The 50,925-nt window shown below is 55.6% G+C and carries 47 protein-coding genes; 31 read left to right on the top strand and 16 right to left on the bottom strand.

The window, feature by feature from the left end; translation table 11 throughout:
* Positions 1-114: 114 nt before the first annotated feature.
* From M8006_RS13715 to M8006_RS13690, 6 genes are all read left to right on the top strand, one after another.
* Positions 115-1,452 (top strand): TonB-dependent siderophore receptor, encoded by a 1,338-nt coding sequence (locus M8006_RS13715; RefSeq protein ID WP_250083153.1) that lies wholly within the window; start codon positions 115-117, stop codon positions 1,450-1,452.
* An 85-nt stretch (positions 1,453-1,537) separates the two neighbouring features.
* Positions 1,538-2,497: an ABC transporter substrate-binding protein gene (locus M8006_RS13710; RefSeq protein WP_250083151.1), complete on the top strand. Its 960-nt coding sequence runs from the start codon at positions 1,538-1,540 to the stop codon at positions 2,495-2,497.
* A 271-nt stretch (positions 2,498-2,768) separates the two neighbouring features.
* Positions 2,769-3,299 (top strand): sigma-70 family RNA polymerase sigma factor, encoded by a 531-nt coding sequence (locus M8006_RS13705; RefSeq protein WP_250083149.1) that lies wholly within the window; start codon positions 2,769-2,771, stop codon positions 3,297-3,299.
* Between the two features lie 3 nt (positions 3,300-3,302).
* The gene (locus tag M8006_RS13700) at positions 3,303-4,286 is read left to right on the top strand and encodes a FecR domain-containing protein (protein ID WP_250083147.1); all 984 of its coding nucleotides are present in this window, start codon (positions 3,303-3,305) and stop codon (positions 4,284-4,286) included.
* Positions 4,287-4,373: 87 nt separating this feature from the next.
* Positions 4,374-6,785: a TonB-dependent siderophore receptor gene (locus tag M8006_RS13695; RefSeq protein ID WP_250083146.1), complete on the top strand. Its 2,412-nt coding sequence runs from the start codon at positions 4,374-4,376 to the stop codon at positions 6,783-6,785.
* Positions 6,786-6,860: 75 nt separating this feature from the next.
* Positions 6,861-7,349, top strand: a complete 489-nt coding sequence (locus tag M8006_RS13690; protein WP_250083144.1) for an ABC transporter substrate-binding protein — start codon at positions 6,861-6,863, stop codon at positions 7,347-7,349.
* Between the two features lie 4 nt (positions 7,350-7,353).
* On the opposite strand, the gene M8006_RS13685 is transcribed toward M8006_RS13690, so the two are convergent.
* Positions 7,354-8,103 carry an IS5 family transposase gene (locus M8006_RS13685; protein WP_250080573.1) on the bottom strand — a complete coding sequence of 250 codons (750 nt, stop codon included), beginning with the start codon at positions 8,101-8,103 and terminating at the stop codon, positions 7,354-7,356.
* 105 nt (positions 8,104-8,208) lie between these two features.
* Here M8006_RS13685 and M8006_RS13680 point away from each other — a divergent pair, with 105 nt between their 5' ends.
* Positions 8,209-8,601: a TroA family protein gene (locus M8006_RS13680; RefSeq protein WP_250083142.1), complete on the top strand. Its 393-nt coding sequence runs from the start codon at positions 8,209-8,211 to the stop codon at positions 8,599-8,601.
* 362 nt (positions 8,602-8,963) lie between these two features.
* Here M8006_RS13680 and M8006_RS13675 read toward each other — a convergent pair whose 3' ends face one another.
* Positions 8,964-9,671 carry an Rpn family recombination-promoting nuclease/putative transposase gene (locus tag M8006_RS13675; RefSeq protein ID WP_284047062.1) on the bottom strand — a complete coding sequence of 236 codons (708 nt, stop codon included), beginning with the start codon at positions 9,669-9,671 and terminating at the stop codon, positions 8,964-8,966.
* Positions 9,672-9,934: 263 nt separating this feature from the next.
* On the opposite strand from M8006_RS13675, the gene M8006_RS13670 reads away from it, so the two are divergent.
* From M8006_RS13670 to M8006_RS13645, 6 genes are all read left to right on the top strand, one after another.
* A complete protein-coding gene (locus tag M8006_RS13670) occupies positions 9,935-10,375 on the top strand; it encodes a sigma-70 family RNA polymerase sigma factor (protein WP_347709769.1) in 441 nt (146 codons plus the stop codon).
* A 9-nt stretch (positions 10,376-10,384) separates the two neighbouring features.
* Entirely contained in the window at positions 10,385-11,383 is a 999-nt protein-coding gene (locus M8006_RS13665; protein WP_250083136.1) for a FecR domain-containing protein, read from the top strand.
* Positions 11,384-11,385: 2 nt separating this feature from the next.
* Positions 11,386-12,243, top strand: a complete 858-nt coding sequence (locus tag M8006_RS13660; protein WP_250083133.1) for an Rpn family recombination-promoting nuclease/putative transposase — start codon at positions 11,386-11,388, stop codon at positions 12,241-12,243.
* Positions 12,244-12,383: 140 nt separating this feature from the next.
* Entirely contained in the window at positions 12,384-14,834 is a 2,451-nt protein-coding gene (locus tag M8006_RS13655; protein WP_250083132.1) for a TonB-dependent siderophore receptor, read from the top strand.
* A 206-nt stretch (positions 14,835-15,040) separates the two neighbouring features.
* Positions 15,041-15,922, top strand: coding sequence for an ABC transporter substrate-binding protein (locus M8006_RS13650; RefSeq protein ID WP_250083131.1), 882 nt, complete (start codon positions 15,041-15,043; stop codon positions 15,920-15,922).
* Between the two features lie 154 nt (positions 15,923-16,076).
* Positions 16,077-16,682 carry a LysE/ArgO family amino acid transporter gene (locus M8006_RS13645; RefSeq protein WP_250083130.1) on the top strand — a complete coding sequence of 202 codons (606 nt, stop codon included), beginning with the start codon at positions 16,077-16,079 and terminating at the stop codon, positions 16,680-16,682.
* A gap of 216 nt (positions 16,683-16,898) precedes the next feature.
* Here M8006_RS13645 and M8006_RS13640 read toward each other — a convergent pair whose 3' ends face one another.
* Positions 16,899-17,036 carry a hypothetical protein gene (locus M8006_RS13640; RefSeq protein ID WP_250083129.1) on the bottom strand — a complete coding sequence of 46 codons (138 nt, stop codon included), beginning with the start codon at positions 17,034-17,036 and terminating at the stop codon, positions 16,899-16,901.
* Positions 17,037-17,257: 221 nt separating this feature from the next.
* On the opposite strand from M8006_RS13640, the gene M8006_RS13635 reads away from it, so the two are divergent.
* A complete protein-coding gene (locus M8006_RS13635) occupies positions 17,258-17,815 on the top strand; it encodes a metallophosphoesterase family protein (protein ID WP_250083128.1) in 558 nt (185 codons plus the stop codon).
* 146 nt (positions 17,816-17,961) lie between these two features.
* Here M8006_RS13635 and M8006_RS13630 read toward each other — a convergent pair whose 3' ends face one another.
* The 4 genes from M8006_RS13630 to M8006_RS13615 form a co-directional block, all read right to left on the bottom strand.
* Entirely contained in the window at positions 17,962-18,894 is a 933-nt protein-coding gene (locus tag M8006_RS13630; RefSeq protein WP_250083127.1) for a cation diffusion facilitator family transporter, read from the bottom strand.
* Positions 18,895-18,964: 70 nt separating this feature from the next.
* Entirely contained in the window at positions 18,965-19,402 is a 438-nt protein-coding gene (nirD, locus tag M8006_RS13625) for a nitrite reductase small subunit NirD (protein ID WP_250083126.1), read from the bottom strand.
* 46 nt (positions 19,403-19,448) lie between these two features.
* Entirely contained in the window at positions 19,449-21,998 is a 2,550-nt protein-coding gene (gene nirB / locus M8006_RS13620) for a nitrite reductase large subunit NirB (RefSeq protein WP_250083125.1), read from the bottom strand.
* 2 nt (positions 21,999-22,000) lie between these two features.
* Positions 22,001-23,302, bottom strand: coding sequence for an NAD(P)/FAD-dependent oxidoreductase (locus M8006_RS13615; RefSeq protein WP_250083124.1), 1,302 nt, complete (start codon positions 23,300-23,302; stop codon positions 22,001-22,003).
* Positions 23,303-24,028: 726 nt separating this feature from the next.
* On the opposite strand from M8006_RS13615, the gene M8006_RS13610 reads away from it, so the two are divergent.
* Together M8006_RS13610 and cobA are read left to right on the top strand one after the other, a co-directional pair.
* A complete protein-coding gene (locus M8006_RS13610) occupies positions 24,029-26,788 on the top strand; it encodes a nitrate reductase (protein ID WP_250083122.1) in 2,760 nt (919 codons plus the stop codon).
* The gene (gene cobA, locus M8006_RS13605) at positions 26,748-27,650 is read left to right on the top strand and encodes a uroporphyrinogen-III C-methyltransferase (RefSeq protein WP_250083118.1); all 903 of its coding nucleotides are present in this window, start codon (positions 26,748-26,750) and stop codon (positions 27,648-27,650) included. The genes M8006_RS13610 and cobA overlap by 41 nt, the downstream gene beginning before the upstream one ends.
* 52 nt (positions 27,651-27,702) lie before the next feature.
* Here the strand turns inward: cobA and M8006_RS13600 are convergent, their stop codons facing one another.
* The 3 genes from M8006_RS13600 to M8006_RS13590 form a co-directional block, all read right to left on the bottom strand.
* Positions 27,703-28,389, bottom strand: a complete 687-nt coding sequence (locus M8006_RS13600) for an SDR family oxidoreductase (RefSeq protein ID WP_250083116.1) — start codon at positions 28,387-28,389, stop codon at positions 27,703-27,705.
* A gap of 100 nt (positions 28,390-28,489) precedes the next feature.
* On the bottom strand, positions 28,490-29,758 hold the full coding sequence (locus M8006_RS13595; RefSeq protein ID WP_250083114.1) for a nitrate regulatory protein: 1,269 nt from the start codon (positions 29,756-29,758) through the stop codon (positions 28,490-28,492).
* Between the two features lie 81 nt (positions 29,759-29,839).
* A complete protein-coding gene (locus M8006_RS13590; protein WP_250083112.1) occupies positions 29,840-31,192 on the bottom strand; it encodes a NarK family nitrate/nitrite MFS transporter in 1,353 nt (450 codons plus the stop codon).
* Between the two features lie 527 nt (positions 31,193-31,719).
* Between M8006_RS13590 and M8006_RS13585 the strand changes: the two genes are divergently transcribed.
* The 10 genes from M8006_RS13585 (at position 31,720) to M8006_RS13540 (ending at position 39,383) form a co-directional block, all read left to right on the top strand.
* Positions 31,720-32,574: a rhomboid family intramembrane serine protease gene (locus tag M8006_RS13585; protein ID WP_250083110.1), complete on the top strand. Its 855-nt coding sequence runs from the start codon at positions 31,720-31,722 to the stop codon at positions 32,572-32,574.
* Between the two features lie 10 nt (positions 32,575-32,584).
* Positions 32,585-32,869: a YeaC family protein gene (locus M8006_RS13580; protein WP_250083108.1), complete on the top strand. Its 285-nt coding sequence runs from the start codon at positions 32,585-32,587 to the stop codon at positions 32,867-32,869.
* A 47-nt stretch (positions 32,870-32,916) separates the two neighbouring features.
* Positions 32,917-33,753 carry a DUF2797 domain-containing protein gene (locus M8006_RS13575; protein ID WP_250083106.1) on the top strand — a complete coding sequence of 279 codons (837 nt, stop codon included), beginning with the start codon at positions 32,917-32,919 and terminating at the stop codon, positions 33,751-33,753.
* 107 nt (positions 33,754-33,860) lie between these two features.
* Positions 33,861-34,922: a nicotinate-nucleotide--dimethylbenzimidazole phosphoribosyltransferase gene (cobT, locus tag M8006_RS13570; protein WP_250083104.1), complete on the top strand. Its 1,062-nt coding sequence runs from the start codon at positions 33,861-33,863 to the stop codon at positions 34,920-34,922.
* Entirely contained in the window at positions 34,919-35,920 is a 1,002-nt protein-coding gene (gene cbiB, locus M8006_RS13565) for an adenosylcobinamide-phosphate synthase CbiB (RefSeq protein ID WP_250083102.1), read from the top strand. Before cobT ends, cbiB begins: the two co-directional genes overlap by 4 nt.
* Positions 35,921-35,942: 22 nt before the next feature.
* Positions 35,943-37,058, top strand: a complete 1,116-nt coding sequence (gene cobD / locus M8006_RS13560; protein ID WP_250083099.1) for a threonine-phosphate decarboxylase CobD — start codon at positions 35,943-35,945, stop codon at positions 37,056-37,058.
* A gap of 9 nt (positions 37,059-37,067) precedes the next feature.
* Positions 37,068-37,604 (top strand): bifunctional adenosylcobinamide kinase/adenosylcobinamide-phosphate guanylyltransferase, encoded by a 537-nt coding sequence (locus M8006_RS13555; RefSeq protein WP_250083097.1) that lies wholly within the window; start codon positions 37,068-37,070, stop codon positions 37,602-37,604.
* A 41-nt stretch (positions 37,605-37,645) separates the two neighbouring features.
* Entirely contained in the window at positions 37,646-38,416 is a 771-nt protein-coding gene (gene cobS, locus M8006_RS13550) for an adenosylcobinamide-GDP ribazoletransferase (RefSeq protein WP_250083154.1), read from the top strand.
* Entirely contained in the window at positions 38,353-39,006 is a 654-nt protein-coding gene (locus M8006_RS13545) for a histidine phosphatase family protein (RefSeq protein ID WP_250083095.1), read from the top strand. The genes cobS and M8006_RS13545 overlap by 64 nt, the downstream gene beginning before the upstream one ends.
* Positions 38,958-39,383, top strand: coding sequence for a bifunctional adenosylcobinamide kinase/adenosylcobinamide-phosphate guanylyltransferase (locus tag M8006_RS13540; RefSeq protein WP_250083092.1), 426 nt, complete (start codon positions 38,958-38,960; stop codon positions 39,381-39,383). The genes M8006_RS13545 and M8006_RS13540 overlap by 49 nt, the downstream gene beginning before the upstream one ends.
* Before the next feature lie 91 nt (positions 39,384-39,474).
* Here the strand turns inward: M8006_RS13540 and M8006_RS13535 are convergent, their stop codons facing one another.
* The 6 genes from M8006_RS13535 to M8006_RS13510 form a co-directional block, all read right to left on the bottom strand.
* On the bottom strand, positions 39,475-40,329 hold the full coding sequence (locus M8006_RS13535; RefSeq protein WP_250083089.1) for a CopD family protein: 855 nt from the start codon (positions 40,327-40,329) through the stop codon (positions 39,475-39,477).
* 45 nt (positions 40,330-40,374) lie between these two features.
* On the bottom strand, positions 40,375-40,746 hold the full coding sequence (locus M8006_RS13530; protein WP_250083088.1) for a copper resistance CopC family protein: 372 nt from the start codon (positions 40,744-40,746) through the stop codon (positions 40,375-40,377).
* A gap of 74 nt (positions 40,747-40,820) precedes the next feature.
* Entirely contained in the window at positions 40,821-41,996 is a 1,176-nt protein-coding gene (locus M8006_RS13525; protein ID WP_250083086.1) for a toxic anion resistance protein, read from the bottom strand.
* Between the two features lie 29 nt (positions 41,997-42,025).
* The gene (locus M8006_RS13520; protein ID WP_250083083.1) at positions 42,026-42,967 is read right to left on the bottom strand and encodes a cobyrinic acid a,c-diamide synthase; all 942 of its coding nucleotides are present in this window, start codon (positions 42,965-42,967) and stop codon (positions 42,026-42,028) included.
* A gap of 149 nt (positions 42,968-43,116) precedes the next feature.
* Positions 43,117-43,266: a succinate dehydrogenase/fumarate reductase transmembrane subunit gene (locus M8006_RS13515; RefSeq protein ID WP_250083080.1), complete on the bottom strand. Its 150-nt coding sequence runs from the start codon at positions 43,264-43,266 to the stop codon at positions 43,117-43,119.
* A 15-nt stretch (positions 43,267-43,281) separates the two neighbouring features.
* Positions 43,282-44,715 carry a sigma-54 interaction domain-containing protein gene (locus M8006_RS13510; RefSeq protein WP_250083078.1) on the bottom strand — a complete coding sequence of 478 codons (1,434 nt, stop codon included), beginning with the start codon at positions 44,713-44,715 and terminating at the stop codon, positions 43,282-43,284.
* A gap of 184 nt (positions 44,716-44,899) precedes the next feature.
* Between M8006_RS13510 and speB the strand changes: the two genes are divergently transcribed.
* The 5 genes from speB to M8006_RS13485 all read left to right on the top strand — a co-directional run.
* Positions 44,900-45,850 carry an agmatinase gene (gene speB, locus M8006_RS13505; protein ID WP_250083077.1) on the top strand — a complete coding sequence of 317 codons (951 nt, stop codon included), beginning with the start codon at positions 44,900-44,902 and terminating at the stop codon, positions 45,848-45,850.
* Between the two features lie 88 nt (positions 45,851-45,938).
* The gene (locus M8006_RS13500) at positions 45,939-47,324 is read left to right on the top strand and encodes a YjiH family protein (RefSeq protein ID WP_250083075.1); all 1,386 of its coding nucleotides are present in this window, start codon (positions 45,939-45,941) and stop codon (positions 47,322-47,324) included.
* On the top strand, positions 47,321-48,979 hold the full coding sequence (locus M8006_RS13495) for a 5-guanidino-2-oxopentanoate decarboxylase (protein ID WP_250083073.1): 1,659 nt from the start codon (positions 47,321-47,323) through the stop codon (positions 48,977-48,979). Before M8006_RS13500 ends, M8006_RS13495 begins: the two co-directional genes overlap by 4 nt.
* A 22-nt stretch (positions 48,980-49,001) precedes the next feature.
* Entirely contained in the window at positions 49,002-50,450 is a 1,449-nt protein-coding gene (locus tag M8006_RS13490) for an aldehyde dehydrogenase family protein (RefSeq protein WP_250083071.1), read from the top strand.
* A gap of 60 nt (positions 50,451-50,510) precedes the next feature.
* Positions 50,511-50,925, top strand: a 415-nt coding sequence (locus tag M8006_RS13485; protein WP_250083069.1) for an aldehyde dehydrogenase family protein, incomplete at its 3' end; no start/stop codon positions are given.

The following is a 50,925-nucleotide window of genomic DNA, read 5'->3' as shown; positions in this document are numbered from 1 at the left end:
CGGTACGTCTTCGAAACATTGCCCACGCTCAACGACGACGAGCTCACCACGCTGCTGCCCTGGCACTGGAAGGACACATTACCCGGCTGAGCGACGCCTGCCCAGATGTGGTTAATGGCTCGCTTACCCACTTACAGTGATGGCACATTCACGAATGTAGACCGCTCTACCTACCTCGGATCCGACTGGGACGAGCAGAGCGGGAATGCTCAGCGCTATTTCTTGGAGCTTGAACATCGCCTCGCCAATGGTGGCGAATTAACGCTGAAGGCCAATCGGTTGGATCGCGATGCCAATCTGAGAAAAAGTAGTGAGGGGATGCTTCCCGCCGATCGGGGTACCGGCGACTTTTGGATCCGCCAGCTCGCTTGGGAGCTTGAGAAACAGGACGATTATTTCGAGGCACAGGTTAACTCACCGTTCCAATTGGCTGGGGCGACCCATCACGCAGTGATTGGAACCAGTTACCAGAATAGTGAGCTAAGAAATGAGTGGACCTACGGTGACCCTCAATATCTTCCTCAGAATCTATTCGATCCAAAGAATGACCGAGTTGAACCAGATTTCGATGGCCCCCCCGGTCAGAATGAGTTTGTTGTTGAGCAGTATGCCACATACGGACAAGTTCGCTTCAACATTATAGATGATTTCACGATTGCTCTTGGTGGTCGTGTCAATTGGTGGGAAACCGATAACTTGCTTGGTGGTGAAAGGTCCCGTGACGATGGTACTGAATTTATTCCTTACGCTGGCTTAATCTATCGACTCAATAATGAACTCAACATATACACCAGTTACACAGGTATATTTCAACCGCAAACGGCTATGAGTCGCGATGGCGACCCTATCAAGCCAAGAGAAGGTGAGCAGTACGAAGTTGGTGTTAAGGGCTCCCATGCTGGGGGTGACTTGAACTGGCATGCTGCAGTCTTCCGTATTGAAGACACCAACCGCGCCTATGCTGACCCTAATAATCCTGGTTTCTCAATTCCAATTGGTGAAGCAAGGAGTGAGGGCTTCGAGCTGGAAGTCAGCGGTCAGCTTTTGCCCCGTTGGGACCTCAGTGCAGGTTACGCCTATACAGAGACTGAGTTCGTGAGAGATGTTAACTCAGAGGGCCTCACTCTTTCACCAGATACGCCGAAGCATAACTTTAATCTGTGGTCACGTTACCGCTTCAGCGAAGATCCTAATCAGGGCTGGCGAGTCGGTGCCGGTATGAATACAGTCAGCAGTCTTTACGCCAAAAGTGACGATAACTTTATTGAGCAAGGGGGCTATACCACAGTATCAGCTATGGTCGGCTATCGTGTCAGTGAAAACTTGGACTTTTCAATAACTGGCAATAATCTGACTGATAAAAAATATTACTCTGCCGTTCGAGGTGTAACCAGGCATAACTATTACGGCGCACCACGCAACTTCATGGCGACGATGAAATACGAGTTTTAATGAATGAGAATGTAACCTTGTAGAAAAGGTGCCTTGCTCAGCCCTGCTTCAGTGGGGCTGAGTGGTATGTAATGGTCATTGAAAAATGAAAACTGGCAAGTTCCTCTCCGGTTTCTTTTTTCTTCTGAAGGAGTTCACAGTGAGGTTTTATAAGCTTTTATTAATATTCTGGTGCCCCTCTTATTTTTTTATTAGCTTTTTTTTGATTTTTAACCCGGCACTGGCAAATAAAGCGCCCTCTTCTACTTCGGTTTTCGACTGGACTGTTGCGGAAGCACTCCTTGCGTTGGATCCTGGCCCTGTTCTTATGGGGAATGTTTCGGGTTTTCACACATGGACCGGTAATAGCTATACTGATGCTGATATCACTAGTGTTGGGAGCCAAATATTTCCTAATATGGAACTGTTAAGTAGTATTGGTTCACACCGTATACTCCTTGCGCCTCGACAGACTCGTATGGGCGTTATGTTGGCAGATATTGCACCTTTTTCTATTATTCACAATTTCCCTTTTGCGAATGATATTGATGACGACTTATGGGCGCGTTTCGATGCATTTGTACTTGAAGTTGGGGCACTGACAGGCAGAAGACATAAAGCAGAGAAGTTGGTTGCTAACACTCAAGTCCATTTGCGTTCTCTGCAGAGTACATTGGAACCACAGCCACCTTTATTGATTATCCAATTAATGAATGAACAGTACATGCGAGTATACGGCGAAAATAGCCTGTTCCAGGGGGTGCTAAAGCGGCTAGGGCTAAGTAATGCATGGACACAACAGACCAATCAGTGGGGATATTCACTGATCAGTATAAGAGAACTCTTCAATGTTGAAGATGCGAGACTGGTTATCATAGAAAGTGGAAATCCCACAGGTATCGAACACAATATCGAAAATAGCGGCATGTGGCGTTACCTTCCTAGTGTCCAGCGAGGAGATTTTGTCGTATTACCATCTTCGTTTTGGATAGGAGGAGTTCACCCTTCCGCCTTCCGCTTCGCCGAGGCCCTGGTAGAGGCACTGGAAACACCCGCAGAGCCCTAGCACTATCTGGTTCTCTTCAGGAATTTGATACTGCTAATACGCCTGTTTTGATGAGTGTTATCACTTGTCGGCGGTACCTGCTTTTGGCTTTTTTGTTGCATTTTTAGCCCAGGCGGAGGTGAGGAAGGGGAATCAGCTGCCTCGCAGGCCGCCTCGCAATCTTTTATATCCGTAACGACAGGAATCAATATCAAGGGCTTGTATCCTCCTGGGTCACCCAATATGATGGCAATAATTATCATTTGCATAGCATTGAGGCCAGAAGGTAGCCATGTCGTCTGGGAATTACCCACTGCGCGAGCAGGTACATACCCTCTATTTCGAGCATCACCGCTGGCTACTTGGCTGGCTGCGCGGGCGTTTGGGCTGTTCGCAGCAGGCGGCGGATTTTGCTCAGGATACCTTTGTGCGCATTCTGGGGCGCAGCGATGCCGAATGCCAGGTCGAGGCTATCCGAGAGCCACGTAGTTTTCTGGTGACCATCGCCAATCGGGTTTTGATCGATCATTTTCGCCGCCACGCGTTGGAAAAAGCCTATCAGGAAAGTTTGGCTCTACAGCCGGAACCGGTTGCCATTTCGCCAGAAGAGCAGGCCATCATGCTGGAAACCCTGCACGAGCTGGATGCCATGCTCAGTGGCCTGGGGAGCAACGTACGGCGTGCCTTCTTGTTATCGCAGTTACAGGGTATGCGTTACACGGATATTGCCCAGGAGCTGGGTGTATCGCTCAGTTCAGTCAAAAAATACATGGCCAAGGCCACCGAGTCTTGCTTGCTCTATGCGCTGGAAGCGGAGCTGTAACCTTTGACTGTCACAGCCCCTCATGAACTGACTCGGTCTCGGCGCGAGGCACTGCAAGCGGCCGCGCAATGGTATGCATGTCTGTGCTCGGAAGAGGCAGGGCCAGCAGACGAGCAGGCCCTACAGCAGTGGCTAGACAGCGATCCCATGCATCAGTGGGCCTGGCAGCGGGTAGACCAACTGCAGGCCCGGCTTGGTCGAGTGCCGGGCCACCTGGCACTGAACACACTGGAGCGTGCCGAGCAGCACGTCAGTATGAGCCGTCGTAGTGTGTTGAAAGGCCTGGCGCTGGTGCTGGGCACTGGGACTCTGGGCGTGACCGCCTACCGCCACGTCCCCGTAGAGCATTGGCTGGCGGATCACCACACCGCCACTGGCGAGGTCAAACAGCTAACGCTGGAGGATGGCACCCGCCTGATACTCAACACCGCTTCGGCGGTGGATATCCACTTTACTGCCAACGAGCGCCTAGTGATATTGCGCGCAGGCGAAGTCATGGTGACCACCGCCAGCGATAGTGCCGAGAACCCGCGCCCCTTCGTTGTGCAAACGCCGCAGGGCAGGGTGCGCGCCCAGGGTACGCGGTTCTCGGTGCGGATGATGGAAGGAGAAACCCAGGTTGCTGTGTTCGAACACAGTGTGGAAGTGACCACCCGCACGGGGTCTCAAAACCTGTGCCCCGCTGGCCAGCAGCTCACCTTTACCGCCGACACGGCTTCACCACCGACAGGCCTGGCACCCACTGATGATGCTTGGACTCGCCAGATGCTGGTGGTACAAAACATGCCTCTGGATGCGTTTCTTGCCGAACTGGGCCGCTACCGCACAGGCGTTTTACGCTGCGCCCCTAGCGTGGCCCATTTCCGTATTACTGGCGCTTTTAGGGTGGACGATACCGACCAGGCACTGCATGCGCTGAGTAAATCCTTCCCGGTATCGGTCAATTTCCGCACGCGCTATTGGGTGGCAGTGGACGAGAAAAAATAATTTTTGCCCATGACGGTACCTTTTGCTTTCCCCGTTCGACTTACTGGTTAAAGAGGCACTTTTTTGTTGCTAACCAGAGGGGAACCCATGCACAACACTAAGTTTAAGAAAACACGGCTCGCCCACGCAATTGGCGGTGCAATGCTGTGTACTGCGCTATCAATGCCCGTCGCGTTGCTGCCACTGACCGCCCATGCCCAGCAGCAATCTCAGCAACCAGCCCAGCAAGGTGCGCAGCATTTTGAAGTGCCCGCCGGTGACCTGGGTAACGCCCTCAGTCGCTTCGCCGCCGATTCCGGCGTGGTCATCTACTTTGATTCCAACCTAACCCAGGGTAAGCAAACCCGCGGGCTATCCGGTGACTACAACGTGGAAAGTGGATTGCGGACACTGCTCAGCGGAAGTGGTTTGTCTTTGGTTAATGAAGCCGATGGGAGTTACCGGTTGGAGGAGCGGCCTGAGGATGTGGCGTTGTCAACGATGCGGGTGGAGGCCGACTGGATGCAGGAGACAGCCTACGGGCCAGTGCAGGGTATCGCCGCCACCCGGAGCGCAACAGGCACCAAGACCGATACGCCGATTATTGAAACGCCGCAATCTATCTCGATTGTAAGTAGCGAGGAATTTCAAAACTATGGGGCTCGGAATTTCACTGAAGCCCTGAGCTATACTCCTGGTGTCTCAAGGTTCAACGGAGCCGAACGAACCTCGGAAGGGCTTAGAGTTCGTGGATTTCGCAATACCACTACTTATCGAGATGGTAGCAAGTACCAAGTAAATGCCTACAATGGCCAGCAGGAGCTCTATGGTTTGGAACGGCTGGAAGTGCTCAAAGGCCCGTCCTCAATCCTGTATGGAGTAGCTGCCCCTGCGGGTATCATCAATGCTGTCAGCAAACGCCCCACCAGCGAGCCCTTGCGAGAAATTAACCTCGAGGTGGGCAGCTATGATCGCCGCCAGATTTCTGCGGACTTCTCCGATGCGCTGGATGAAGATGGCGTATGGTCTTATCGCTTGACCATGCTCCACCGTGACAGCGACACTTTCGTAGATCATGTGCCTTATGACCGAACCTACATCGCGCCAGCCCTTAAGTGGCAGCCTACTGAGCAGACCTCGCTGACCCTGCTGAGTGAATACCAGCGCGACCAGACGGCCCACGTCTATGGTTTGCCAACCAGCGGAACTATTCTACCCAATCCGCATGGTGACATTCCGCGAGAGCGGTTTGTCGGTGAGTCAGGGTTCGACGAATATGACAGTGAGCGCTACTCTATCGGTTACCTGCTAGAACACGACTTCTCCGATGAACTCCACCTCCGACATAATCTGCGTACCTTCCGGCTTGATGCTGATTTTCCTCAGATGAGCATTCGCCAAAGTAACGATCAAAGGATTTATACGAGAAACGCTCAAGATCGCCGTGATGCATCATCAGGCTTGACCTCAGATACCTCCTTGCAATATGACTGGGAGGCTGGAAGTACCACCAACACCAGTTTGATTGGTGTCGACTACACACGACAACGCCATGAAACCGAGCGCTACAATCGCACGGCACCACCGCTTAACCTCTTTGATCCCGTTTACGATAGCGGTGAGTTTGGCGAACCAGAGCCTTTTGCTTGGTCGTTCAGAACCCGCAGTGAGCAGGTTGGCCTTTATGCTCAAAATCAAATGAAAATCGCCGACAAGTGGGTTCTTCTTCTGGGTGGGCGTCAAGATTGGAACGAGGATGAGACCTCCCCCTATTTTGGCCCTACTGAGTGGAGCCGCGAGACAGACGATGCGTTCACTGGACGCGTAGGCGGCGTATATATTGCCGATAACGGTTTGGCGCCCTACATCAGCTATAGCCAGTCGTTTGAACCCGCTAGCGGCACTGACCGTAACGGAAATCGATTTGATCCTACGCGTGGAGAGCAGTACGAAGTGGGAGTCCGCTATCAACCCGATGGATCAGATACCATGCTCACTGCCAGTGCTTATGAGCTAACACAGGAAAACGTCAGTGTCACCGATCCCGTGGACACTAGCTTTCAGACACAGATAGGTGAGGTGCGTTCACGCGGTTTTGAGTTGGAAGTCAAAACTGCAATAGGCTCTAACGCCAACTTGGTTGCAGCCTATGCCTATACGGATGCGCGCACAACGGAAAGCAGCCCTATTACGCCAGGTGAAGAGGGAAAGAGAACGCCTAATACGCCCTATAATCAGTTCTCGCTTTGGGGTGACTATCGCTTCTCTGATTTTGGCCTGCCAGAGCTGAAATTCGGCGCGGGGGTTCGCTATATGGGGGCGACCCGGGGAACATGGGTTGAGGGTGAAGTGCCGTCGTTTACGCTTGTGGATACGCGAGTGAGCTATGAAACGGGGCCTTGGATTTATTCACTGAATGCGACCAACCTCACTGACAAGACCTATATTGAGTCCTGCACCTATAACTGCTTTTATGGTGAGCCAAGAAGTGTCGTGGGCTCAGTAAGTTATCGGTGGTAATGTTGCTATCAGGGGCTATGGTAGGCGGATCCACCACCTACCATTGTTTTATAAAATGCAGAGTAGAAAATATTTATGATCTGCGTGGATGCCTTGTTCTCTTTAGTCCGAAAAACGAATTTTCTCGTCATACTTTTACTGCTTTCTGTTTCACTCGCTAATGCTGAAGAGCCAAAGAAAATTGTCACTTTCGACTATGCTGTTGCAGATACGCTGAGTGATCTTGAGCATCCACCTGTAGCGCTAGCTGGACTTTTGCAATATAGGGAGTTATACCAAGAAAATTTAATGCCTGACACTCTTGAACTTGGTAGTAAGTTTCAGCCAAATTTGGAATACCTAGCATCTTTGGATCCTGATATCATTCTGATATCTCCACCAGCCCACGTGAATTTAGAGAGTATGATTTCACGTGTTTCTGATGTAGTAAAAATCCGACTATTTGGAGGAGACTTGGATGTTTGGAAGAGCCTTGAGCAGTTGACGAGAACGGTTGGGGAACTGAACGATGAGCAACAGCAGGCCGAAGAGTTAATTAAATTTGTAGAAGCTAGGGCCTGTTGACGTTTCACATTGGGAGCCATAAAAAACCGCACGCCAAAGCCACCATGCTTTCGTAGTTTCGCTTCAGTTTATCGTAGCGCGTCGCTATGGCGCGATACGATTTTAAACGGGCAAAGGCATTCTCGACGAGATGCCGATAGCGATATAAACCTCTGTCCAGACTGGCATTTCCCTTTTTCGAGTTGCGCCTACGTGGAATTACGGCCTCCATGCCTTTCGCCTCAACCTGCTCACGGATACGCTCGCTGTCATAGCCCTTGTCAGCCACTAGCGCCTCCCCCGTCGGCAAGTCGTCAATCAATGCCTGGGCTTCTGTGCTGTCGTGTACCTCACCGCCCGTTATCCTGAAGGAATTGGGAAGGCCATAAGCGTCAACGGCCAGATGAATTTTGCTGGTGTTGCCTGCACGACTTTTGCCAATGGCTTCTGACTCTTCTGTGGCAGCCCCTGTACTGTCCTGGTGCGCCTTGACGTAAGAGCCATCAATGAATAGCCACTCGACATCCGGATCCTCGACCAGCATGTTGAAAACCGCCATCAGCTTTCCAGCCGATGACCAGGCGTTGAAGCGCTTGTAGACCGTATTCCAGGACCCAAACGCCTCTGGCAGGTCCCGCCACTGGCAGCCAGTGCGCATCCGGTAAAGGATGCCTTCCACAGTGATGCGCAGGTTGGCCTTGTCATAGATACCTTGTTGAAGCAGGATAGGTTTCAGCTTCGACCAATGTTCATCCGTGAGCATTTGTCGGGGCATCGCAAGCTCGCAGTTTGTTGGCGTGAGAACCTCTATTCTGCGAGCTTGCCCCTATCCTGCCAAATCATCTTCGATCAAACGTCAACACGCCCTAGGCTGTCAGTAATGGCAGCACAAATTGAACATCCTGAAGAGCCTCTATTTATCGCGCAGATTCTAGACGACCGCCATCTGCGGCTCTATGGATCTGGAAGCCTGGAAGATATGGTTCTCACTCGGCTTGGGTTGGAGAATGCTTGGCAAGGGCCTACTAACGACTGGGGCTTCAGTACATTAACCATTTCAGAGGCGTTTCAGTTGGAGGGAAAATTCATCCTGCTTCGTGCGGCTTACGAATTATCTGATTCAACCTTGCCAACGTCAGGGCTATGGCAGTATTGGTTGGATGATACACCGGCCAGTATCAACAGGTATTATTGGCCATGGGGCGGGTTCTTCTCCGCACTTCGCTTCGCCGAGTCCCTAGTTGAAGCACTGGAAGCGCCCCCTAAGCCCTAAGCCTGCCTTATTCATCACAAACTCTAGTGATCAATAAAAAACCATTTTAAAATCAATGCGTTAATATTACTTTGCACAGATGGCAAGGTTTCACCCATTTGGTGAAGCGAGCCATGGCCTTTCAAATATTCATAACCGATTGATTTTATTTAATTATGCTTTTACGCAGCATTCAAGCCATGAATAAGACGGGCTAAGGCCACCCATTTCACTCAAGAGTTTGATACTGCTAATACGTTTGCCTACAACAATCACTCCGGCATTTGGATAGGGCGTTCAGTCATTTCTTCAAAGGCCAGAGCAGGAACCCGGAAGGCGACAACCAGGAATCACCTTCCTTCAGGGAGGTGAGGAGGTCAAAATTAATGCTTTATTTCAGCACGCAAACGAGCAACGTCATCGGCAGTTAATTTAGCGATATCGGCAATCGCCAAATCATCCATCCCCGTTTTGAGAATCATATTGCGCGCAACGTCTTCACGGCCTTGCTCTACTCCCTGCTCAATCCCCTGTTCAATCCCTTGTTCAATCCCTTCGCGCTTAGCTTCATTGATAAACGACACCTCGTCGCGCAGAGCGCGTTCGCGCACGAAGGCAAGGCGGCGGGTTTCTTCGTCGGCGCTGAGCTGCTTGAGGCGTTCCATGGCCTTTCTGACCGGCTCGTAGGTGGTATCGATCATGTTGATGTCCTCCTTCCAGTGCTCTAGAAAATTCACCCAAGCGCGAAGTGGGCCTTGCGGCAGGCCCAGGCGGTCAGCTTTCTTCAATTCGATCAAGTTCATCTGCAGAATGTTCCCCAGTGATACATTCGGCTGGCGTTCATCGCGCATTTCAAAACGCCATGTCGCTTGTTGACGTTCGTCATCATTAGCGGTGAACAAGTCGAAATCTAGCAGGTGTAGCCCTACCGAGGCACGTAATTCTTGGTAATCTTCGCCCGTGCTGAGCTGAGATCCGAGCATGCGGCTGAGGTAAAACAAGCCGCGTTTGTGCCAAGCACCATACCGGCGCACCTGTATTTCTACATTTGTAGATTCTTGCGTTTCCCGCGTCTGAAGCCAACGCCTCAGCGCAAGCCTGTTCCTTGGTTATAGCTTTGTTGCACGACCAAACTCTGCTGCTTTCACTCAAGAATTCGTTACTGCTAATTCGTTTGTAATGATACGTATTATCATTTATTGTTTGCATCTGGTATTGCCCACTTTTGCTTTTTTGGGCAGTTGGCACAGGCAATCAATGGCAACGGGCGATGGTATCGATAAAGCAACGGGGCGGAAGCGAAGTTTCTTTCGACGCCCTCTATCACAATCATCATAGCTGGCTGCGGCGATGGTTGAGCGCCAAACTGGGCTGCTCCCATACCGCTGCCGATCTAGCGCATGATACCTATCTGCGCATATTGGCGCGGGGCACCACACCCGAGCCGGATCAGTCGCGGCGTTTTCTGACTCAAATCGCCAAAGGGCTGATGGTCGATCATTACCGCCGACGGCGGATCGAAACCACCTATCTGGAAACCCTTAGCCACCTCCCGGAGCCCATGGCACCTTCTCCAGAGGAACAAGCACTTACTATTGAAGCGTTAGTCGAGATCGATGCGCTGCTGCATGGATTACCCGATAAGCCACGCCGGGCGTTTCTAATGTGTCGTCTTGATGGCCTGAGCTACCCGGAAATTGCCAATTCATTGGGTGTGTCGGTCTCCTCGGTCGAAAAGTACATCGCCAAGGCGCTGCTGGTATGTCACCAGGCCGTGCATGAACCTCAACCATAAGTGAATGCTATGAGCCGTCCGTCCACCAATGCGTCCCAAGAGACGCCTTCTCGAGACACCATCTCCCCCGCCATTTTGGAGCAGGCCAGCCTGTGGATGGCACGGCTATGGAGCGACGACGCCACCGATGCCCAACGCGATGCTTGCTTGCAATGGCGCCAAGCCGCGCCGGAACACGAGCGTGCCTGGCAGCAGTTACGGGCAATCGACGGTCGCCTGGGAACACTGCCGAGCCATGCGGCGCGCAGTAAGTTATTCGAGGCCTCCCCAACAGTCTCACGGCGTCATTTGCTCCAATGGGGCGGCGTGGCACTGCTCGCGGGCGGCCTGGGTTTTGGTCTGCCGCGCACGCCTCAATGGCAGCGTCAGTTCGCCGACTACGCGACCGGTATTGGCGAGATGCGCGATGTCACGCTGGGTGATGGTACCCAGCTGCGCCTGGATACCGATACCGCCATCAATGTAAGCTTCGACGCCCATCAACGGCGTATCCACCTTGTGCGTGGCGGGGTGCTGATTACCACGTCAAAAATAGCGGATGCTCGGATGTTCAGCGTGATGACGCGGGAAGGACTTTCCCTCCCATTTGGCACCCGCTTCAGCGTGCAACAGCATACTGATAGCACCCACGTGGCGGTTTACGAGGGGCGGGTGGCTCTGGAGCGGCGGGGAAGCGACGAGCGGACAACGTTGGAGGCTGGTCAGCAGGCCGCGATGAGTGCAAGCCGGGTGACGTCACCGACGCCGCTCGACCCCACCGAAATCGCCCGCTTTCAGGGGCGGTTAGTGGCTGAGAGCATGCGGGTTATCGAGGTAGTCGAGATGCTGGCTCGCTATCGCCATGGGGTGGTGCGCTGTGCGCCAGAGGTGGCTAACCGGCGGGTGAGCGGCGTGTTCTCACTTCAAGACACCGACCGCGCCCTGGCTAGCCTGGCCGATGCCTTGTCGCTGGAAGTAGTGTACCGCACGCCGTTGTGGGTGACTTTGAAGCCAAACCTTGCGAAGTGATGATGAGCGAATTACTCGACCCCACCAACGACTATGTGTTCAAGCGACTGTTTGCCGAGGCGCCTGATCTGCTAGTGACGTTGATCAATGACCTGCGCCCTGACTTACCGGATATTGCCTCGGTAGAAATACTCAACCCGACAATTAAGCCTGACGAGCTATACGGTAAATACATCATTCTCGACGTCTTGGCACGCGATAACGAAGGCCACTGCTATAATGTGGAAATACAGGTGCGACGCTACGATGCGTGGCACAAGCGAGGGGTATTTTATCTGGCCCGTATGCTGGGGAATCAGCTTGAAGCGGGCGAGGATTATCAGGCGCTGAACGCCTCGGTGGGGTTACACCTGCTTGATTTTGATTTGTTCACGGCAACGGAATCTGAATGTCACCAAGCGGTATGGCGATTTGAAATGCGCGACGAACAACAACCTAACGTCACGCTTGGGAACATTCTGCAGATGAACCTCATCGAATTGACAAAGGCGGATCGCCTGGGCCTGCCAGAAGGCCCACTGCGCGCTTGGATTACCTTCTTTAAACACTGGCAGGAGGAACTCACCATGGCCAATATTGCCCATGAACCGGTTAAGAAAGCAATGAGCCGCATCCGCGAACTGAGTGCCGACGAAGAAGCCCGCCGCCTCGCCTTTGTACGCGAACGCGCGCTGCGGGACGAGGTGTCGTTTTTGAACCAAGCCAAGCGTGAAGGGCTTCAAGAAGGCCGTGAAGCAGGTAGACAAGACGTTGCGCGAAAGCTGATTGAAATGAACCTGCTAACAGACTCGCAAATTGCTGCCGCCTCTGGATTGACAGAGGATGACATCAAGGCTTTGCGCGAGGAAGTGGGGCATTGATTGTAATGAGCCGTTTTCCGGTTCAATGATACTGAGCCTATTGATCCAGAGAAAAATTCTACAAAAAATTGAGGGATTCTCGTTCTCGTTCGGAAGAGAGGATGTAGACATAAAAAATGCACCACTCAACGGGGATCTTCATGACGACGCAGCAAGCGCACTCACGCTTTATCCGTACGCCCCTGGCGCGAGCCATTCCGCGTGTTATTAAATACAGCCTGCTGGCCAGTTGCCTAGCAGGTGGCTTGCCCGCCACGGCGCTTGCCCAACAAGCCACAGGGCAGAGCGCCTCCACTCAGCAAACCTATTCCATCGAAGCAGGACGACTTGATACGGCTCTCAACCGTTTTGCGGTGAGTGCAGGTATTGAGATTGCTTTCGATGCCACCTTGACTGCTGGCAAACAGTCCAACGGGCTTCAGGGCCAATATGGGGTAACTGACGGTTTGCAGCGCCTGTTGGCTGGCACCGGCTTGCGCGCAGTGCGCCGCGGCGATGGTAGTTATCAGTTGGAAGAGGCTGGTGATGTAGAGTTGTCGGTAGTAGAAGTGTCAGCCGATCATTATAGAGGAGCTTCGACTGAAGGAACCGGCTCATACACTACCGGCTCAATGAATACTGCGACGCGGCTAGGCTTATCCATTCGTGAAACACCGCAATCAGTATCAGTTATCAGCCGACAGTTGATTGATGATATGCAGTTGGAATCACTGACTGATGTGGTCAATACAGTGACTGGCCTCACTTCAACAAATCAGGACAGCCAAAGGCATGTTTTTTTCGCACGTGGATTTGAGATTAATAATTATCAAATTGATGGCATACCAACAGCTTGGGAAAGTGGTTTTTCCGCTGGTGAATCACAAATGGACACCATACTTTATGATCGTATAGAAGTAGTTCGCGGTGCGAGCGGCTTGACTTCCGGCGCGGGGGATCCTTCGGCTGCGATTAACCTTGTGCGTAAGAAAGCGGATAGTGAAGAATTTACTGGACATGCCACTATCAGTGCTGGCTGCTGGGATCGCTATCAGGGTACCGTGGATATTTCGACGCCATTAAATGAAGCTGGGACCGTGCGTGGCCGCATCGTTGGCAGCCATCTCGAAGAAGGCTCTTTTGTTGATTCGTTGGAAAATGAAAAATCTGTTTTTTATGGCGCTTTAGCAGCCGACCTCACTGATAATACTTTGATGAATATTGGCATCAGCCAACAACAAAACAAGCCCACCGGCTCAACCTGGGGTGGTTTGCCTGTTTGGTTTAGTAATGGAGAAAGAACAGATTGGTCTCGTTCTAAAACGGTCGGCGCAGACTGGACAAGATGGGATTCTGAAGTCACTAATTACTTTTTCAACCTTGAGCATAACTTTGATTCAGGTGCGTCACTTTACGCAGCTTATAGCAAAAACATTAATCATGCTGATTTACCATTAGTCTATTTGTTCGATTCTCCAGATAGGGAAACCGGCCTTGGAATGGGGGCGTTTCCAGCGTGGTACGAATTTGAACGAGAGCAGGACAATATCGATATCTATGGTAACCTGCCATTTGCATTTTCTGGTCGTGAGCATGAGATGACTGTAGGTCTGATGCACAACAATCAGGACTTTACTTCCGAACTTCGTAATGCACTGAATGTTCCCTCAGTTGGAAATTTCTATGAGTGGGATGGCTCATATCCAGAGCCGGTGTGGGATCAACAAACAACCCATATGAGAAAAGAAACTGAACAACTTGGTGGTTATGGAGCTTTACGGTTATCGCTGGCTGACCCACTGACCTTGATTCTGGGTAGTCGCATTACTAACTGGGACATTGAAGGTATGAAGTCAAATGGTGACCTCTATGATTTTAGTCACCATCAGATAGTTACACCCTATGCAGGTTTAATCTACGATATTAATGATGTCTATTCAGCTTATGTTAGCTATACAGATATTTTTAACCCACAGGACGAACAGGATAGAAATGGCAGTTATCTTGATCCACTTGAAGGTAAAAACTATGAAACCGGCATTAAAGCGGAGTATTTTGAAGGGCGTCTGAACGCCATGCTATCAGTATTTCGTATTGATCAGGATAACTTGGCACAGCCCGATGTGGGACACTTGGTTCCTGGCACCACTAACCAGGCCTCATATGCGGCGGAAGGCACTACCAGTATCGGCTATGAATTTGAAGTGTCAGGTGCTATTACCGATGATTGGAACCTTATGTTCGGTTGGTCACAGTTCCAGGCCGAAGATGCCGATGGCTCAGCAGTAAATACCTCTCAACCTCGTCGTACCGCGACCATGTTCACCACCTATCAACTAAATGACTTAACCCTCGGCGGTGGTTTCAATTGGCAAAGCTCCAACTACACAATGGTGACTAACCCTTTGGGAAATAGCGAAGAAGTAAAACAGGGTAGTTATGCGCTTACTCATCTGATGGCCAAATATCAGATGACACCGGAATTAAGCGCTCAATTGAATATAAATAATCTATTTGATGAGAAGTATTACACTAATAGTGGTGCTTGGTTCAGTCAGTTAGCGTATGGCGCTCCACGTAACGCAAACTTGAAATTAAAATATGATTTCTAAATCATTAGCATAGTAATATTTAAAACTTTATTATCAGGTGCTGTCCCAGCCCTATCTATTTAGGGCTGGGTGTTTTAACAAAGAACATTACTGCCAAAAGATAATATTTTCTAATGCATGTCTAGGCATCGGCATCGGTGGGTTATCCTTTTAACTTAACACCTTAACCCATGGCAGTCATGATACATGTCTCTAAGGCGCGACACATGAGGTTTTTCACGACAGTACTAGCGTTTCTTACATTCTTCAGCATTGCATATGCTGGCGAAAGGCAACCCATTGCCACTTTTGACTGGGCTGTTGCAGAGACACTGAGCATACTTGATATTGCTCCCTTAGGCGTAATGCAACTAAACACTTATAACGAATGGACAGATAAAAAAATTATCTCATGTGATGCTATAGAGTTGGGTTTAGGCTCTATGCCAAATCTTGAGCTAGTGTCACACCTAAATCCTTCACTAATATTGGGAGACAATACAAGTCCTAATGGAAAATTAACAAACATCGCTCCCACAGAAAATATCTCCCTATTTCCGATTACTGGAGACCCTTGGCAGGCGATGCAAGATTTCACTCTGGCTTTAGCGGAACGGGTGGGACGTAACGAAGAAGCAAAACGCTTCATCCACGAATACGAGCAGCAGTTTTCCAAACTAAGATATAGACTTTCTGGAGATGAAGAGCCCCTCATTATCATCCAGTTTAGGGATGATCGACATGTCTGGATATATGGTGAAAACAGTCTACTTCAAGGCGCTTTGGACCAACTCGGCCTTACCAATGCATGGAATAAACCAACAAACTATGTAGGAGTTTCCACTGTGAGCATCGATGAACTACCCGCTATTGAAGGTAGGTTGGTTGTTTTGAAGAGCCCTCATTATACCTCCAGCATTGGTGATCGCCTCGACCGTGACGGGCTATGGCAGGCGTTGTTGCGTCTACGCAATGGTAATGCCGTCTATTTACCAGTCGAGTACTGGCCTGTAGGGGGCCTCCCCTCTGCCCTCCGTTTCGCTGACGCTCTGGTAGAGGCACTGGAAGCACCCACTGAGCCCCAACCCACTGCTTCATCACAGCACTGATCCGCCATGCGCATTTCCAACTTTGATAAACGGTTTCAGAATAAGAAAAGCTAATACCCCCATTAGCAAAATGATTTTTAGTTATCAGCGCTCCCCGTTACCTTAGTGCTAGATTGACCAACACGACGCTTATTCTGAGACTGGGAGCTGGGCAATGTGGGAAAGTTATATCACCGGGCTGGTGGTATCTGGCGGCATTATCATGGCGATTGGGGCGCAAAACGCCTACATATTAGGCTTGGCTATTCGTCGCGAATACCACTGGTGGTCGGCGGGGCTTTGCATGAGCGCGGATATTATCCTGCTTACGGCGGGCATGTTTGGGGTGAGTGCTTTTCTGCTGACGATGCCCAGCGCGTTGGAAGTCATGCGCTGGGTGGGCGTGGTGTTTTTAAGCTGGCTGGCGGCCCAGGCACTGTTTAGAGCCTTTAGCGGGCGGCAGGGGCTAAGCGCCGAAGCGGGCAAAGCGCGCAGCTTAACCAAAGTAATTTTCGCCACTCTTGCCGTCACTGTGCTCAACCCCCAGGTGTACCTGGACACGCTGCTGCTGATACCCGCTATTGGCGCCCAGCAAGAGAGTGCCGGTGTGTTTGTGGCGGGGGCCTCTACCGCGTCCATACTCTGGTTTAGCCTGCTGGCCTGGGGCGGTGCCGCACTTTCGCCTTGGCTCTCGAAGCCCATCGCGTGGCGCATTATCGACGGCTTGATTGGCTTGATGATGGCTAGCATCGCCGTGCATCTCGCGCTTAATGCCCGCTAGCCCCTCTGTCAGCCTAGTTGTCCGGTTGGCGATATTGCCTACATCAAATCCAGAAGGCGCAGCCATCATAACCAGCGCATCGTGCCGTACTGGTTTAAAGACCCCTGCGGGTCCCTCGATGAGCTGGAGGAGCTAATTGAGATCGACTATATCCACCGTAGCGGCGAGAAATAAAAAAACCGAGCGTTAGCTCGGCTTTGGTTATTCTCTTTTGGTCTAACGGGGTAAGGAATAGGTCAATGACTCGCAATAATCCGCAAGGGCATCGCTGGCGGTGCGTTGCCAGTACGCGCGCTGTGTCCAGAAATTGAGTACTTCGCTATCCTGCGTCGAGCATACATTGGTTGTAGACATGTGTGGGGCCCTCCTATTCGGACAACATCACAAGTATAGCGGTTTTGTTGCAGTGCAGCAAAGCGTTTTCAAACGTTCGTATTGCCCATGCCCTTCGAAATAGGGCGGTTTTCGGTTTGCGTTGATTCAAGAAAGGAGAAAGTGGATGCGTTTGCGAATTTTATCGGATCTTCATTTGGAGTTTTTTGACGGTAATCGTGAACTGCCTGAGGTGGATGCCGATGTTGCGTGAGGAGCTGGCGCTCGAAGCTGAACGACTCGATATTGAGCTTCTGGACAATCGTGCCGTCACCCTTAACGGCGTGCGTTTTTACGGCACTACGCTATGGACAGACTTTGCCTTGTACGCTGACAACCCGACGCATAATCCAGAAGACACGGCCGCAAAAGCGAAACGCTATATGCCTGATTTTCGTATTGTCGAATCAGCGCCCGGTACCATCATGACCCCCGAGGCAAGCAAAGCGCTGCATCAAGAGGCCTTGAATTGGCTGACAGAAGTACTCGACGACCGCTTTGACGGCACCAAGGTCGTGATTAGTCATCACGCCCCAATGCGTGAGTGCATTCCTGCCCAGTACACAGGTGATACGCTTTCCCCTGCGTTTGCATCCCACCTTCCACAGCTGATGGGCAAAATGCATCTATGGGTACACGGTCATGTCCATGAGCCAGTCGATATGTGGCGCAAGGGCACGAGAATCGTTGCCAACCCTGGTGGTTATCCTGATGAGTTCAGCCCGCCGTTGTTTAAACCAGATTGGGTGGTGGACCTGTAAGGCTCGGGAGTGATAGCGATATCGTCGCCGCCATGGTGCTCTTCCCCCGAGCGAGTCGATGATGGCGTATGACCAGTAAAAGAGACAAAATTCTGAACAAACGCGCAAGACGATCAGCGAAAAACAGGGCGGCTGGGCCGCTCTGTTCAGTGATGGGGTTCAACCAGCAGCCCACAAGAGGGCGCGGCCCAGCGGGTGTCGGCGGTGAACACCACGTCGCAAACCACAGGGGAGTAGCAACGCCTCACTTCTTCATCGACTTTCACTCGCAGCTTGTCCTGGGCCGCAATGGAAACGTCAGGTGTGGCGGGTAATACCACATGCACGATGACATACAGCAGGCGGCCGGGGCGTACCATGCGCACACGCACTTCTTGGGTGTCGATATCCGCCAGCGCACGCCCGACGGCCTGATGGACCGGCTCTGCAAGGGCTTCTTCTGGTGTTTTGTTGAGCAGTTCCTTCAATGCCTGGGAGGCCATGCGGACCGGTACACCCATGCACATTACGACAACGGCAATGACCAGCAGCGGGTCGACATAAGGAAGTACGTTTTGCCAGTGGAACTTTTCGAAGATCAGCACTAGGCAAAAGGCAGCAAGGACCGCCGCTGAAATCACGCTGTTGACCACCCAGTTCGCTTTGTCGGCTTCCACCAGCGGGCTGCTGACCGAGCGCAGACTGCGGTGCATGACCCAGGCGGTTAGCGAGCACGCAGCGGTCGCAAAGAGGGCGTAAGCGATGGCGATGCTTGCGGCAATAGCGCGCCCGCCGGTAAGCAACGCGGCAATCGCATCGACCAAGGCGAATATCGACACGCCAAAAATCAGTAGCCCTTTGCACAGGTTGACTAGCGACTCGAAGTAGCTGTAGCCAAACGGGTACGACTCGCTATCCGGGCGGCTAGCCAGGCGACTGACCTTGATGGTGACCAGCGCAACGCCGAAATAGATCAGGTTGAAAAGTCCATCCAGCAGAATTGCCTGGGAATTGGATGCCAGTGTCGCGGCAATGCCTGCACAGCCGATCAGCAATGCCATGAAGGCGGAAAAGGCTAAGGTATGAGACTCGGTTTTCATGGCGCCACTGCCCTGAGAGCTTGATAAAAGCGACAGTATAACAGTAGGGCATGTTAACGAGGGGTTGGCGCTAGCCTTCCACCCACACCGCATCGCCTTTAAATGCAATCTTCCAGGTGCGCAGCTTGACGTTCTCATCCTCCAGGCACTGGCCGTCTTCCAGGCGAAAGTACTGTTTGTAGATGGGCGAAGCGACGACCGCTGAACCTTTAAGGTCGCCAATAATCCCCCGTGCGATCACGTTGGCGTTGGAGAAGGGATCAAAGTGGTCGAGGGCGTACAGTTCATCCCCCTGCCTTTGTTGCCCCTCGGGTAAATAGAAAATAGCGACCTGGACGGGGCCGTCGGTGGTTTCCAGCCAGGCGGCGACGCCGGAGTATTCCACTAGGTCTGCCTTGGTACAGACTTTTTGCCACGCCGTGTTGTTTTCAGAAGCGTGGTTTTCAAAAGTCGTGCTGTTTTGAAAATCCGCCATATCCATGTCTTTTTTTAGTGCCGTTGCGTTCATGGGTGCCTCGCTTTTATTCAGTGATAGTGAAAATGAAAAGAATTGCTTAAGCGGGCCGTAGCTGGCCGCGCTCGGAGGTCATAATGATCGACGGATCCGGGCGCTCGTCGTTAACGAAGCTGCGGAACCGCTTGAGTTTCTCCGGGTCGCTGATCGCGTCGGCCCATTCGCACTGGTAGGTATCCACCACGCTTTGCATCTGGTGTTCTAATTCATCGTTAATGCCCAGGCTGTCTTCAAGAACCACCTCTTTGAGGTAGTCCAGGCCGCCGTCGAGGTTTTCGCGCCACACCGAGGTGCGTTGCAGGCGGTCGGCCGTGCGCACGTAGAACATCAAGAAGCGGTCAATAGTGCGGTAGAGCTGCTCGTCGTCCAGGTCAGTGGCGAACAATTCGGCGTGGCGCGGGCGCATGCCGCCGTTACCACAGACATATAAGTTCCAGCCGTTCTCGGTAGCGATAATGCCGATGTCTTTGCTCTGGGCTTCGGCGCACTCGCGGGTGCAGCCGGAAACGCCAAACTTGATCTTGTGCGGTGAACGCAACCCCTTGTAGCGGTTCTCTAACCAGATCGCCATGCCGACGCTGTCCTGCACACCGTAGCGGCACCAGGTGCTGCCCACGCAGGATTTCACCGTACGCAGCGATTTACCGTAGGCGTGGCCGGTCTCGAAACCGGCGGCAATCAGCTCGCTCCATATATCCGGCAGGTCTTCCAAGCGGGTACTAAAGAGGTCGATACGCTGGCCGCCGGTGACCTTGGAGTAGAGGCTGTATTTTTTGGCCACTTCGCCGAGCACGATCAGTTTGTCTGGAGTGATCTCGCCACCGGCCACACGCGGCACCACCGAGTAGGTGCCGTTTTTCTGCATGTTGGCCATAAAAGTATCGTTGGTGTCCTGTAAGGAAATATGCGACGCGTCGGTGATCGGTTCGTTAAAGCAGGAAGCCAGAATCGAGGCCACCGCGGGTTTGCAGATATCGCAGCCCAGGCGGTGGGTGTCCTGGTTGCCGTGCTTGTTGATCAGCTCGCTGAAGGTTTTGATGCCTTCCACGCGCACAATGTCGTAAAGCTCTTGGCGGGTATGGGTGAAGTGCTCGCAAATCGATTTGTCGACGTCCACGCCGCGGGCTTCCAGCTCATGGTCGGCCACGCTTTTGAGCAGCGCGCTGCAGCCACCGCAGCCGGTACTGGCTTTGGTATCGTCTTTCACCCCAGCTAAATCTATCGCACCCGCATCAATGGAGGTGCAAATATCGCCCTTAGAGACGTTGTGGCAAGAGCAGATGGTGGCGGTTTCTGGCAGCGCACCAGGGCCTAGCGTAGGCGCTGCGCCGCTACTTTGCGGTAGAATCAATGCGGCGGGTTCATCGGGCAACTCAATGCCGTTGGCGTAATACTGCAGTAGCGTGTCGTAGGTGCTGTTATCACCCACTAGCATGGCCCCCAGCAGTTTTTTACCGTCACTCGTTACCACCATCTTGCGGTACACCTGAGTGAGCGGGTCGAGGTAGCGAAACATGCGGGCGCTGGGGTTCTGGTTGCCGTGGGCGTCACCAATAGAGCCCACATCCACACCCAGCAACTTTAGCTTGGTGCTCATATCGGCGCCGCCAAACTGCGTATCGCCACCCGTCAGCGTCGAAAGCGCGGTTTTGGCCATCTGGTAGCCAGGGGCGACCAGGCCAAAGATGCTTTGGTTCCACAGCGCGACTTCACCAATCGCGAGGATGGCCGGGTCGCTGGTTTGGCATTGGTCGTCGACTACCACGCCACCGCGCTCGCCGATCTCAAGGCCGCACTCGCGAGCTAATTGATCCCTGGGGCGAATGCCCGCCGAAAACACGATCAGGTCGGTTTCCAGCACCTTGTCGTCCTGGAATACCATCCGGTGGCGGCTTGCGTCACCGTCTTCAATGCGCTGAGTCGCCCGTTCAGTAAGCACCTGAACCCCCAGCGCTTCGATTTTTTCGCGCAGCAGCTCGCCGCCCTCGGTATCTACCTGCATGGGCATTAGCCGTGAGGCAAACTCGACCACGGCGGTATCCAGGTTCAAGCCGCGCAGCGCATTGGCGGCTTCCAGACCGAGCAGTCCGCCGCCGACGACCACACCGTTGGTGGCGTTTTCCGCCGCCGCGCGAATGTTGTCCAGGTCATCCAGCGTGCGATACACCAGGCAGCCGTCGCGGTCATTGCCGGGAATCGGCGGTACGAAAGGGTACGAACCGGTGGCCAGTACCAGCTTGTCGTAGGGGTAACGGCCCTGATCGGTCACTACGTCTTGCGAGTCGCGATCAATCTCGATCACGGCCTCGCCAGTGCGCAGCGTGACGCCGCTGGTGGCGTAGTAGTCGGCCTCGCACAGGGCGAGCGATTCAGCGTCGCGACCGCTAAAGTATTCCGAGAGATGCACCCGGTCGTAGGCGCGGTGGCGCTCTTCACCAAATACGGTGACCTGATAGTGCTCAAGGGCACTGCTATCAACGAGTTGCTCGACTAGATGGTGGCCGACCATACCGTTGCCAATAATGATGAGTTTCGCTGGGTTTGCCGTGTTGTCGGCATTGTTGCTGGCATTCACTGTTGGGGTAGACATGGTTAAGCCGCCTCTGAAGTCGGGGGTTGAGTATCTTGGGGTGACGCCTGCGCGGCTTGCAGCGCATTGACGTCCGCGGCGCCAAACAGCAACGCCTGGCGACAGGCACTTAGGTCGTGACCGGCCAGCGCCTGTTCGAAGTACCAGGGGCCGTGTTGGGTGTCGCCGTAGAGAACCGCGCCTTCTATGCGCCCGTCGCGCAGGAGCAGTCGGCGGTAGTCGCCGCATTCCAGGTCGTGGTAGCAAAGTTCGTCGTGCTCCGGCGCCGCCTCGGTGGGGCCAAAGGCGTAAAGCGACACGCCACTGATTTTAAGCTTGGTGGCGGTGGGTGCCTCTCGATACCCTTCGTCTGCGTCGCCGCAAAGCGCGGCCGACAGCGCTTCGACCTGGTGCCAAATAGGCTCGACCAGGCCATAGGTATGCGTTTCAAACTGACAGCACTCGCCCAGCGCAAAAATATGCGGATCGGAGGTGGTGAGTTGGCGGTCTACCTTGATGGCACGGTCGGTGGTAAGGCCGGCCCGTTGGCCCAATTCGGCGTTGGGGGTAATGCCGGCGGCGATAATCACGCTGTCGGTGGCGAGTCGGCGTCCATCATTAAGAACGGCAGCGCAGACGCGACCGGTAGGGTCACCTTCAAGCTTCGCCAGTTGAGCACGGGTGACAATATTAAGCCCGCGCGCCGCCAGGGTATCTTGCAGCAGACCAGCGGCGGTGGCGTCCAACTGGCGGTTCATTAACCGCTCGCTGCGTTGTAATACGCTTACCGCTAGCCCCTGGCCGCGTTTGCGTAGTCCTTCGGCGGCTTCCAGGCCCAACAGGCCACCGCCAATGACCAGTGCGTTGCCACCTTGCCGGGCAATGGCTTCCAGTGCGTCGGCATCTTCCAGATCACGAAACCCATGGATGCCATCAAGCTCAATGCCCGGCACGTTGGGCAGCGCCGGGCTTGAGCCGGTGGCCAGTACCAGCCGGTCATAATGGATGGCCTGGCCCGCGTCGGTTAACAGCGTGCGGCTGTCACAGTCGATGGTCTCGACGCGTTCGCCCAGCTTGAGCGTTACATCGTTGTCCTGATACCAGTCGGCATCGCGAAGCGTTAGTGCCTCTGGTTGCATATCACCGGCAAGCAACGGCGAAAGCAGAATGCAGTTGTAAGCGGGCACCGGCTCTTCCCCAACCACGGTGATTGCCCTGGGGCGATGGGGGTGATTGACCAGCGCTTCCACTAAACGGTGGCTGGCCATGCCGTTACCGATAATGACCAAGTGGTCATCGGGTGAGCACCGGGAAAAGCTTTCCATGGGTGGCTCCTCTTGTCGTTGCGGCTCTTGAGCACCAAACAAAAAAACGCCCCTGTCGCACCCTCAGTTCAGCAATTTGCAGAAAGAAAGCGCAGCAGGGGCGTCGTTGCCCGGTGCGTTGTTTAACGCGTGGCCGCCGCCATTGGCCGCCAGCTGATTAAAACCTTACGTTGTTCCAAGCAAAGAACTGGCCAACTGGTCATTAATCAATATTTATTCAATAACGTCAGCCGCTTAGATATAGATAATAGATCATCAGTAGCCCTGCTCTTAGAGTGGGCTGCACAGTGATGGTGCGAAAAGGACAAGTTGCGCACTCTCATATGTCATTTAGCGTGCACAGAGTGCCAAAAAGCACGCTGCGTGATGATTTTTTTATTCTTTAACTATTTGTTTTTAATTTGTTATTTTTAAATAGTGCGGTTGTCGGCTTGGCTCTTGCGGCTACCAAGGCAATAAGTGAGTTAACAAGGGATAAGCGCTCATTGCTAGGCGATGGCAGAGAACAATTCCAAAGCCGCTCGAAAAATAACTAGCCGTTAGAAAATGTGTAGCTGTTTGAATTAAAGTAAATTTTGCACCGACGAAGGTGCGCTGCAGCAACGACGCCCAGCCCTCTTCTCTTAATGCGTTTATATAGCGCCTTAGAGAACGGGACTGGGCGTTTTTTATGCCAGGCATTTATATATGTATATAAGGCGTTCAAGTACGACCCGAGGAGTCGCTATGCGAGGGGCAAAAGCAGGGCAGCAGACCAAAACGATGCAGCAAGCCAAAACCACATGCCCTTATTGCGGCGTTGGCTGTGGCGTGACGGCAACCGTTGAGGCGGGCACGCTGAGCGCGGTCGAGGGCGACCGCGAGCACCCGGCTAACTTCGGGCGGCTGTGTGTCAAAGGCTCAGCGCTGCACGAAACGCTGGGCGATCAGGGCCGTTTGATCAAGCCGCGTGTGGATGGCGAGGAGGTCTCGTGGGAGCAGGCGTTAGACGCGACCGCTGAACGGTTGACCACACTGCGCAATGATCACGGTCACCAGTGCATGGCGGCGTATCTTTCCGGTCAATTACTGACCGAAGACTATTACGTCGCCAATAAGCTGTTTAAAGGCTTCTTGGGCACGCCGCATCTGGATACCAATTCGCGGCTGTGCATGGCCTCGGCGGTGGCGGGGTACAAACGCGCCTTCGGTGCCGATGCGGTGCCCTGTAACTATGAAGACTTGGAAGAGGCTGAACTGGTCGTGGTGGTGGGGTCCAACCTGGCCTGGAATCACCCGGTGCTTTATCAGCGTATCAAGGTCGCCAAAGAGCGTAATCCGCTGATGCGCGTGGTGGTGATTGACCCCCGCGTGACCGACAGTTGCGAAATTGCCGATCTTTACCTGGGGGTAAAACCCGGCACCGATGCGGTGCTGTTCAACGGCCTGCTGGCCTGGATGGCGTCCAAAAACAAGCTGGACACGGTGTATCTTGAGCGCCATACCCGAGGCTTTGATGATGCGTTAAGCGCCGCCCAGCAGTCGGCCCGTTCCGTCGCTGAGGTGGCGGCTGCCTGTGAGGTGGATGCCGAGCGGCTGGAAACATTTTATTATTGGTTCGCCAGCCAGCTGCATGTGGTCACGCTTTACTCCCAGGGGATCAATCAGTCGTCCAGCGGCACTGACAAGTGCAACGCGATTATTAATTGCCACTTGGCGGGCGGCAAAATCGGCTTGCCGGGGGCAGGGCCTTTCTCGATCACCGGCCAACCCAATGCCATGGGTGGGCGCGAGGTGGGCGGCCTGGCCAACCAGTTGGCCGCGCACATGGATTACGAGACACCCGGCGCGCGGGAGCTGGTCAGCCGCTTTTGGGCCACCGACAGCCTGACGCCGATCCTGCCGAATGGCCCAGGCTATAAAGCCGTTGAGCTGTTTGATGCCATCGAGCGCGGCGAGATAAAAGCGCTGTGGGTGATGGCGACCAACCCGGCGATTAGCCTGCCGGATGCAGTCCACGTGCGCGCCGCACTGGAAAAGTGCCCGCTGGTGATTGTCTCGGAGTGTGCGGCGGATACCGACCTGCTGCCCTACGCCGACATTGTGCTGCCCGCTTCCGGATGGTCTGAAAAAGACGGCACGGTGACCAATTCCGAGCGCTGTATTTCGCGCCAGCGGGGCATGTTGCCGCCACCCGGCGAGGCCCGCCACGACTGGCAGATCATCTGCGATGTGGCCAAACGGCTGGGCTTTACGGAGGCGTTCGATTACACCCATCCCAGCGAAATATTCGACGAGCATGCACGGCTTTCGGGCTTTGAGAATACCGCTACCATCCCGCGGTTGTTCGACATTTCGGGACTGGTCGGTTTGGGTCGCGACGGCTACGACGCGCTTACGCCGATTCAGTGGCCGGTGAACGCCCAGGCCCCGCATGGAACAGCGCGCCTATTTGAAAATGGCCAGTTCGCTACGTCTGATGGACGCGCCAAGCTACTGCCGATTACGCCGCGTGGGCCCGAGCAAGCGCTCAGCCCTTCGTACCCCCTGCGTCTCAATACCGGGCGGATACGCGACCAGTGGCATACCATGACGCGTACCGCCCGCGCACCGCGGTTGATGAACCACCGCGCCGAGCCGTTTATGGAGATACACCCGGAGGACGCCCATGCTGCCGGGGTGGTGGATCAAGGGCTGGCGGTGTTGACCGCCGCAAAAGGCGAGTTTCGCGCTCGGGTGCGGGTATCCAATGCCCAGCGCCGCGGTGAGATCTTTGTGCCTATTCACTGGACGGATTGCTTCACCCGGCTGGCGAGAAGCAGCGCGCTGATTGACAGCATCACGGATCCACTCTCCGGCCAGCCGGAATCGAAACACGGTGCTGTGACGCTGGCGCCCCTGGCCGATGACTGGCAGGCTACGCTGCTGGTCGCCGATGGGGCCGTTGAATCAACCCCTTGGACCAAAAGCGCCTACTGGACGCGAATTCCCATGCGCGGCTTGCAGCGCTGGCAACTGTCTGATACCCAGCCGATGGCCGGTTGGTTAGCACAGCTTGAAACCTGGCTACCCGGCGCCGTATCCGTCGTCAGCCAAGACTCCGCTAACGGGCGGTTGCGCGCCGCCTGTGTGGAAGACGGTCAGCTGCGCTGGTGGCTGATGGTCGGCCCGCCCAAAGAGTTGCCAGGGTTAGCGTGGCTGCAAGCGCGATTTAACGAGGCGGTACTGAGCGATAGCCACCGTCGCCGTTTGCTGGCAGGTTGCAACGACGGTGCGGCGGATACCGGCCAGGTGGTATGCAGTTGCCATCAAGTGGGCCAAACCGCCATCATTAATGCCATCCGAGAGGGTGACACCTGCGTAGAAGCGTTGGGTGCTAGACTCGCCTGCGGCACCCAGTGCGGTAGCTGTATTCCCGAATTGAAATCACTTATTGAGACATCACTTGTTGAAGAGGAACGGCCCAATGCCCGCGCTAAGCAAACCCCTAATTCTGAAGTGGTTTAACGCTTTTATGCGCTTGTCGCACCGCGCTTGCTCCCTATCGGCACGGCATGCTGACGAGGTATATGTGCCGCTGCAGGGAGGGCTGGATAAGTGCCGCGCCGGACAGGTCTATTTGGTCGGCGCCGGTAGTGGCGATGTCGAGCTATTAACGCTCAAAGCCGCACGGCTGCTGATGCAGGCGGACGCCGTGGTGTATGACCGCCTCGTGGGCGATGATGTGCTGGCGCTGATTCCCAAAGGCAGCGAGCGCTACTACGTGGGAAAGTCCCGTGGCCATCATAGCGTTCCCCAGAATGAAATTGGCGCCTTAATGGTTAAGCTGGTGGGCGAAGGGAAGTCGGTGGTGCGCCTCAAAGGCGGCGACCCGGCGTTCTTTGCGCGAATGGGCGAAGAGCTGGATGCCCTGGCCGCCGCCCAAGTACCTGCGGCCATTGTGCCGGGTATTACCGCGGCCTCTGCTGCTGCCGCCTGTATGGGCATTCCGCTGACCGATCGCGGCCATGCCCAACAGCTGCGCTTTATCACCGCCCAGCTATGCCGAGAAGACGGCACCCCGGACTGGGCGGCGCTGGCGCGCAAGGATGAAACCCTGGTGTTTTACATGGGGCTTTCCAAGGTCGAGGTGATTTGTCACGGCCTGCGCCAGGCGGGGCTGCCGGATGCGTGGCCGATTATGCTGGTAGCCAATGCCAGCAAGCCCGAGCAGCAATCGCTGGTGGGTTCGCTTGCTGATATGCCGGAAAAACTCGCTGCACTCCCTTTGCCGTCACCCTGCTTGATTGTGGTGGGCAGCGTAGTGCAACGGGTCTCGGTAAGCCCGGCATCCGCTGAGAACCAAGCGCGCTATGTCGGCGAGGTTTGAGATTTTCCCCGCGATATGCCCGTTTAGCACCGCCGTGACCGTTGAAATCGTGTTATGCCAGCGGTGGGGTGGGGCGAATCAACATTTCGTTAACGTCAACATGGGCAGGCTGCGATAGCGCGTAAATGACCGCATTGGCAATATCGCGGTCTGCCAGCGCATGCTCGGGCGGTTCGTCAAAGAACGGGGTATCGACCATGCCGGGCTCAATCAGCGTTACTCGCATGCCGGTACCGCGTAGTTCTTCGCGCAGGTTATAGCCGATACCGGTCACTGCCCACTTCGAGGCGCTGTACATAGAGCCGGGAATGGTTGCGCGGCCCGCTGCAGAACCGGTGAGGAGTACATGGCCTTTACTGCGTTTGAGCGCCGGCAAGCAGGCTTGAAGGGTAAGTCCTACGCCGTAAACATTGGTGAGAATCATGTCTTTCCAGCGCTCGTGGTCGGCCTCGCTGAAGCCCCCAGGTGTGCCGCCGCATCCGGCGTTAGCGAAGACGGCGTCAATCTGGCCAAACGTTTCCAACGCTTCGTTGACCATGGCGCGTTGGTCATCCATCTGGGTGACATCGAGCGCACAGACCAGCACGTTTTCTGGCCCTAGCTCTTGGGCAAGCGCGGTGAGTTTGTCCGTTGATCGGGCGGCTAGCACCAGTTTATAGCCTTCCCTAGCAGCAGCACGCGCCGTGGCGGCGCCGATTCCACTAGAGGCTCCTGTGATCAGTAATACGCTTTTATGCATCGTTTGCGTTCCTTACGGTTAACCATCAATGGCCTCTAAGCATGGCTAAGTGAGCGCGGTTATGCAAACCGTAAGCCTGCAAACGAATAGGGTGGAACAGTCAGTGACTGTCTTCTTTGCGGTTAAGCATGGGGGATAGGTCAAGAATCGACTGGGCCATATCGGCCATGCTTTTGCTTTTGTTCATCGAGGTGGTGCGCAGGAAACGGTAGGCGTCTTCTTCATTCATACCTTGGTGGGCCATGATCAGGCCCTTGGCCCGCTCGACCAGTTTGCGTTCGCGTAGTGCTTTGCGGGTATTTTCTAGTTCATCGCTCAGCCCCTGTAAGCGGCTGGACTGCGCCTGGGTGAGCTCTATCAGCGAACGGCCAAGCGGAGAATTAAGTGCGTTGGCGGTCAAATCGCCCAGCGGCTCTGAATGACTTAATGCCAGCAGCTGCTCGCAGGGCGCTGGAGTGTTGGCGCAAGATTCGGCTTTGGCTTTTTCCAGCAACGCGCTGGCTTGATGTGTTTTTTCATGGCACAGCGCGGCGAGCTGAGCGTTGAGCGCATCTTCCACACGTTTGATGCTATCAATGCGGCGCGTCGTTAGCTCGTACCAAGCTTCACCCATCGACGCTGACTCTGGCGTATCAGGATGCGACGCGCGCTGGCAGGCAATATCGCGCAGCTGGCTGATGCTGGAGAGCGTGCGGTGCGATAACTCTTGCTGCCAGCGTTGTTGTGCGTCGGGTGTGGCAAATTCTACAAAAGTATCAAAGCAGCGCTGTTGGTCAGTGATCAGGTGCGCGAGTAGCGAGCTGTGGGCATCGTCAAAATGCCCTTGGGTAAAGCCGAAAGCACCACAGGCGCGCTCTTGTCCGGCCAGCTCTTTCCCCTGCATCAAGTGAAAAATAGCCACCAGGGCGCGGGTGATATCCGGGTCGATGGCCGTATCGGCGGCTTCAAATACAATGGTTAGCAAACCGCTGGTCAATTGATTAAACGCTTGGGTGGCGGCATCTGGTGTAATGGCGAATGTCTCAATGGCGTGGCGCAGCGTACTGAGCTCATCGAGCGCGTACCACACGGTGGCAATACGCCGTAGCAGGCGTGCGGCGGCCTGAGGGCGAACTTCTTCGCTTAACGTTTCCAGGCGGCGGCGCATTAGCGCTTCGGCATCTTGGCTATGCTGCTGATACGTGGCGCGACGCTGTTTAAAGCGTTCGCCCTGAGAGACTAAAAAAATCGTCGATGCACCTCGCTCACGCTGCAACATGTGAATAAAGTGACTGATATCGCCGACAATTTCACAAATGGTCGCAAGATGGGTGAGGTTGTCGATATCGCAACGTTTGGCGGTTAACGGTAGCTGTTGAGCTGAAGACATAATGCAGTTCCTTGTGGCTTACCTCCATGTGCTGCGCACGTCCAGAGACGTGCGCAGCAGGCGCCGTGTAACAGGCGGTGTTTAGCGTAACGAGAGCGCACCGGCGCCGGTGTCCTCACCGACCGCATCGCGGTAGGCAATGGCCGCTTCGGTTTCTTGAGCATCGCTGAAGCGTACCAGTAAGACGCTTGAGGCCAGGGCCAGTACGGCCAAACCTAGGTAAAAGAGGCCCTGCTGGTAGGTTAGGCTTTCGCTTCGGAATAAGAAGGCGGCAGAGACTGCTCCGACGTTGCCGCCCGCGCCCACGATGCCGGCAACTGCGCCCAGCGCTTTTTTATTGATAAACGGGACTACGCCGTAGGTGGCGCCTTCGGCCATCTGCACAAACAAGCTGAAAACCAGCATGATACCGATCGCCAGGCTTAATACGTGCATCTGTGAAAACGCAATCAGGGCAACCCCTTCGCAAATTAGGGCGACCAACAGCCAACGCACGCGGCCCTTTAGCCCGCCATGCTTGGCAAACAGGTCAGAAAACACGCCGCCCAGGGTGCGCGCAAAAATATTCATCAAGCCAAACAGCCCGGCGATCACCCCGGCAGTGGCGAGTGTGAGATCAAAATTATCGAAGAAGTAGATCGCGGCAATGTTGTTGATGGTCAGCTCCACGCCAAAGCACAGGCCGTACACCACAAATAGCGCCCAGACTCGAATGTCTTTCGCCGCTACCATAAAGCATTGTAATGCGCCGTTTTCACCACTGGCTTCAGGTAGCTCGCCGCGGGCGCGCAGCTCGTCAAAGTTGCCGTCAGGTGCGTCTTGTGTAAACAGCCAGTAGGCAATCCCGGTGCAGAACAGCACAACGCCCGGTACCACCATGGCTAACCGCCAGCCCAGCGCTTCGTTAACCCCCAGCATCAACATGCCGGCAAAAATCAGCGGCATCACGATCTGCGTGGTGCCGCCGCCTAGGTTCCCCCAGCCTGCGCTGGTGGCGTTGGCCGTGCCGACCACGTTAGGCGCAAACATAATGGAAGTGTGGTACTGAGTGATGACAAACGATGCGCCAATGGCGCCAATGGCCAGGCGTGCGATGAGAAAGGTTTCAAAGCTATCGGCCAGGCCAATGCCCATGACGGGGATCGAGCCTAGCAATAATAAACCTGAGTAAGTCTTACGCGGCCCGAGGCGGTCGCACAGCACGCCAATCAGCAACCGCACGATGACGGTGATCGCCACCGAGGCGATAATCGTGTTGCCGATTTGCGTCTGGGTAAGTGCTAAATCCTCACGCACCACCGCCATGAGCGGGGCAATACCGAACCAGCCAAAGAAGCAGAGGTGGAAAGCAAACCAAGAAAAGTGGAACGCGCGCATCTGCGGCGTGGAGAAATTGAGCAACCGAATGCGGTTGGCTTTGTTGCGAATATCCATGGGGTGGCCTCACGGGTCGAGTGACGAGATCAACATCAACACGCCGCGTATGAATCATGCGGCGTCGTCGGTTTACGAGAACATGCCTTCGCCATTGAAGGTCAGGTTCGACGCACTCGTACCCGCTTGGGCCTGGTCCACGCCTACCATTACTAGTAGGTATAAGCAAAAAAGTGGCCAATAAAATATTTTATTAATTTTATCAGCTGGTTACCGTTATTCATGTTGGCGGGGGATGCGTGTTATAGCCACGCACATGCTGCATGGTGGGGCATAGGGGCGTTACCTATGACTTAGATTGGTGCTGACGATGGCCGCTAGCTGTCGTGTAAACAGAAAAAATAGCCGTTTTGATACGCCGTTCATTGCGTCGGCACAGCACACCAACGCCACTTTTTAGTTATCACGCACGCGATTTGTCTGTTAAGTCCCTATCTGATCTCGGTACTCGATACGGTAAGATGGTGTAAACGTTTTGGCGTGACGCTTCAAGGTCGAGCCGCTTTAGTTAATAGGGAGATACCAACATGCATCCCGTCATGCTCTTGCCTCACGATGCCGATACGCAGGCACTACGCCAAGCTCTCTGGCAGCACCGTATCGGGCATCGCATTACGGCTGAGGCCGATGGCCAGTTAATTTGGGTGGCTGACCCTAATCAGCACGTTGAGTTACAAGCATTAGTTCAGCGCTGGGAAAGAGGCGAGCCGCTTATACTGTCACGCCCATCTCGGGGGCGTGCTCAACGCAGTGCCGACGTGCTACCGGCGTTAAAGCGCGTACCCGTGACAGCGGCGATGATTGTATTAAGCCTTTTGGTGTTTGCCTTAATCGGCTTATTTGGTGACTTGCTGATTGTGGGCTTGACCGTCGTGCCGATTGGTATTGCCAACGATGAGTTGGTGTTTGGCTCGCTATCGGACACGTTAAGTAGCGGTCAGGTGTGGCGTTTGCTGTCGCCAGCCTTTTTGCATTTTGGCTGGATGCACCTGATTTTTAATCTGATGTGGGTGTGGTACTTCGGCCGTCAAATAGAAATGCTCCAGGGTAGCCGTACGATGCTACTCCTATTAATCGTAGCAGGCGTGGGCGCGAATCTTGCACAGTACGCCACCGGCACGGCGCTTTTTGGCGGCATGTCGGGCGTGGTTTACGCACTTTTAGGGCATGTGTGGTTGATGTCGCGCCGCGTGCCCGAAAGCGGCTTTTTTGTTCCCACCATGCTGGTGGTGTTTATGCTCGGTTGGATGGTGTTCACCATGACCGATATGGCGGGCAGCGTGGGTTTTGGCAACGTCGCGAATGAAGCGCATTTGGGCGGTCTACTCGTGGGGCTTGTCACAGGCTGGTATTATTCATCTCAGCGTTTGAAAAACCGTTAAGAGGCACGCAATGAGCGATATGACCTTCGATAAAATGATTAATCAGATGACCCCGGCCATTTATGAAAGCTTGAAGCAAGCGGTATCGTTACGTAAATGGCCAGATGGCCGCTATTTGACGCCGGAACAAACCGAACTCTGCTTAGAGGCCGTCATGCGCTATGAGGCGGAAAACAACGTATCCGAAGAGAATCGCGTGGGCTACCTAGAGCAGCGCACCTGTGGCGCCGGTGCCTCGGGGGAGGGGGTTTCGCCGGAAATGGCTGGGCTTGCCAAGGATGCCACCGGCAACTAACGCCGCCGTGGATGCGCATGATATAGACGAGAAAAAGGTATTAGGGAATGAGTAACCAAGCGCTGCGCGGCTGCCTGCGCAAAATGGCGATTGAGCCCGCGGCCAACGCTCAGCTACCGGTGAACTACGCCTTGCGGGCGGGTGATCAACAGCTCGCTTTGAATGACAAGTTAGGCCAGCCTCTAACGCTCGTGTGGAGCGGTGCGATTGCCTGTACCCACTGCGGGCGCGCGACGAAAAAGAGCTTTGCCCAAGGGTATTGCTACCCATGCTTCAAGCGGTTAGCCCAGTGTGATACCTGCATCATGAAGCCGGAAACCTGCCACTTTTTCCAGGGTACCTGCCGCGAGCCCGAGTGGGCCAAGCAGCACTGTTTTCAGCCACATATTGTTTATCTGGCCAACTCTTCGGGAGTGAAGGTTGGGATTACCCGCAAAACCCAAATGCCGACCCGCTGGCTAGACCAAGGCGCCATCCAGGCGTTGCCAATGTTGGAAGTCGATACACGCCAACAGGCCGGGTTTGTCGAGGTGTTGTTCAAAGAGCAGGTGAGTGACCGCACCAATTGGCGCGCGATGCTGAAAGGTGAGGTTGAGCCGTTGGATTTGAAAGCCGAGCGTGATCGTTTATTCAATCAGCTGGAAAGCGGCCTAAATCAGCTCAAAGCGGAACACGGCGATGACGCGATTCGCCCGCTAGAAGCGAGCGCGCACACTTTTACTTATCCGGTGAGCGATTTCCCACGTAAGGTCGTCTCCCATAACTTTGATAAAAACCCCCGGGTAGACGGCGTGTTACAGGGGATTAAGGGGCAGTATTTGATCCTTGATAGCGGTGTGATTAATCTGCGTAAATTCACGGGTTACGAGATTGAAGTGAGTTAAGTCTCTAGCTTTTTTCTACTGTGTCACCAATGAACAGTGGGGCAGGTAAACGCATAACGGGTCTGCTACCATTTAGCGCCTTTTCTTAGCCCGCTTTGGAGCCTGCCATGTCCGATATCGTTTCTGAGTGGATTTGCCGTATTCAGCCCATTGACCGTGATGCTGCTGAGCATACGCGCGCCTACTTGGATACGCTGACCAAACCCCCTGGTAGTTTAGGCGAGCTAGAAGCCTTGGCGATTCAACTTAGCGCCATCACTGGCGAGCTAATGCCCAGGGTAACGCCTACCAGCGTGCTGGTGTTTGCCGCCGACCATGGCGTGGCTGAAGAAGGCGTGTCGGCGTTTCCCCAGGCCGTGACCGCGCAGATGGTCGCCAACTTCGCCAGCGGCGGGGCGGCGATTAATGTGTTTGCCCGGCAGATTGGCGCCGATGTCGAGATCGTCGATGTGGGCGTTGCGTCTACGTTAACCATGCCTGGCGTGACCCACGCCAAGGTGCGTCAGGGTACGGACAATATGGCACTCGAAAATGCCATGCAGTGTGACGAAGCCCTAGCAGCGATTGAGGTAGGCACTGCCGCGGTGGAGCGGGCTCAGCAGTCAGGCGCTAAATGCCTCATCGTCGGCGAAATGGGTATTGCCAATACCACCGCCAGTAGCGCCATGCTGGCGGTATTGACCGGCACGCCAGTGGCCCAGGTGGTGGGTGCCGGCACCGGTATCGATAGTGCTCAGCAAGCGCATAAGGTGGCGGTTATCGAACGCGTCATTCAGGTACGCCAGGCCGACCCCAATGACCCTTTAGACGTGCTAGCGAAAGTCGGCGGGCTGGAAATCGCTGCCATGGTCGGCACTTATCTAGCCGCAGCGGCGCATCGGTTGCCCATCGTTGTCGATGGGTTTATCGCCACGGTGGCTGCACTGGTGGCGTGTCGGCTATGCCCGGCGGTGCGGGGGTATCTGGTGTTTGGCCATCGCTCAGAAGAGCCCGGCCATGCCACGGCCCTGGAAGCACTTGATGCCCAACCGTTGCTGGCGCTTGGCATGCGGCTGGGTGAAGGCAGTGGCGCGGCGCTGGCATTCCCGCTGCTCCAGGCGGCTGCCGGGATGCTCAATGAGATGGCCACCTTCGCCGATGCGGGCGTTAGCGATAAAACCAGCCAATGATGCCGTTCAGCGACTATTTTCCCGCTATTCTTTTGTGGGTGACCGTGGCGATTGTGATCGACCTGATCGTCGGCGATCCGCGTTCGCTGCCACACCCGGTGGTGGTGATCGGCCGTGGCATCAGTGCGCTGGAAAAACGCTGGAACCAGGGCGCTGCCAAGCGTCGCTGGCGTTTGGGGTTTTTACTCACTGCCGTTATCGTGCTGGGGACCTTTAGCGTTGCGTGGCTGGTGCTGGCACTGTTAACCGCGCTGCACCCATGGCTTGGTGTTGCCGCCGAGATATGGCTGTTAGCCACGACGCTGGCGATTAAAGGGCTGGCCGAGGCAGGGCGCGCTATTGCTGTTCCGCTTGCCAAAGGTGATTTGCCTGCAGCCCGGCAAGCGCTGGGCATGATTGTGGGGCGCGATACCCAGGGCCTGGATGAAGCCGAGATCACCCGTGGCACAGTGGAAACCGTGGCGGAAAATACCGTCGATGGTATTACGACGCCGCTGTTTTTTGCCCTGATCGGCGGCGCACCGCTGGCGCTGGCGTACAAGGCGGTGAATACGCTGGATTCAATGGTCGGTTACCGCAATGCGCGCTATAACGATTTTGGCTACGCCTCGGCCAAACTGGATGACGTGGCCAACTGGCTACCAGCACGCTTGACGGCCTTGTGTCTGTGGTTGGCGGGGCTGCTGTTAAGTGTTTCGGGTGTTTTACGTTTGCGCTGGCGGGGCGCATTGCGTAACACCTGCGGTGAGGCACCGCGCCACCCCAGCCCCAACGCTGGCTGGCCGGAAGCCATGGTGGCACGTTTGCTCGGTGTACAGCTGGGCGGCACTAATTATTATTACGGTGAGGTATCGCACCGTGCGACGCTGGGCGAGCCGTTGGAGGCGCTGCGGGTTGCCCACATCGACGCAACGATTCGCTTGATGCACGGCGGCTGGGTGCTATTTATGGTGCTGTCAGCTGTCTTGATCGTTGGGTGGCGTTTATTGTGGGGTTGAGTTTGATGCTTCCGAGGCTTCTATGAGTACACCTGAATGGCCCAGCCACGGTGGCCAGTCCGAGGCGTTATTAGCGCACTTCGGCTTGCCGTTAGGACATCGGCTGTACGATTTTAGCGCCAATTTGAATCCCTTGGGGCCACCCGCCTGGGTACGCGACTGTTTAATGCAACAGTTGGCCGGCCTTGAGCACTATCCAGCGCCGGATTATTCCGCTGCCCGTCACGCCATCGCCAGCCATCACCAACTTCAGCCTGAACAGGTGCTGCTGACCAATGGCGGCGCGGAGGCGATTTTTCTTACCGCCGCGCTACACGCTTGGCAGCGGGCGGCGATTATAACGCCAAGCTTTGGCGAGTATGCTCGCGCTTGTGTCGCCCACCGGCTGTCAGTCGCTGAGATTGCACTGCCCGCGCCGCACTTTACGCTGAATCTTGATGCGCTGTTGGCAGCGCTCATCGATATCGATGTGCTGTTTCTGTGTCGGCCCAATAACCCTACGGCAACGCTCATCGATACCTCGGCCATGGAGAGACTTCTGGATGTCACGGCTTGGACGGGCTGCCGGGTGGTGGTGGATGAGGCCTTTGTGGATATGGTCGGCGATACGCATGATGCGGTGTCGCTGGTACCGCTGCTGGATCGCTACCCGCATCTGATTCTGCTGCGTTCAATGACCAAGTTTTATACCCTGCCAGGGCTACGGTTAGGCTACATGCTGGCAGACGCGGCCACGATTCAAGCGGCACAGAGCCACCAGCCGCCTTGGAGCGTGAATCACTTGGCGGCTGAGCTGGTGGCGCCGCTACTGGCGGATGATGCCTTTACCCGGCGCACCCAGCGTTGGTTGGCCAGCGAGCGACCACGTATGAGCCAAGCGCTTACCGAGTTGGGGGTGGACGTTGTGCCCAGCCAGGCCTGCTTTTTCCTTATCCGCCCTGGCGCCGAGCAGCGTGCTGCAGGCCTCTCCAGCGATGGGTTATTTGAGCGGCTGCTGCACCAAGGCATATTGGTGCGCCATACCCATAATTTTGCCGGGCTTGATGGCGATTGGCTACGCGTAGCGCTGCGCGACAAGTCTGACAATCAGCGGTTTTTGAATGTATTGAGAAGGGTACTGCATGAAGGTACTGCATGAAGGTACGGCATGATTGTCTTCGTTAGCGGCGGGGCGCGTTCCGGTAAAAGCGATATCGCCGAGCAGCGGGTGCTTGGCGCGGCGGCCAATTCACCCTGTTACTATTTGGCCACCGCAGACGTGTACGACGACGAGATGGCGGCGCGTGTTGCTCGCCATCGGCAATCCAGGGGCGTGCAGTGGCTAACGTTGGAAGCGCCGCTGGCCATTGATCAAGCGATTGCCAGCGTGCCAGAAGGCGGTGCCGTGCTGCTGGATTGCTTGACCCTCTGGGCCAGCCAGGTGCTGTATGCCAGTGAGCTTAGCGAAGACGAGGGCCTGGCGCTGTTGGCCAATACCCTTGCTGGTGCCCGGGCGCGCAACGTGCATCTAGTGGTTGTCTCTAACGATATCAACGAAACGCTACCGCCCGTTGATGCCGAAACCTGGCGCTACCTGGCCTTTCTTCAGCGTACCCACCGCTGGCTAGCGGCAGAGGCGGACTCGGTGCTGGAAGTGGTCGCAGGCTGTGCCATCGAATGGAAAAACGACGGGAAGGTTCTGTGAAAAGAGATGTGGTGAAAGAGGGCGCTGTGAATGAAGGTGCGGTGAAAAATATTCTGTTCGGTCTCTTGCTCGCGCTACAGTTTTTGACCCGAATCCCGATTCCTGTCGCTTGTCCCTGGACGCCTGCAACCCGGCGCTGGGCGGTGCGTGCCTACCCCTTGGTCGGCTTGCTCATCGGCAGCGTGTTGGTGCTGTTGGCATTCGCCATGCAAAACGTGCCCACGCCGATCACCGCGCTGGCGCTGCTTAGCCTTTGGGTTGCGCTTTCCGGTGGCTTGCATCTGGATGGCGTCATGGATATCGCCGATGCGCTGGGCAGCAATCAGCCGCTGACGCGCCGCTGGGAGATCATGAAAGACCCGCAAATCGGCAGTTTCGGCATGCTGGCGCTGGTGTTTCTGCTTGCCTGGAAGGGCGTGCTGCTGTGGGCATTGCTCACCTATCAAGCGCCGCTCTGGTGGCTGCTGGTGGTGCCCGCGCTCGGGCGTTGGGCGGGTGTGGCCTTGCTGGCGCTGACCCCCTGCGCCCAGCCGAAGGGCCTGGCCTGGAGCTGGCAGCAGTCGCTCAGCGGCCAGGATGTAGCGCTGGCGCTGGTACCGATCGCGGTGATAGCCCTGCTGGCACCCACGCTAGTGGTGATGCTGCTTGCGGTCTGCGTTTTTGTGGGACTGATGCGCTGGCTTATGCTGCGCCTGTTTAACGGCATCAACGGTGACATGGTCGGTGCCACCATCGAAGGAGGAGAGCTTTGGCTACTGATCTTAGTGTGGAGTTGGTGGCAGTTCGCCACGGTATCACCGCCTGGAATCTAGCGCGCCGTTATCAGGGCCAGCGCGATATTGGACTGCTGTTTCCTGAGGCGGAAGAGGGACTGATTGCCCTGCGCGACGCAGTGGTGGATGAGCGTTTTGATGCCATCTACTCAAGCGACTTAAACCGCTGCCAACAGACGCTTGAGTGGATTCAGGCGGCGAAAGAGGGCGTGCCGGTTGCGCTTGAGCCGCGTCTGCGCGAACTCGATTTTGGCGAGTACGAAGGCAAGGTCTACGACGAGCTAAAAGATTTGCCCCACTACCGCGCCTGGATCGACAGCGTCGGCGAGCTGCAAATCCCCGGCGGCGAATCGGCGGCTCAACTGCGCGCGCGCCTGGAAGCCTGGCTGCAGGATGTGGCCGTCAATGCCCGGCAGGGCAGCCACGGTAAGATCCTAACCGTTACCCACGGCGGCGTGATTCGCGAGCTGCGCCGCCGTTTTGAAACCCTTCACTTCTGGGACGGTTCAGTGAGCCAGGCCCAAGGTCGGCGCTGGACGCTCATTTATCATACCGATGCGAATGGCAAAGGAGATTGGCAATGCAGCTCTTCATCGGCGGTGCCTGCGCAGGAAAACGCGACGCCGTAACGGCTCGCTTTCCCGACGCCGTATGGCATCGGCTAGCACCGGGTCAGCGGCTGGCTGCGTGCCTGCAAACGTTCGTCGCCGACACCCCGCTGGTGATAACCGGCGTGCTTGAGTGGCTCGAAGCCACTTTAGCAAACGCGGAAAACGATGCCCTGCGCCAACAGTGGCAGGGCGATATGACACGGCTCTGCCAGCGTGCTGACGAACTAAAGGCGCCGTTGATGATTATTGCCAATGAAGTTGGCCGGGGTATTGTGCCCATGCAACCCGAGCAGCGCCGCCTGCGTGACCTCAATGGCTGGTTCACCCAAGACACCACCGCCCAGGCCGAGCAGGTGTGGTACGTGCGGCATGGGTTGGTGCAGTTGATCAAGTAGTTATCCCGGCCCGACTTTGAGGAGATGTGTCACTACGGCGCTATTGCGTTATGAAACTGTCCGAACTATTGTCCAAATAGAGGTACCACACTCACCCGTTCGGTGATGTCGCCGTTGTCAAAATCGCCGTGATCAGCAAGATAATCGCGACCAGCACCATCTCCAACGCAATACTGTGCTGTAAACGGCGCGGGGCGGTTGCTTCGCCGCGCTCAAAGGCCGGTACCAATCGCCACTTGTTAGCGGCAGCAAACAACATCAGTGCCCCGACGATCAGTACCTTACCGATCAACAACTGCCCATAGGCCGTAGTGAGTAGTGGCGTGAGACCGCCCGTTATCAGCGTGGCCAACGCGACGCCCGCCAGTACCAACAAGCCAACTCCACCCTTCGCGATCTGCCCGAAGCGGGTCAGGATGCGGCCGGTATAGGCTCGGTCGTGATGCCTTCCCACTAGGCGGAACAGCGGCCAAAGCGAGGCCACCCAGAATGCCGCCGCTATCAAGTGCAGAATTAGTAAGCCCCCCAACACGGCGCGTGGGGCGTTCACGGTATGCCCCACCTGAGTGAATGCCAGCATCACCAGCAGCATGCCCGCGAGGCTTAGGCCCTTGCTAAGAGCTAAGCCATTGAGCTGAATTGCCTGGACCAGCAGCAAGCCAGTCACAGATAAGATCAAGCGAGTCCCCGGCGAGCTCTCGAACACGATGTTGAGCAGTACTGGGTCGGTCGCGGCAGCTACATTGCCGCCGCCAAGGTACCCTGCTTGCAACGGCCACTGAAGCAGAACAAGAATGATGCCCACCCAGGCAGCGAGGACACCCATGCGGGCGACACGTCTTCGCTCACGATCAGGGAGCAGTGGGAAGGCCAAGCGAAACAGCACGGCCCCCGATGCGACCAAGGCACTGAGGTAGAATCCGGCCGCAGCCAGAATCATTGCCATGGTCCAGGTCTCAAGGCCACTTATGGCTGACCACCAAGCCACGGCTTAGGGCTCGATCGAGAAGGTGAAACCGTCGGACATCATGTGTCCGTCATCTGACAGGCCACGCCAGTTCACCTGGTAGTCACCCGATGAAAGTGCTTCTTCCGGCTTTACGAAGTAGCGCTCGCTGAGTTCACTGCCCGACTGATTATCAAGGCGAACCGAACCGTCAGGGCCTGTCACCTCAAACTGGGTAATACGCATCACGCCATCGAACTCGACGCCAATCTTCTCAGGGGAATTCTGTAAGGTGGCCCCGTCTCCAGGTAAGGTGTTTATGATGTCTTCATGCGCTAGCACGGGCATTGCTACCGCCATCAGCAGCGATGCCAGCGTAGCGTGAATAATAGGAAATGCTGTCGTTTTCTTATGCATACTAAGTCCTTAAGTTTTGTCTAATGTTGAGTAAGCTGCACTGTTCAATGTGAAGCCAACATATACTTCTGGTTTTATGGTGGTGACTCGCTGCCTTCTTGGAGGTGATCAATAGACGCGCTCCCCTGTTTAGACAAGGTTGCCAAGCGGTCGATCTGCTCATCCAGTTGGGGCAGGGCTTCTTGACGGTAAGTCGAGAGATCATCAATGGCGCCCATCACCTCGCCGAAGGCTTCCTCAAGCATTTGCATGTCGAGCATCGCCGAAGATGCCCGTTTCTGGATGTCTACGCCTTGCTGGCGTAGCGTTTTTGCGGTACCGCCAATCATCTGTGATGTGGTGGAGTTGAGCGCTTCGATGCGATCTAGCACCAGGCGTTGATTGCCCATCGCCATGGCCACGGTGACCGCGACAGTAAGGGCCGAGACGGTGACATTAATGGCCCTGTCCACCCCGCGCATCAATTCCCGATTGTTACGGATGATAACCTCTAGTGCCAGCACGCCTTGCTGACTTACCGCCAGTTGCTGCTGGAGGTCGACGATGCGCTGACGTAGGGGAAAGAGAAGCTCTTCCTCAAGGAAATGACGCCGCGGGTCATCGCCATCGCGCGCGGCGATCTCGTCTTGTAAGCGGCGATCAATCAAACGGCCTAACGTAATTTGGCGGTTCAACTCGCCCAGGATTTTATGTAAAGCCTGCTGGTCATCGCTGAGGGTGAGGTTGTCACGGTGGAGCATGTCGCGACCGCTCTCCAAATCCTCGATGATTGCGTCTAGAGCCTGTTGGGCATTCTCGAACTTACGGAAGTAGCGCTGCAGGCGGCTGTCGAGGCCGGGAATGATCGTCAGGATTCGGTCTAAGGCATTCGGCGCTAAACGATGGCGAGCAGGGTCGAGCCCTTCCATGCGCCCGCGAAGGTCGGTCAGCGCCTTGGCCACCGGCCCGCCTTCGTCGCCCTGGTGAGCCAACTGGCGCAGCGGCGTCTGTAGCATGGCACTGCGATGGGCGGCCTGCTGCTGCAATTCAAGCCCCATCTCGTCCACGGCCCGGCGCTGGCGAACCACCGACGCCTCGTTACCCTCGGCAAGGATATCTTCGACGAAGCGGTCGGCTATTGCCTCAAGCTCAGGGTCGCTGTCACGGTCATCAGGGTCGGTCGAATCGGCCTGGTTAGCCCCTAGCTGGCTGGCGATCTCGTCCACCGGCGGTAGGGAAAGGCGATGTTTGTCATCGGATGGCTGAGCCATGGATATCTCCAAAGTGTATTAGAGCCGGATTAATCTTTGCGCGCATAACGATCCGCGCCTTCGACGAAGCGGCGCAGGTCCTCCAATGCCTTCTCGGTGGTAACAGACGCCTGTGGGCGGGCCGTCTCGATGCGTGCCATGGAAACAGCGGTATCGTCGAGCACGGTAAGGGCGGATTCGATGCGGGCAGAGAGTTCATTTAGCCGGTTTTCGGTCTCCACTAGCAAATCCAGGCGCCGCATCAGGGCGGCTCGCTCCTCATCGTTCAATCGCTTGCTCTCTCGGGCCAAACGATCTCGCACGTAGTTGCCGTCCACACTCACCACTCCTCGCGCCTGGGACGCCATGGTCGTTAGCGTATCCACCGCGCCGAAACAGACCTGAGTGACTAAGCCTTGCGAGCGCTCAAAGGCCAGCTCGCCAGTGTGAAATCGGCTACTTAGCACGTCCATGACATGACGATAACGGCTATAAAGGCGGTCAGCGAGGGTGGCTAGGTCAGGGCGGTTAACCGCCAACAGGCGCTGCTTGGCTCGGCATATGGCTAACACAAGGTCATTGGCGCCCTCGGGCGGCCTTGTTGGGTCAAGCACCAAAACCCCCGCTTCATGAGCGTTGCGCTCCTCCTGAGCACGGCGTTTACGTGCCTCGGCGTCTCTTTGGGCATTTTGGCGACGTTCACGGCGGCGGGCTAGCCAGCCACGCAGTGTGCGCTCGACAGGCAGCGCCACGGGAATCGCGACGATGCCAGCTAGCCAGCCAAGCAGGCTGGGGCTGAAACCACCCCATAACGAGGTTAGCCACAGCAGCATGCTGATGAAGGGAACCACTAAGCAATAGCGAGCGATGACCTGCAGCCGTCCCGGAGACGCGGCCGGAAGCGCGAGGGCGGGATTGTAGAGGCCGACCAGTAGCCAGGGCAGGCAGGTCATGAAGAGGCCATAGGAAAATCCCTGCAGGAATCCCAACATTGATACGGTTATCCTTCATTTATGAAACGCAAATACCGCGTGTAGAGCAACCGAGATGAGTCGCTACGCACCAGTTGGGCAGTTGTTGATCACCACAAAGAGCGATTAGCCTGTTGGGTTTTAGGTCCGTAGGCTGGGAGAGTGAATGGCTACAGGATGCCGATAGCGAATCCGACAAGGGTCAGGGCGCTGAGCAGGGCGGCGCTACCATAGGTGGCGACCTTATTCAGGCGCTCTCTGCCCAGCTTTAGATCATGCAGGCCATGGCGGATGCGGTGAGCCGCATGGAATAGCGGCAAGCAGATCAAAACGTTTTAAGTGGTGTTTTTAACCCGTAACTGATGGTGTTTGAGCTTTCTTACAACGCTAGGTTGACTAATATCCAACCGCTTCGCGATGGCATAGGTAGAGGGTAATGCCTCGCATAATTCAGCAAGAATGCTGCGTTCTATGCGATTGGTTGCATCCTTGAGACCTTCACCCACGCCGATTGTCGACACGTCAGTCGCCTTCGATGGGTGCTCGGCATGGTTAGGCGCTTGCGGCTCTGCTGTACCGGCGTGAGTCAAACCGGGGACGTCGGCGTGAATGACGTCATTGCAAGATAACCAAGCCCGTTCGAGCCAGTTCTCCAATTCCCGCACATTACCTGGCCACTCGTGGCGCATTAGCGGCCGCCATACCGTGCGAGCGAGAAGCTTTTCCTGGCCATACCGGCGGTTCAGCCTTTCAAGTTGGCGGTTCACCAGTTCGGGGATGTCCTCGCGACGCTCACGAAGAGGAGGTAACGTGACGGGAATCACATTCAGCCGGTAGTACAGATCAAGGCGAAAGGTCCCTTCTTCAACCCGTTTCATGAGGTTGCGATTGGTGGCAACGACCAAGCGAAAATCAACCTGTCGTGACAGGTTTTCACCCAGGCGTGCAATACGCCCATCCTGAATGGCCTTCAGCAGTTTGGTTTGCATGGCCAGCGGGAGCTCGCCAATCTCATCAAGAAATAGTGTACCGCCTGCTGCCTGCTCAATGAGACCAACGCGCCCGCCGGGGGCGGCACCGCTGAATGCGCCAGATCGATAACCGAACATCTCGGCCTCGAACAGGCTTTCAGGTATGGCAGCGCAATTGACATCGACAAAGGCTCCCGCGTTTCTGGCGCTCCAGTGGTGAAGTTGTCGTGCGAAAGCGGTCTTTCCGACGCCAGACTCGCCCAGCATCATCACCGTTGCATCGGTGGGGGCGACGCGCTTGAGCAGCAAGGCTATCTCACGCATCAAGGGGCTTTTTATTTGTAGTTCGCTTAGCTCGCTCTCTAGCGACAAATCTCCCTGCTCATGTTCCTGACTGCGCTTTAGGTGTTCGCTAAAACGTTGTTGAAGAAACGCGTATTCCTGCTGCAACAGCTGCAGATCAGTGAGGTCCATTGAGCGACTGACCACGGCCACCAGTTTTCCATTCTCGAAGACCGGGTGAGCTTGAGCAATAACGCGGCGCCCGGTGGCGGTTCGCTGGATGAGTTGCGCTGGCTGCCCGGTGCGCATCACTTCCATGCTAATGGAGGGATTCAATACCCCGTCGACTTCGAGACGTTGCACATTGCTAGCGCGCAGCTCCTCGCAAGAGATGCCGTAGACCGCCGCTGCGCTGGGGCTTACATAGTCAATCGTTCCGTCGGCTGTGACCACAAAAAAGTGATCATGGGCGGTATCGATGATAGTACCTAGAACGAGGTGATCAATGGTGCTCATGGGTAACTCAGTGATCCATTTTTGTATCGACGATTCACTATTGTATCAAATAGAGCCGCTAAACGATCCATTAATGAATCATTTTCCCCTGAATTGCGCATTCTACGGCTTGGCATGATTCCTGCAATAGGTCAGGGAGTCCTGTCGAACACGGCAGGACGCCTGACAACAATAGGAGCTGTTCATGACTCGCTTCAACCAGCCACTGGGTGGCAATGACATGCCCAGATTTGGTGGTCCTGCCACGATGATGCGCTTGCCGACTCAAGAAGGCGCCAAGGGGCTAGATGCTGCTTTCATTGGTATCCCGATGGATATTGGCACGTCTAATCGCCCTGGCACGCGTCTGGGACCGCGACAGATTCGTGATGAGTCACGGATGTTGCGTCCCTACAACATGGCCACGCGTGCCGCCCCCTTCGATAGCCTTCAGGTTGCCGACATCGGCGACGTGCCGATCAATACCTTCAACCTGCCCAAGAACCTGGACATCATCTCCGGCTTCTACGATCAAGTATTGGCGCACGATTGCGTACCGTTAACACTGGGGGGTGAGCACACCCTGACCTGGCCAGTGCTACGCGCTATTGCCAACAAGCATGGCCCGGTTGGCTTGATTCATATTGATGCCCATGCCGATATCAACGACACGATGTTCGGTGAGGAAGTGGCGCATGGTTGCCCGTTCCGACGCGCACAGGAAGAGGGTCTACTGGATAGTCAACGCGTGGTTCAGATTGGACTCCGGGGTACTGGCTATGCGGCAGAAGATTTCGACTGGTGTCGTGACCAGGGCTTTCGTGTCGTTCAGGCCGAGCAGTGTTGGTACCAGTCGCTCGCCCCCCTGATGGCAGAAGTGCGTGAACAGATGGGCGATAGGCCCGTTTACATCTCTTTTGATATTGATGCGCTGGACCCCTCCGTTGCTCCAGGCACTGGCACCGTAGAAATGGGCGGCCTAACCGCGCAGCAGGGTCTTGAGATTCTTCGTGGCGCAGCGGGGCTCAATATTGTCGGCGGCGATCTGGTTGAAGTTTCGCCACCCTACGACCAGAGCGGCAATACTGCCCTTGTAGGCGCCACCTTGCTCTATGAAATGCTGTGCATTTTGCCGGGCGTTATGCGTCGCGACTAATTACCACGTATCGAGTGCCAAGCATATCGGTTTCGAACGTGGTCGATCACTATCTCCATGACAATGACAACTTATTCCGAGGTAACCAATGCCTTCTTCCCTTGATAGCTCTGATGATATCGCGAATGAAGGGGCTCCGCTCTCGCGTCACGGCCTGATCAAGTTTCTCGTGCCGTCAATCATCGGCGTCTTACTGTTTCTGGTGCCGTTCTCTTTTGATGACACCATCAATATTGGCATGGGGCTAGCCGCTGATAGTCTTCAGACGCTTTTAGGCGATGCGCTGCCAGCGATTGCCACCGCTGTGCTGTGCCTGTCGCTGGTGATAACGGCCTATGTGAAGGTCACCAAGCCGCATTGGGCGCAGGATAGCGCGCTGGGGGAGCTTTTCGATGTGGCGCCAGTGTGGGTCACCATGCGTGGGCTCGGGGCGATTTTCGCGCTGATGACCTACTTCCAGTTTGGCCCTGAATTTGCCATCGCTTCCTACACAGGCGGAGTGATGCTCAACGATCTGGCACCTGTGTTGCTGACCTTTTTCTTCTTCGCTGCCATTTTGTTGCCCTTTTTGGTCGACTTCGGCTTTATGGAGTTTATTGGGAGCCTTTTGCGCACGCCCTTTAGGTGGATTTTTGGCTTACCGGGACGCAGTGCTATTGATGCCACGGCGTCCTGGATGGGCTCAGGTACTGTCGGAGTGCTGATCACGACTCAGCAGTATGAAAAGGGCTTTTACAACTGCCGCGAAGCGGCATCCATCGCGACCAATTTCTCCATCGTGTCGATTGCGTTTGCGATCCTGGTGACCAGCTTCATCGGTATCAATCACCTCTTCGTGCCTTTCTACCTCACGGTCGTTGTGGCAGGGCTTGTCGCAGCAGTGATCGTGCCTCGGTTACCGCCGTTATCACTCAAGTCGAATAGCTACTACCCGCCGGTCGGCTGTCAATTGCAGGAAGAACGTACCGGTAAACAAGGCCTATTACGCTATAGCTTGGGAATGGCAGTGGCGCGTGCCGAAAAGGCACCGGGCCCTCGTCAGTTAGTGCGCATTGCGCTGTACAACGTTGCGGATATTTTCTTCGGCCTGTTGCCGCTGGTTATCGCCATCGGCACCGTGGCACTTATCCTGGCAGAGTTCACCCCCATCTTTACGTGGTTGTCGATGCCCATGGTGCCCGTGCTGGAATGGATGGGGCTGCCTGAAGCTGAGGCTGCAGCACCCGCCACCCTGGTCGGCTTTGCCGATATGTTCCTGCCAGCCGTGTTAGCCAGCAATATCGAAAGCGAGCTGACGCGTTTTGTCATCGCCTGCCTATCGCTGACCCAATTGGTTTACATGTCTGAAATAGGCGCGTTGCTGCTCAAGTCGAAGATTCCGCTGAAACTTTGGGAGCTGGTCGTTATCTTCTTGATCCGCACCGCCATCACGTTGCCGATCATCGTGGTCATGGCTCACTGGTTAGTAGGATGAAAAACGCAACGATGACCTGTGCAGAACTGCTTATTCGCTTGCTGCGCGATACCTATGGGGTAGATACCGTCTTCGGCATCCCCGGTGTGCATACCGTAGAGCTTTACCGGGGGCTTGATGGAGGCGATTCAGGCGGGATCCGCCATATTACACCGCGCCACGAACAGGGCGCGGGGTTTATGGCCGACGGTTATGCCCGGGCGACCGGGCAGCCGGGCGTCTGTTTCATTATTACCGGCCCCGGCATGACCAATATTGCCACGGCCATGGGGCAAGCATTGGCTGACTCCATCCCCATGCTGGTGATTTCCAGCGTCAATCGCCGCGATACCTTGGGTCGCGGTCAGGGTCGTCTTCACGAGCTACCTAGCCAGCAACAGCTGACGGCAGGCCTATCGCGCTTCAGCTACACGCTGGCAACGCCCGACGGGCTTCCCGATGCACTGGCCCGGGCCTTTGCCGTGTTCGAAAGTGCTCGGCCGGGGCCCGTGCATATTGAAATTCCGATTGACCTGTTCAATGCACCGGTCGCTGAGCCAGCTCACTGGCAGCGCACTGCGATGGCCAAGCCAGCCCCCGACCCTACGGCGCTGGATACGGCAATGGAGTGGCTTTCAGCGGCAAGTCGTCCACTGGTATTGCTGGGGGGTGGCTGTGTACCAGCGCCTGATGCGGCGCGCACGCTGGTGGAGGCGCTAGATGCCCCGACGGTCACGACCATCAATGCCAAAGGGCTGTTGGGCCGCCATCATCCTCTCGATTTGGGCGCCAATGTTTCCCTGCCGCCCGTACGCGAGTTGGCGAGGGAGGCCGACGTAATCTTGGCCATTGGCACCGAGTTGGGCGAGACCGACTACGATGTGGTCTTTGACGATGGCTTTGCGCTTACGGGGCGCCTGATCCGGGTGGATATCGACGCCGAGCAACTGGCGCGCAACCAGTTTGCCGAACTGGCAATAGTGGCGGATGCCGGGCTAACCCTTCAATCCCTGGCGGCACGCTGTGTCGAGTTGCCCCGACAGCGGGATGGTGAGGCGCGGGTGACAGCGGCCTGGCAGGCGCTTGAGGTGGAGAAAGATCCAGCATTCGCCCCTTATGTGCCGCTGTTTGAGGTGCTGGGTGAAAGCTTACCCGACGCTATCTTGGTGGGCGATTCCTGCGCGACCACCTACGCCGCCAATCATCTCGTTTCCCAACCGGCGCCAAGGCGTTTTTTCAATGCGTCCACCGGCTATGGCACGTTGGGCTACGGCTTGCCCGCCGCCATGGGGGCAAGCTTAGGGCGTGCTGAGTTGCCGGTCGTAGCGCTGGTGGGTGACGGCGGCATCATGTTTACGCTTTCTGAATTGGCCTGCGCGGTAGAAGAGTCACTGCCTGTGGTCGTGGTGCTTTGGCACAATCAGGGGTATGAAGAAATTCGCCGCTTTATGGACGGCGCCGGTGTGCGTCGTCTTGGGGTGGATATTCAGGCCCCGGATTTTCAAATGCTGGCCGCTGGCTTCGGATGTATGGCTAAGCGCGTTAAAGCCCCGAACGAGCTGGCGTCTGTGCTGAACAACAGACCGTTGAACGGGCCGGTTCTGGTCGAGATCGATGCCTTCGCCTGGCACGAAGCAGTTCAGCCCGAGACGCATCGCTTGCTCGACTCCCATTGATTTCTATCGAGAGGAACCTCTCTTGCAACAACTCACACAACACTTCATCTATAACCGTTGGGTGGAAAGTCACGGCCAAGCGCGACTGGCTGTTACTGATCCCTATCGTCAGGAAGTCATTGCTGAGGTCACGGTCGGGGATCCGGCTGATGTCGCGGCGGCGGTGGCTGCTGCTCGGCGTGCTTTGCCAGAGTGGCAAGCGCTGGGCGGGGGTCGTCGAGGCGAGTATTTGTCGGCGTTCGCTGATGCGCTAGCAGCACGTCGTGAGTCGTTAATGCGCCTTTCATCACGCAATAACGGCAAGGCGCTTGCTGAGACGGCCATTGATCTCGACGATGCGATTGCTTGCTATCGCTACTACGCCGGATTGGCCCATGAGCTGGAAGCGGGTCAAGGGCGTAGTGTGTCACACAGCATGGAGGGCGTTCGGGTTCAAACATTCGAAGACCCCGCGGGCGTGGTGGGGCTGATTTCTCCTTGGAACTTTCCATTGGTGACCAGTGCCTGGAAGATTGCACCGGCTCTGGCAGCGGGCTGTACGGTGGTATTTAAACCCTCGGAAGTGACGCCGCTACCCGAGCAGGCGCTGGCTGAAATCGCCGAGGAAGTGGAACTGCCGCCGGGCGTTTTTAACCTGGTGCATGGCGATGGCGAGCATGTTGGAGCGCCACTAACGACTCATCCTGATGTCGATAAGCTTTCCTTCACCGGTAGTAACGCCGTGGGGGAAAAGGTAATGCATGCCGCCGCCCAGGGTGTCCGCAATGTGTCGCTGGAGCTGGGGGGCAAATCGCCCGTTCTGGTGCTCAGTGATGCCGACGTTGACCAGGCTGCCGATTGGGTAATGGCCGGTATCTTCTTTAATTCCGGGCAGGTGTGTTCGGCAACCTCGCGCCTTATCGTGCATGACTCGCTGGCCGATGCCCTTTACGACGCGCTAGGTCAAAGAATGGATGCTATCCGGCTGGGGGATCCGCTGGCAGAGGATACGGACATGGGGCCAATGACCAGCGCCAAGCAGCGGAAAGTGGTCGAGGAATATCTTGAGCTTGCCCGAAAAGACGCACTGGTGGCGGTGCGCGATAGCGATCACCGTCAGCTGCCCGAGCAGGGTGAGTTTGTGGCCCCGACGTTATTTCGCGACGTACCTGTCGAAAGCCCATTATGGCAGGAAGAGATTTTCGGCCCTGTGCTATGTGGGCGCAGTGTGAGTAACGATGAGCAAGCCGTCGAGCTGGCTAACGCCAGCCCATTCGGCCTGGCGGCCACGGTAATCGCCGGGGATGTCGAGCGTGCCCGTCGCGTTGGTCAACGGCTGCGTGCGGGTAGCGTCTGGTACAACACCGAACAGCTCGTCCTGCCAGAAGCCAGTTGGGGCGGCTTTGGGATTAGTGGTATTGGCCGTGAGCTGGGTCCCTGGGGGATGGCAGAATACCTTCAGGTTAAGCACCTTATGGGGCCTGAAAGCTAACGTTAATGTATACCGATTTATCTTTTATGCCCTAATCTCGAAAGCATGAGTAAAAATTATATGTATCAACTTCCTGATGTCCTTATTTCCGACGCTTTTATCGGCGGTGAGTGGCGTAGTAGTGGAACGCGCTTTGCTGTCACCAACCCTGAAAACGGTGAAACGCTCGCTGAAGTGCCTGACCTTGGTGCGGAGGAAACCCTGGAGGCGGTCGCCGCCGCCGAAGCCGCCTGGCCCGCGTGGCGTCAACACACGGCCAAAGCGCGCGCCAACCTGTTACGCGCTTGGTTCGATGCCATTATGGATCACCAAGAAGCGCTCGCCCGACTGATGACGCTGGAACAGGGCAAACCGATTGCCGAGTCGCGCGGCGAAGTCGCTTACGGCGCGTCGTTTGTCGAGTTCTACGCCGAAGAAGCCAAACGGATGGCAGGCGAAACCTTGCCCAGCCACGGTGCTGATAAGCGCATTTTGG

Origin of the sequence: Halomonas llamarensis (genome assembly GCF_023555005.1) — a bacterium.
GTDB lineage: Bacteria > Pseudomonadota > Gammaproteobacteria > Pseudomonadales > Halomonadaceae > Vreelandella > Vreelandella llamarensis.
Note: the sequence above shows the minus strand (reverse complement) of the source record. Positions and strands in the feature narration are given on the sequence as shown.

Coding starts and splice junctions, on each gene's coding strand:
- M8006_RS13665 (WP_250083136.1), top strand. CDS start 10,385: ATGAGCCGTCCGTCCACCAATGCGTCCCAAGAGACGCCTTCTCGAGAC.
- M8006_RS13615 (WP_250083124.1), bottom strand. CDS start 23,302: ATGGAAAGCTTTTCCCGGTGCTCACCCGATGACCACTTGGTCATTATC.
- M8006_RS13600 (WP_250083116.1), bottom strand. CDS start 28,389: ATGCATAAAAGCGTATTACTGATCACAGGAGCCTCTAGTGGAATCGGC.
- speB (WP_250083077.1), top strand. CDS start 44,900: ATGACTCGCTTCAACCAGCCACTGGGTGGCAATGACATGCCCAGATTT.
- cobD (WP_250083099.1), top strand. CDS start 35,943: ATGAGTACACCTGAATGGCCCAGCCACGGTGGCCAGTCCGAGGCGTTA.
- M8006_RS13705 (WP_250083149.1), top strand. CDS start 2,769: ATGTCGTCTGGGAATTACCCACTGCGCGAGCAGGTACATACCCTCTAT.
- M8006_RS13655 (WP_250083132.1), top strand. CDS start 12,384: ATGACGACGCAGCAAGCGCACTCACGCTTTATCCGTACGCCCCTGGCG.
- M8006_RS13510 (WP_250083078.1), bottom strand. CDS start 44,715: ATGAGCACCATTGATCACCTCGTTCTAGGTACTATCATCGATACCGCC.
- M8006_RS13540 (WP_250083092.1), top strand. CDS start 38,958: ATGCAGCTCTTCATCGGCGGTGCCTGCGCAGGAAAACGCGACGCCGTA.
- M8006_RS13495 (WP_250083073.1), top strand. CDS start 47,321: ATGAAAAACGCAACGATGACCTGTGCAGAACTGCTTATTCGCTTGCTG.
- M8006_RS13555 (WP_250083097.1), top strand. CDS start 37,068: ATGATTGTCTTCGTTAGCGGCGGGGCGCGTTCCGGTAAAAGCGATATC.
- M8006_RS13585 (WP_250083110.1), top strand. CDS start 31,720: ATGCATCCCGTCATGCTCTTGCCTCACGATGCCGATACGCAGGCACTA.
- cobA (WP_250083118.1), top strand. CDS start 26,748: ATGCCCGCGCTAAGCAAACCCCTAATTCTGAAGTGGTTTAACGCTTTT.
- M8006_RS13590 (WP_250083112.1), bottom strand. CDS start 31,192: ATGGATATTCGCAACAAAGCCAACCGCATTCGGTTGCTCAATTTCTCC.
- M8006_RS13580 (WP_250083108.1), top strand. CDS start 32,585: ATGAGCGATATGACCTTCGATAAAATGATTAATCAGATGACCCCGGCC.
- cobT (WP_250083104.1), top strand. CDS start 33,861: ATGTCCGATATCGTTTCTGAGTGGATTTGCCGTATTCAGCCCATTGAC.
- M8006_RS13520 (WP_250083083.1), bottom strand. CDS start 42,967: ATGTTGGGATTCCTGCAGGGATTTTCCTATGGCCTCTTCATGACCTGC.
- nirD (WP_250083126.1), bottom strand. CDS start 19,402: ATGAACGCAACGGCACTAAAAAAAGACATGGATATGGCGGATTTTCAA.
- M8006_RS13535 (WP_250083089.1), bottom strand. CDS start 40,329: ATGGCAATGATTCTGGCTGCGGCCGGATTCTACCTCAGTGCCTTGGTC.
- M8006_RS13630 (WP_250083127.1), bottom strand. CDS start 18,894: ATGAAAACCGAGTCTCATACCTTAGCCTTTTCCGCCTTCATGGCATTG.
- M8006_RS13500 (WP_250083075.1), top strand. CDS start 45,939: ATGCCTTCTTCCCTTGATAGCTCTGATGATATCGCGAATGAAGGGGCT.
- M8006_RS13525 (WP_250083086.1), bottom strand. CDS start 41,996: ATGGCTCAGCCATCCGATGACAAACATCGCCTTTCCCTACCGCCGGTG.
- M8006_RS13650 (WP_250083131.1), top strand. CDS start 15,041: ATGAGGTTTTTCACGACAGTACTAGCGTTTCTTACATTCTTCAGCATT.
- M8006_RS13680 (WP_250083142.1), top strand. CDS start 8,209: ATGGCAGCACAAATTGAACATCCTGAAGAGCCTCTATTTATCGCGCAG.
- M8006_RS13530 (WP_250083088.1), bottom strand. CDS start 40,746: ATGCATAAGAAAACGACAGCATTTCCTATTATTCACGCTACGCTGGCA.
- M8006_RS13660 (WP_250083133.1), top strand. CDS start 11,386: ATGAGCGAATTACTCGACCCCACCAACGACTATGTGTTCAAGCGACTG.
- M8006_RS13715 (WP_250083153.1), top strand. CDS start 115: ATGGCTCGCTTACCCACTTACAGTGATGGCACATTCACGAATGTAGAC.
- cbiB (WP_250083102.1), top strand. CDS start 34,919: ATGATGCCGTTCAGCGACTATTTTCCCGCTATTCTTTTGTGGGTGACC.
- M8006_RS13635 (WP_250083128.1), top strand. CDS start 17,258: ATGTTGCGTGAGGAGCTGGCGCTCGAAGCTGAACGACTCGATATTGAG.
- M8006_RS13695 (WP_250083146.1), top strand. CDS start 4,374: ATGCACAACACTAAGTTTAAGAAAACACGGCTCGCCCACGCAATTGGC.
- M8006_RS13610 (WP_250083122.1), top strand. CDS start 24,029: ATGCGAGGGGCAAAAGCAGGGCAGCAGACCAAAACGATGCAGCAAGCC.
- M8006_RS13575 (WP_250083106.1), top strand. CDS start 32,917: ATGAGTAACCAAGCGCTGCGCGGCTGCCTGCGCAAAATGGCGATTGAG.
- M8006_RS13640 (WP_250083129.1), bottom strand. CDS start 17,036: ATGTCTACAACCAATGTATGCTCGACGCAGGATAGCGAAGTACTCAAT.
- M8006_RS13645 (WP_250083130.1), top strand. CDS start 16,077: ATGTGGGAAAGTTATATCACCGGGCTGGTGGTATCTGGCGGCATTATC.
- M8006_RS13685 (WP_250080573.1), bottom strand. CDS start 8,103: ATGCCCCGACAAATGCTCACGGATGAACATTGGTCGAAGCTGAAACCT.
- M8006_RS13690 (WP_250083144.1), top strand. CDS start 6,861: ATGATCTGCGTGGATGCCTTGTTCTCTTTAGTCCGAAAAACGAATTTT.
- M8006_RS13595 (WP_250083114.1), bottom strand. CDS start 29,758: ATGTCTTCAGCTCAACAGCTACCGTTAACCGCCAAACGTTGCGATATC.
- M8006_RS13710 (WP_250083151.1), top strand. CDS start 1,538: ATGAAAACTGGCAAGTTCCTCTCCGGTTTCTTTTTTCTTCTGAAGGAG.
- nirB (WP_250083125.1), bottom strand. CDS start 21,998: ATGTCTACCCCAACAGTGAATGCCAGCAACAATGCCGACAACACGGCA.